The following is a 57,671-nucleotide window of genomic DNA, read 5'->3' as shown; positions in this document are numbered from 1 at the left end:
CGCTTTAAGATAGGCAAGCAGTAAAAGTGGGGCTTGATACCACCGAGCAGCAGGTGATTGCGGTTAAACATCAAATGTTGCGGCGTAATAGTGGCAGCGATTTGATTGCCCTGTGACAAGACAAAATCAGCGGCATCACTGGTGGTGATATGCTCCATCACAATTTTCATAGTTGGGAACTTTGCGATGATTTGTACCATCACCTCATCCAAAAAGCGCTTTTCACGATCGAAAATATCGACGTGGTCGTGAGTGACTTCGCCATGCAGTAATAGAGGAAGGTTATATTTTTCAAGCGCTTCAAATACATCAACGCAGGCATTGATATCAGTGACGCCATCAGCAGAGTTGGTGGTGGCGCCAGCAGGATACAGCTTGACCGCTTGCACGATGCCAGATTGTGCTGCCAACTCGATATCTTGTGCAGTGGTATGATCGGTAAGATACAAGGTCATACGCGGATCAAATGCTGCTTTACGCTCAGCGCTCACATTACTGGCTTCTAGATGCTGCATGATACGCGCACGGTAAGCGCGAGCATCTTCAACGTTTTTGACCGGCGGCACAAGGTTTGGCATACAGATAACCCGATTAAAGCTCTCTGCCGCATGAGGGACTGTGGTTGCTAGCGCCTTGTCATCACGCAAATGCATGTGCCAATCATCGGGCTGCAGGATAGTCAATTCTCTAATTGAATCAGTCATAATATCATCGCGCTCTATATCGTCATATCTGGGAGTAAAAGGGAGTCTTACTGTGCTGCTATCATAACAGATTTGCTTACTTGACTAAATATGTGGCTGGATATCTATAGGTAATATCTCTAGATAAATTGTATGCAGTTTATCTATAAAGGTATGACGCTATGTTCATTATATTATTGGCGAGAGTATTATTGCTTCAGTGGCGGCTAAATCTGGGCAAAAACCTCATACCTGATGGCAGTGCCACTTTTGCCAATTGTAAATATGATGTACACTGAGTGAGCAATCTATCTTTCTCGTGATATAGTCGATTTACCTATCATTAAATTCCTCATACTAGGAGTGTTTCATGGCTCAGCTTGATCCAAAAACTATTAATAAAATCGTGTTGGCATATTCAGGGGGTCTTGATACCTCAATCATCGCTCGATGGCTACAAGAAACCTATGATGCAGAAGTGATTACTTTTACCGCTGACATCGGTCAAGGTGAAGAAGTTGAGCCTGCACGTGCCAAAGCTGAAGCCATGGGTATCAAACATATCCATATCGAAGACTTGCGTGAAGAGTTTGCTCGTGACTACGTATTCCCAATGTTCCGTGCCAACGCCATCTATGAAGGCGAGTATTTGCTTGGCACTTCTATCGCCCGTCCACTAATCGCTAAGCGTTTGGTTGAAATTGCCAAAGAACACAACGCTGATGCCATCAGCCATGGCGCGACCGGTAAAGGTAATGACCAAGTGCGGTTTGAGCTTGGTGCTGTTGCACTGTCTCCTGATGTCGTGACTATCGCGCCTTGGCGTGAGTGGGATTTATCGAGCCGTGAAAGCTTGATGGAATATGCTAAAGAGCATAATATCTCCATCGACTATGCTGGTAATAAGAAAAAATCTCCGTATTCAATGGACGCCAACTTACTACACATCTCATATGAAGGTGGCATCTTAGAAGATCCGTATGCTGAAGCAGAAGATGATATGTGGCGCTGGTCAGTTAGCCCAGAACAAGCACCTGACGTGCCGCAATATCTGGAGTTAGAGTATGCAAAAGGTGATATCGTTGCGATTGATGGTGAAGCGCTTAAGCCTTATGAAGTAATGATTAAGCTCAATGAAATTGGCGGTAAGCATGGTATCGGACGTTTAGATATCGTTGAAAACCGTTACGTTGGCATGAAGTCACGCGGCTGCTATGAAACACCAGCTGGCACCATTATGCTAAAAGCGCATCGCGGCATTGAGTCATTGACACTTGACCGTGAAGCGGCACATCTAAAAGATGAGCTGATGCCACGTTATGCTAAGACTATCTACAACGGCTATTGGTTCAGCCCTGAGCGTATGATGCTACAGGCGTTGATTGATAAGTCACAAGAGTATGTTAATGGTACGGTACGTGTCAAATTATACAAAGGTGCGGTAAGCGTCGTTGGTCGTAAGTCAGATGACTCATTATTTGATGAAAAAATCGCGACTTTTGAAGATGATGCGGGCGCCTATGATCAAAAAGATGCAGAAGGTTTCATTCGTCTAAATGGTCTACGTTTGGCAATTGAAGCCAGCCGTGGTCGCGATTTATCAAAATAAGTATTTTTGACTAACGGCTATTTTTTAAAATAATCGTTTTGTTAAACGACTGATAAAAACAGAGGTGCTATATAAATAGCGCCTCTGTTTTTTTATTGCTGATAGATTTCTACGATACTATTTTAAGGATTACTCTCTTTTACTCAGCTTTTAATTTTGCATCGTTATTAGGCATATTTTCGTCTACCATGACGATAGCCACATCTTGCTGCTGCCGTTCTTCTAATACTTCCTCTGTAGCAAGTATGACACCGTTAGATTTTTGCGTTTGATATTTGATGGTTGCCAATACCCCAAGTCCACCAATCACGAGAATAATAAGCAGAATGACGGGATTTTTCCACAGGGGGACTGATGCCTCGTATTCAATTGGCTTTTCGCTAATAGTGGCAGGCGTATTATCATTATTGCCACTATTACTACCGATTAATCCCAAACTGACTAAAGGCGGCTTTGGCGGATTGGTAGGTTCAGAGGTAATGCGTAGTCGATTGCGCTGCAAATATATTTCTGATATTTTAGCCAGTTGTAATAGCCAGCGTTGATGTGGCAAGCCAATAGCCGTCATCGGTGCAAACATCAATAAATCATTGTGCTTACCTTGTTGGATATTTTCAGCTGAGCGTCCAATGGCTTTTAAGTAGTTACCTGTTGCCAGCTGCACGTCTTGTACGGGTTTAAGTTGTTCGGGTGTGAATGCTGTCAGCTCATACCAATAAGTATCAAAAGCTGGCGGGGGATCTGTCAATTGCTCAGCGCTTAATAGATGACGTTCAGTGCTGCTGATTGATTCTATTTCTACCGTCTCTTCTGCTGATAATGTGGTTTGCTTTTCATCGCTATCGTCTGCTGGTTCGTTAAGAGCTGACTGTGGGGCAGGGCTTGCAAAACGATCTTTGGACAAAAACTGTGGCTGTAAGGCGAACCATTTATTCACCTCATCATGATCAAGTTGGCTATACTCAACTAAAATAGCAAGCTCACGTAGCACAATGACGCATAGGGTAGTAAGCAAGATTTGTACTTGTGGCGCTGTAGCGTCAATCTTTGCCGCAATATACTCACTGGCTTTACTCACACCTGCATTATCATGGAATATCGCATCGGCGGCATCATGACGATGGTATAGCGTTGCATTAAGGGTGGCGAAGTTCATTGAGTTGTACTGGCGTAGTTCTTTGACCGCGCTACGTCCAAATAGCTTTTTGCTTAGAACTTGTCCTTGATGGCGCTGCTGATAAGCGAGAAGGGCGCTGATAATTGCTTGCAAACTGGCATCCATTGCCAATCGTGCTTGCGGCAACGACAGCGTTGCTGCATCTGCTAATAATGACACCAATGGCTTGGTATCCTGATATAGAAAATCATACATCGACACCCGTGTCGGTGAAATAGTCGTCATAATCTGCTAGCATCAAAAAGTGTGCCCCTATATTACGGTGCCAAATGTCTTGATACAATCCCTTGACAATAGAAAGTCTCACTCATTTTTATACTGCTAACAGCAATCATCGATATAACTTCCGGAAATCTGTTATGACCTATAACGAAAATCTTATGACCCAGATAGTGATTAGCATTGCTCAGCAAACTTTGACGGTTTATAAGCGCCAAAAAGTCATTGCTCAATATCCTGTATCCACGGCTAAAAATGGGATGGGCAGTCAGCAAGATAGTGGCTGTACGCCACTTGGTAAACATGTAATTGCAGAAAAAATCGGTGCGGGCATGCTGAGCAATGCGGTATTTATTGGTCGTGTGCCTACGGGTGAGACATATAATAGCGAGCTTGGTGCATCACATCCTGAACGTGATTGGATATTGAGCCGTATTCTGTGGCTTAGTGGTCTTGAAGAAGGGGTGAATAAAGGCAGCAATAGCCAAGGAGGCTGCGATACTTATCAGCGCTATATCTACATACATGGTACGCCAGACAGTGAGCCTATGGGCATTCCGCTTTCACATGGCTGCGTGCGTATGCGCAATCAAGATATTATCGAATTGTTTGAGCAGGTGGATGTGGATAAAGGGACACCAGTGAATATCATCGCCCAATAAAAGTATTATTGAGTAGCCGCAGTATAGTTGAAATACTTTAAAGTCGCTACAGTACTACTGGTGTAAATTTTTTGCAGCCTCTGTCTGCGTAGGCACAGCAAGCAAGAAAAATTTGCACCAGTAGTACGTGTTGTATCGATATTACTTTTCACCGACTATAGTAGCAATGTATGGATTTTAAATTGAATTGACGATAAAAAAACAGCCCTTATTCAGTGAGCTGTCTTTTTTCTCTAAAATTGATACCTATCAAATTACAATATGTTCAATCACCAAAATACTGAGCAAGCATAAAACTTATCCAAACGTTTTTCTGTGGCTTTTTCCATCGGTATCAAAACAGCATTTAACCATCCTGCAGCATATAAAGCAGCAAAGTCAGAGCTGGCTTTACTTTGATAGTACTGCTGATAGTCACTCATATTGAGCTGTTGACCCAAAGTTTTCTGTGCTTTTACGGTACGTTTTAGCCAACGCTTGGTTTTCTTCTTGCCATATAAAGGTGCTACTAACTCGCTAATATAACGCAAATCTTTTAGATGGTCGTGTAGGTTGTGCAGTGCTTTTATGATTGATTCGTTCTCTAGCTCACTGTCTGACTCATCATAGCGGTCCTCTAAATATTGCTCAGCTTTAAGTAATTTTTCATGGTACTTAACAAGTATTTTTTCAAGCTTATTGATAGCCAGCTTATCTGTTTGAGGCTCAAGGCTAGGGTCACTCATCGTAAAGGCGATGAGCTCAAGCAACATGATTTGAAAGTGATTGGTGCTAATTGCAGCTATTGGTGTGATTTTGAGAGCGTCAATATCCGCTGTCCAATCAACGATGGGTGCGCCGTCCTTTTGTAGTCTCGGTTCAATATGAGTACTAAGATAAGCAAGCTTACGATACTCAGTGAGTAAAGTGGCAGTTTGTTGCAGTATGGCTGACCAATCCGGATTGATTTCATCTGAGAAGCTATCAAATGCTTGTAGCACAGTGTGCAAGCGCTCTATACCGATAGATAGCTGTAAAAGGTGTTCATTATCTTTACTGCCTGCAACGATGGCGCTGCTGTTAGGGAGTATTTGCAATAAGCAGTTATGCACGACAGCGCGTAAAAAAGCGGGCATACCGATTTTTTTATCGATATTAAGCTCGCTCAAATCAGCAGCAGTGGCTGGAGTATGACTTTGTCCCTTGATAAGCCGGCCGCCACGCTCTGCTTTGGTCACGGTAGAGAGGCACAATTTATAACGCTGACACCAAGTTTTAGCAGTCGAAAATAAAAAATCTAACTCACCGGATATAAGCTCAAATTCAATCTCTTGAATAACATCTCTTTGAGTGTCATCGGTACCATGGATAATTTCTCCATAATCGTAAGCCATCTCAATACTATTGACGACTTCATCGCCCGTATCTTTTATCAATAAGCGGGTAGTACGCTCTACATCGGTCACATATAACCGTGTCAGTTGTTTAGCCAGTTTTTTCAGCTTAAAATCCGCCAATGCTGGGGCAATAGGGGTATCTTTATAAATCGTTAAATCAGGCAGCAGCTCGTTATTGTCGAGCATGGCTTGTACTTGCTCATTGTCTAATGTCAAATTGTGCTCTAAACGCGCCGCTATACCATCGCCGCTCGCTTTGATAGTCTGCACCCAAGCGTTGCCTTCTTGACGAATACGCAAGCCAATGCCAGCCTGTGCAAGCTGCTGGTCAGGGGTATCATAATAATGAGCGGCCAGTTGGGTTACTTGTGATGATTTGATTTTTGCTTGACGCATAAGCCCCTTTAATCGCGGCTCTGGCACCAAGAATTTCAGCTCTATCTCTTGCATGATGGCTCCTGATTATTTTAATAAATTTAAGTTATTACCATCGTATGAGAGCTATCAGTGAATAACAAGTAAAATTTTCGTTTTGGTTGGCCAAATCACATCAAATAAATGCTGAGTAAATGAATGGCGGTTAATTAAAAGAGGGGGTAAGTAGCCCTGTTATTTGCGTGGATAGAATTATTTATAGCGCATAAAAAAGCCGCCCTACAATGTGTAGGACGGCTTTTCTTATAACTTGTACTTAGAGATGGTCGGTAATTAGAACTGGTTCATGGTGTTCTTGCCGCCGCCAGCTTTAAGGGCATGTTCACCAGAGAAGATCTCTTTGTGGTCATCGCCAAGGTCAGAACCCGCCATTGCTTGGTGCTTAACACAAGCGATGCCTTCGCGGATTTCTTTACGTTGGACGCCAGCTGCATAAGCAAGCATACCATCTTCACCGAAGTAGCCTTTAGCAAGCTCATGCACGCTAAGTGCAGTGGTGTGGTAAGTAGGTAGCGTGATTAAGTGATGGAATACACCCGCTTCACGTGCTGCATCACGTTGGAAGTTTCTAGCCGCTTCGTCAGCTGCTGTATCAAGTTCAGTACCGTCGTAATCAGCACTCATCAAGTCATTTTTATTGTAGGCAGATAGGTCTTTACCTTCTTCTTCCCACTGAGCGATGATTTGCTTACGGAAGTTCAACGTCCAGTTGAATGACGGGCTGTTGTTGTATACAAGCTTGGCTTTTGGCTGCTGCTCTTTAATACGATCAACCATCATTTTGATGTGTTCAACGTCTGGAGTAGGTGTTTCTATCCATAGTAGATCGGCACCGTTTTCTAGAGCAGTTACACAGTCAAGTACAACGCGGTCGATGTTGGTGTCTTCACGGAACTGATATAGACCATTAGGCAAACGAACTGGACGTACTAGTTTGCCGTTATGCTTAAGCAAGCTGTCGTTTTCTTTTGCATTTTCTAGCGTCACTTCTTCCATTTCGATAAAATCGATATATTGAGAAGCAAGGTCGCCTGGCTCATTTGATACTGGGATCTTTTGCGTGAGTGACGCGCCTTCAGAGTCAGTACGAGCAACGATAACACCGTCTTCAACACCAAGCTCTAAGAATGCATAACGAATCGCGTTGATTTTAGAGATAAAGTCTTCGTGCGGTACAGTTACTTTACCCGCTTGGTGACCACATTGCTTAGCGTCAGATACTTGGTTTTCAACCTGGATAGCACAAGCACCCGCTTCGATCATTTGCTTAGTGAGCAAGTAAGTTGCTTCTTCGTTACCGAAACCTGCATCGATATCAGCAATGATTGGCACAACATGTGAATCAAAGTTTTCGATTTTTTCTAAAATAGCTGAGGTATCTTGACCTGCTTCTTCAGCTGCATTTAGCTCGCGGAAATAATCGTTCAATACTTTTGCATCAGCTTGACGCAAGAAAGTGTAGATCTCTGCGATAAGCTTAGGTACTGACGTTTTTTCGTGCATAGATTGGTCAGGCAGAGGACCAAACTCAGAACGTAGGGCAGCTACCATCCAACCAGATAGGTAGATGTAAGTTTTAGACGTCGTGCCAAAGTATTTTTTCTTCGCATACATGGTTTGCTGTGCAACAAAACCATGCCATGCACCTAGAGACTGGGTGTATTGAGACGTATCATTGTCATATTCTTCCATGTCTTGACGCATGATTTTTGCCGTGTACTTAGCGATATCCAAACCTGTTTTGAAACGGTTTTGTGACATCATACGTGCCGCATCAGTTTCGCTGATATTCTGCCAGTTACCGTGCTTTTGTTTTAGTTCACGTACTAAATCGATCGCTGATTTATATGCAGTTGACATCTATAGTCTCCTTGGTGGTGAATAAATGAGTGAATTAAAATAATTGAAATGATTTTGGTATATATAGAAAGATGCTGGCAGAAGTAAAAATCTGAAATATAGGCTTCTTGCGTGAGCAATCTCTACTAAACTATAAGAAAATTGTGATAAAAGCAAATAAAACCTGTCGCTTTGGTCGGCTTTTATTTTTTAGTCTCTTTTTTGAACTATTATTTTAGAATTAATGGGTTGTTTTATAAGACTTTTTCGACTGCTGAAGTAACTATTATCTTAAAGCGTATAAGGTATTTATCCAAGCTTAAAAAAATAAGAGCAAAAAATTAAGTTTTTATAAGATGGTGTAATAAATGTTATGTCCGTATTTCAGCATGAAAATACGATAAAATACACTTGGTAGCCCATCCATTAAAATACATAGTAACGGTCTAATGTTGAATAATGCCTAATGAGCGCTTGCTAGCCACTATAGCTAGGTTGCCTTGATTTATCTAGTTTATGATTGTTATCTTGGGTATTTCATTTGATTATAGTATATATAAAACAATGGTTTGTGATGAGTGAATTCAGTTATAATAAGTATATTGCAGAATAATTAACATAAAAATATCCTTATATCATGCTGTTATAGATGAGTTGTAATAAATGACAGGACAAAAAATGCCACGTTTGTAGTGGTATTTTTTCTAAGATAAAGAGACACATATATGAATTTGCAGCGGGTTGATTTAAATTTATTGGTACATTTGGATGTGTTGTTGCGAGAAAAAAACGTAACGCGCGCCGCTGAGCAGCTTGGCATTACCCAGCCTGCCATGAGTAATATTTTGCGCCGCTTGCGTAAGCTATTTAACGACCCTCTATTGGTGCGCTCATCAGAAGGGATGACACCGACCGAGCGCGCCCTTGAGCTACAGCCTCGTATCCGTGAGATACTTGCCGATTTGACGCAAGTGTTAGAGCCACGTACCGAGTTTCGTCCTTATAGTACCTCACGTGTTTTTCGGATTATGACCTCAGATTATGCTGAGGCGACCTTGGTTCCTAAGCTCGTAAAAGCGTTACGATCAGAGGCACCCAATGTCATTTTAGATTTCTTAACGCCATCGGACGTGTCATATCGTGATATGGAGCAGGGGCGAGTAGATTTGGCAATCAACCGCTTCAATGAAATCCCACAAAGCTTCCATCAAGTGTTGGTATGGCGTGATACCTTTAGCTGTTTATTGGCAGCCGAAAGCCCTTATGCCAATCGTTTTAATTTAAAAAACTATCTAAAAGCTCAGCATGTTTGGGTGTCTAAAACCGGTATGGGCGTGGGCTTTGGTGTCAATCCAGAAAAATCTGGTGGACTCGGTTCTATTGATCAGGCGCTACAACGTCTAGGTCAAAAGCGCCAAATCAGTGTCTTTACCCGTCATTACCAAATGCCAGCCATGCTCGCAGCCAATAAAGATTTGATTGCGACCTTGCCGACCCGTGTGGCAAAAATGCAGGCAAATAATGACAGTATTATTATGGAAGAGCCACCGTTTTTTATACCAGAATTTGAGCTAACGATGGCGTGGTCACCGTTATTGCAGCATCATCCGGCGCATCGCTGGTTGCGTCAGCTGATCATGCACGTAGCACGTCAAATCGTTAACGACGAAGAAAATCCTCCACAAGAAATTCCTGTGATCAATCATCTATTTTGATGACAGTTATGAGTGATGTATGTCAAAAAATAAAAAGGCAGTATAAGTGATTCACTTATACTGCCTTTTCTTATAAATTCTTTAAGCTTCAATCTTCAAAAAATAGCTTAAAAGGTAGAGTGGGTAAATAATCAGGCTGATGATGACTCGCCTGATTATTAAGCACTATGACACCTTTAGCAATCAGTAATATCGTCCAAGGCAGCAATTGATGCTCAAGCGTTTGCACACGCGCTTGCAGGCTCGCAGTTGTATCCTTTACACTCAGTGCTAATACTGCTTGAGTGAGCACTTGCCCTGCATCAAGCTCTGCTGTGACAACATGGATACTACAACCATGATGCCGCTCGCCAGCCTGTATGACACGCTGATGAGTATCAAGCCCCTTATAACAAGGTAACAGAGAAGGGTGCAGATTGATCATAGGCACTGGCATGCTGTCGATAAACGTACCGCTAAGGACACGCATAAAACCTGCCAAGACAATCAAATCAGGCTGCCAAGCTGTTAGCTGCGCGCTAGCATGGGTCTCAAAGGTTTTGATGCCCATGCGTTTGCCGCTCGCCACGTGAGATAGCGCCGCCACGGGAATGTCAGCATCTTTTGCCCGTGTGATGGCATAAGCATCTTCACGGTTGCTAATCACGCCGACAATCTCAATCGGTAGCGCGCCTGCTTGCATGGCATTAATCAATACTTGCAAGTTGCTACCACTACCAGATACCAAGACAGCAATGCGCAAAGGCTTGCTGTCTAGGCGTGTATTGGCTGATGTTAAAGAGGCATTTAACGATAAAGGTGTAGCTGACATTAACGGTACACCACGGCATCCGCTTCGCGGCTAACCATTTCACCTAATTTCCATGCTTTTTCGCCAGCATCGGTCAAGGTTTTGATGGCAGCATCTGCTTTATCTTTTGGTACGACGATGACAAAACCAACGCCGCAGTTAAAGGTACGGTACATCTCGCTTTGTTCAATATTGCCTTGGGTCTGTAACCAAGTGAATAGCTCTGAGAACTGCCAGCTGCTAGTGTCGATACTAGCCGCTAAATGGTCCGGTAGTACACGTGGTAAGTTATCCGTTAAGCCGCCGCCTGTGATGTGTGACATTGCATGCAGGGCCGAGCTACCAAGAGTATCTTGCAGTGCTTTAATGGCTTTGACATAGATACGAGTAGGTGCCATGAGGGCATCTTGAATAGACTGACCATCTAGCTGTTCATTGCTACTAGTCACATCCACACCGCTCACTTCAATGACTTTGCGTACCAACGAATAACCGTTAGAATGCGCGCCACTTGAAGCAAGAGCAATTAGCACGTCACCTTCAGTCACATTTTCGCCAGTGATGACTTCTGCTTCTTCAACCACACCGACACAGAATCCAGCCAAGTCATAATCATCGTCTTGATACATGCCTGGCATCTCAGCAGTTTCACCACCAATCAGCGCACAATTTGACAGCTTACAGCCTTCGCCAATACCTGTGACGACAGTAGCCGCGACATCGACGTCAAGCTTGCCAGTTGCGTAGTAATCTAAAAAGAACAATGGCTCAGCACCACAAACTAATAAATCGTTCACACACATGGCGACCAAGTCGATACCGATAGTGTCATGGCGATTCAGCTGTAATGCCAGTTTGAGCTTGGTGCCCACACCGTCGGTACCAGAGACTAGTAAAGGTGAGGTATAACCAGTCGGAATGCGACAAAGCGCCCCAAAGCCGCCAAGTCCGCCCACCACTTCAGGACGTGAGGTGGCTTTTGCCACGGATTTAATACGTTGTACCAACGCATCGCCAGCATCAATATCAACGCCAGCATCTTTGTAGCTTAAAGAAGGCTTGTTACTCATGGTCATCTCACAAATTTTATAGGGAATGAAGGTCAGTCAGTAAAAACGCGTGTCGGTCATATGAATTTTGCAGATTGTGTGCGCATTATACCCAAAAACCACCCTTACTCGCAAAACAACTTGCGGTTATTTGCTCGATATTTGGCTAATATTTCATAAAGACCGTAATAAAGATGAGATAAAAAATCAGAAACAAAAAATGACGGCTTTTTTATATGGCTCTGCGATAATAGAAGGCTAAAGTTATTGTCAATAACTGTTTGCTATTGGGATAGTGTCGTTCAATAACAACTATCATTAACTTTGAATCAAATCACCCTTTTAAATCAGCCCATTCGTAGGACTAGCCTTCATGACAAACCAGTCAATAGACCCTTTTTTTCGACGCCTATTTATTGTCGTTGCTATTGTTGTAGCTATGGTTTTATTGTACTTAATGATGCCGGTCATTGTGCCGTTTGTCTTTGCTTTTGTATTGGCTTATTTGTTTAATCCACTGGTCAAACGCCTATCAAAATATATTAAACGCTGGATTGCCATTATTGTTGTGTATTCGACGATTACGCTGAGTATGGTGATGCTACTCTGGTGGTTGATACCGACATTGTGGCATCAGCTGCAAGCAGCATGGGATTATCTGCCACAGCTTTTGACTTGGTACAATGAAGTAGTACGTGAATGGTTTGCTAGCAATAGCCGTATTCGTCTGCCAGAGCTTGAGTCCAAAGGCTTCTCTGAGACCTTGGTTGAATACATGCAAAGCAATTATAAGTTTGAAGATGCCAGTACCATGATGAGCCAAATATTGGCGTCTAGCATGAACTTTATCAATAATGCAGGGCTCATTGTGTTGGTGCCGATTTTGACCTTTTATTTCCTATTTAATTGGGATCAACGCTTACATACATGGAAAATGGCGATACCCGCGCCATACTGTAAAAAAGTAATTCAAATTGCGCAAGAGTGTGACCGTGCGCTGATGGCTTTTATTAAAGGTCAGCTTTTAGTGATGGTATTACTAGGTGCTATTTATGCTGTACAATTACAGCTTATCGGGCTTGAGCTTGGGCTGATTATCGGTATGGTTGCAGGTATTGCTAGCTTTGTCCCGTATTTGGGCTTTGGTATTGGCTTTGTCGCAGCGATTATCGCCTGTCTATTCCAGTTTGGCCTAGATTGGACATATTTATCCTTGATTGTTGGCGCGTTTTTGATTGGACAAGCTGCCGAAGGCTATATCTTGCAGCCGCTATTATTGGGTGACAAAATCGGTCTATCACCATTATGGGTGATATTTTCGGTGCTGGCAGGCGCAAGTTTGTTAGGTTTCGTTGGTATGCTGATTGCGCTGCCAGTGTCTGCTGTCCTTAATGTTTTATTCCGTCATTTTTATGTTCATTATCAAACGACTGACTTTTATAAAGGTCGTAAGCAATTGGCATTATTTGAAAAATAATCATGCCGTTGTATGTATAACTGACAGGAAATCATTTGGGTGGCAGGGTATAGTTGAAATACTTTAAAGTCGCTACCGTATTGCTGGTGTAAATTTTTTGCAGCCTCTGTCTGCGTAGGCACAGCAAGCAAGAAAAATTTGCACCAGTAGTACGTGTTGTATCGATATTACTTTTCACCGACTATATATTACATTCTTTTTCCTGCGTGATAAAAGGGGATTGATTGGCTGTTATGGGTAAAAGACTTGTCAGTCATTTTGCAAATATGTTATATATAGGCGCAGTATTAACGGTATTGATCGTTACTAGGTTGGCTTTGGTTAAAATGAATTTTGCCAAAGTCAGTTTATAAGTATATTAGTCGTTTAGCCTTTTTATTGATTGTGCTACGCAAACCGAGTTGATGATTCATGGCAGAAGCACAGCTAAGTCTCAATCTGGACATAAAGCATGATGCAAGTCTCAGCGACTTCTCTGGTCCGGGTTGGATGTCTATTATCGATGCAGTGCGGCAGTTACATGTCGGCCTGATTGGTCAGCTGTACCTATTTGGCAGTCCTGCTACTGGCAAATCGCACTTATTATCTGCTATTTGTGAGTCGTTTATCGAAATGGACAAGTCAGCAATTTGTCTGTCATTAAATGAGCTGATTCATACCGATGTCAATGTGTTGTCATCGCTAGAGAATTTCTCCTTGATTGCGATTGATGATTTAGAAGTCATTGAACAAAACAGTCAATGGCAAGAAGCTTTATTTCATCTGATCAATCGTAGCCGTGAAGGGCAGCGTCAGCTCTTATTTGCCGCCAATAAACCAGCATCCGAGCTGCCTTTTCAGTTAAGAGATTTGCTTACCCGTTTGGCACAAGCGCCCTCATTTAAAGTACCGACAGGACATGATCTTGCAGATCGTGAAGCATTATTGCAGTCGATATTGCGCAGGCGCGGTTGGCAGTTTGATGAACGCATTGCCAATTATTTGCTCACTGAAGGACCGCATCGTATTGGCGCAATGATGGAGGTGCTCAATTACATTCAACCCATGTTCTCCAATTTGGGTCGTAGTAATATATCAAAAGCGGTGATTGGTGATGCGCTGCGTACCATTGATGAGCAGACACTTGCCGCCGAACTTGCTGATATCGCCCAAGAGTCACAAGTAGACAACGATGCCGCTGATCAAGACCAGCATAGTCAGCATACAATGCCACTTGATTTTTAGCATGCAGAACACAAATTTTCTCTTTAAAATACCTTTACTATTACTGGAAAAATTATGAAATCAAACGCGTCTTTGCTAAAAAAACTGTCTATGAGTGCTGTGTTTGTTGGTGCAGCTTCTGTCTCTATGCTGTCGCAAGCGGCAGTCACTTTATTGGTTGATGATCATATCAAAGTAACGGCAATCAATGGTCAAGAGCTGACACAGAGTGTTTTTCAGCCATTAACCAAGTCATTTACCTTGCAGCCTGGCAAGCATGTGATTACGGCCAAATATGACCGTCTCTATAACCTGCGACACGATGAGCATGATTATCTGCGTTCAGGTAATGTCAGTGTTGCCGCCGAAATGGTAGACAATCAAACTTATCGCTTAACCATGCCAAATCAGCCAGAAGACTATGCCGCTGCCAAAACCTATGCTGAGCGTCCAACGTTAGCGATACAACAGAATAATGCCGTCATCGCTAGTCAACAAAGTATTGCTGGTAACAATGGCAGCTTATTCTCAGGACTCGGTAAAGCATTAGGCGGCGTTTTTGGTGGTAGCGGTGATGCTGAGCTACAAAATCAGCGTGCGATAGCCGCACTCGATCAACCATCTGTAAGCACTAAAGCGTCGGTAAATACGGGTGCCACTATGACACAAACGACGAGTGTCAATGCTTCTACCAGTGCACTTGATCAATTTATGCAGATTTGGCTACAAGCCACGCCTGCTGAGCGTGAAAAAATGCGTCAATGGATGCAAAAGTAAGCTTTAAACGCTAAAGAAATTGCCCATAAAAAAAGCACCTATTTAGGTGCTTTTTTCTGCTCTGGGTTTTATGATTATGTAGTCTAAAATAGACAATCTACATGAAACGATTAACCTAAAAAGGCATTATACATCCATATCAGTTTTTCTTGCTCTTGCACATAGGCATCTACCAAATCCGCTGACCCTTGGTCGTCGGCATCGCTTGCTAGCGCCGATACTTGGCGTTGTTCCTCGATAAGCGTTTGCAAGCCGGTCACGACGCCTTTGACGCAAGTTGTGCCGTCTTTAACGTTTTTATCTTCTTGGATACTGGTATGCTGAGCAAAATCGCTATAAGCATGTAGCGGCGTACCACCTAAGGTTAAAATACGTTCAGCGATTTCATCGATTTGGATTTGTAATGCGCTATACAGCTCTTCAAACTTTGGATGTAAAGTGAAGAAATGCTCGCCTTTGACATTCCAATGATAACCACGAACGTTGATATAAAACAGATGGTAGCTAGACAGTAGACCATTTAACTTGCTGATGATTTCGCTCATATCTGCTTTTTCTAGACCGATCTGGTTAGTGTCGTTATTATTGTTACTCATTATATTATCCTTTTCATTGAGTGTAGGTATCAAATATTAAGTCGTTAAACTTTTAAACCTAAGCAACGAAGGTTAGCTATTATTAGTCTAAAGCACAAATAACCGCTTACTGCGCGTTACTCAACCTTTGATGCTTACTATTGTAGCAAGCATGCAAAAATAAGTTAAATTAATCAAATTAAAATTTGTAATATATTTTATAAAACAACAAAACCCTTGGTCTAAATAAGTTTTAAGCTTACTTGGCTGGCAGCTGTAAGTTTTCCGGGTTCAAGCCTTTTATCGCGACTACTTCTATCAAATGCTGGCGTACCGTATCGATAGGGAATTTTTGAGCTTGCAGGCGCTTAGGGATAATCTGACTACCTTGCTGACCTTTCATCTCAAACATCATAAAGATATAGTCATCTGTCTCATCCCAACTTTTCACGGCACTCCAAGGAATCACCGCTTGTTGGGTGCTGCCTGCACGCATCTGCATACCGCGCATCTGATTGCTATTAAACATATCTGACTGATTAACCGGCACTGCCATCACAATCCCATGCTTTTGTACACCCAGTTTCATTTGGCGCATCTCATCAGGCATTTCTTGCTCAGCGACCTGCTTTTCAAACTCTTTTTTCACATACCATTTGAAACCAAGGGTACGAACCAGCAAATAAATCACAACTGCTGCTAGTATGAGCCAAAAAATAATGGTCGAATAACCCGTCAAAAAGACCAGACCAGCAACGGCTAATATCACCGCGACTGCCATGATGACCCATTCTTTAAGCTTGATACTTGACAGACCAAATGACGGGCTGGCACTAGCAAATAGCTCAGATTGTGCTTGATGGAATTCTGCCTCGGTTAGGTTTAAGGCAACAGGTTGCAGCGTGTAGGGGTACAGAGCCATAAAGGTTTCTCAAATACTTATAGTGAAAGCGTTAAATTAAAAGAGCCAAACGTCAACAGCAAGGCAATATTTGGCTGGAAATAGAATAAAGATATGCGCTTATCTTACCGAAAACTGTCCTTAAATGAAACATATAAGCCACTCTGTTCGCTAATAGATGCCATATTAAAGTCATTAATAAAGGTATGTCACATTTGTAGAGGGTTGTGAAACCTTAAATCATATTATGAGCAGGTTAATATGAGTAACTCTTTTCTATTTAAACTTTATGAGAATAGAAGCTCAAAACTCAGCCAAGAGATGGGTAAAAAACCGCCAAAACATGGTCAAAACAGCCGCAGCTTGGTATTATAGCGGCTACCTACCTACTTTTAAGCACAATACGGCTATACAGCCCATATTTTCATTATTTTCACACCTTTTATCCACTTTTAGCGCGACAGGCACCTACTATGATAGACCCAAAACTCTTACGCGGCGATTTGACAGATTTACAGCAGCAATTGGCCACCCGTGGTTATACGCTTGATATGGCGTTCTGGCAAAGTATTGAGAACGAACGTAAATCACTACAAGTACAGACAGAGGAGTTGCAGTCGCGCCGTAATGCGGGCGCAAAACAAGTCGGAGCGCTCAAAAAATCTGGCGAAGATACCAGTGAGTTGCTTGCTGACATGCAAAGCGTGAGCGGTGAGATAAAGACAGCCGAAGATGAGCTGCGTACTTTGCAAGAGCGTATTAACCAAGCGGCATTGCAAATTCCAAATATTCCAGCAGCCGATGTACCGGTAGGCGCGTCAGAAGATGACAATGTCGAAGTACGTAAATGGGGTACACCGCGCGAGTTTGATTTTGAGATTAAAGATCATGCGCATATTGGTGAGACGCTAGGTATGCTTGATTTTGAAGCTGCTGCCAAGCTGACTGGCAGTCGTTTTAACGTCTTAAAAGGACAATTGGCGCAGATGCATCGTGCTTTGATTCAATTTATGCTTAATACGCATACGATAAAATATGGCTATACTGAAACTTATGTGCCCTATATCGTTAATTCTGAAAGCTTAAAAGGCACGGGTCAGCTGCCAAAATTTGAAGGTGATTTGTTTAAATTGATCAATCATACGAATAATGATGATATGGATTTTTATTTGATTCCAACGGCTGAAGTACCGATGACCAACTTGGTACGCGGTGAGCGCCTGGATATTAAGGAGCTGCCATTAAAGTTCACCGCGCATACACCCTGTTTCCGTAGTGAAGCCGGCTCGCACGGTCGCGATACCCGTGGTCTGATTCGTCAGCATCAATTTGAAAAAGTCGAGATGGTCAATATTGCCACCGCTGAGCAGTCAGATGAGTTGCTTGAAGCGATGACTGGACAAGCAGAATTTATTTTACAGCAGCTTAATTTGCCGTATCGTACTGTCAAATTGTGTACGGGCGATATGGGTTTTGCCGCGCAAAAAACTTACGATATCGAAGTATGGCTGCCAAGCCAAGATACCTATCGTGAAATCTCAAGCTGCTCTAACTGCGGTGACTTTCAGGCACGCCGTATGGGTACACGCGTCAAAGACGGTAAGCAAACCAGCCTTGTTCATACCTTGAATGGTTCAGGTTTGGCAGTAGGTCGTACGTTATTAGCGGTCATGGAAAATTATCAAAATGCTGATGGTAGCATCACGATTCCAGAAGTATTGCGTCCGTTTATGGGCGGTGCTGACTCCATTTTATGATAGTTGTTTTATGATTGATGCAATCTGCGAGTCAATATGCTAATGCTAGCTCGCCGATTGTGCTTTATTGCAGTAAGTGTTGGTCAAATTGATAAAACTGATACAAATTATTATTAAATACGAATGCTTCTGTCAGCGTCTTTTTGGCTAGGCAGAGCGCAAATATGTTAATATTACACCCTGTATTTACAGATTATTCGTTAAGGACACCTATTGCGTCCTTATTTTATGACCCTCTGAGTAAACTCTCCTCTTATCCTCCATAATTCTATTCGAATATTAGGACACTCTATGCCAGCTCCAATTAGCGAACGTAAATTAGCCAATGCCATCCGTGTACTGTCGTTCGACGCGGTTCAAAAAGCCAATTCTGGGCACCCTGGTGCACCAATGGGCATGGCTGATATTGCCGAAGTTTTGTGGCGCAAGTTTTTAAAGCACAATCCTGCTGACCCAAGCTGGCACAACCGTGACCGCTTTGTATTATCGAACGGTCATGGCTCGATGCTGATTTATTCATTACTACATTTATCTGGTTATGACGTCAGTGTTGACGATTTGAAAGGTTTTCGTCAATTACATTCGAAAACGCCAGGTCATCCAGAGCTTGGCTATACGCCAGGTGTTGAAACCACCACTGGTCCACTAGGACAAGGTATTGCCAACGCGGTTGGTTTTGCGATTGCAGAAAAAACATTGGCAGCGCAGTTCAATCGTGATGGTCATAATATCGTTGACCACCATACCTATGCGTTCTTGGGTGATGGCTGCTTGATGGAAGGTATCAGTCATGAAGTGTGTTCGCTGGCTGGCACGTTAGAGCTTGGCAAGTTAGTATTCTTCTATGATGACAATGGCATCTCAATTGATGGTGACGTCGAAGGCTGGTTTACTGATGACACGCAAGCGCGCTTTGAGTCTTATGGCTGGCAAGTCATCAAGGTAGATGGTCATGATACCGATGAGATTACGCAAGCCACTGAGCAAGCGATTAAAGAAACGACTAAGCCTAGCTTAATCATTTGTAAAACGACCATTGGTGCAGGTAGTCCAAACAAACAAGGTTTGGCAGCCAGTCATGGCGCGCCACTAGGTGATGATGAAATCGTCTTAACTCGTGATGCGTTATCTTGGAAGCATGCGCCGTTTGAATTGGATGATGAAATCTATCAAGCGTGGGATGCCAAAGCCAAAGGCGATGTACAACAGAAGAACTGGGACGCGAACTTTGAAGCTTATAAAAAGGCTTATCCAGAGTTGGCAGCTGAGTTGGTTCGTCGTTTAGAAGGTGACTTGCCAGCTGATTTTGAGCAAAAAGCGCAAGAGTATATTCAGCAAACTCAAGACCAAGGCGGCGATGTTGCCAGCCGTAAAGCCAGCCAAAATGCGATCAATATCTTGCAGCCATTACTGCCAGAATTGCTTGGTGGCTCAGCGGATTTAGCGGGCTCAAACCTCACGCTATTTAAAGACGCCAAAGGTATTCAAGACGATGACGCGGGCAACTATATCTATTATGGTGTGCGCGAATTTGGTATGACGGCGATTGCTAATGGTATCGCGCTGCATGGCGGTTTTATTCCTTATGTTGCTACCTTCCTGATGTTTATGGAATACGCACGTAATGCGGTACGTATGGGCGCGCTCATGAAACAGCGTGTGATTCATGTTTATACCCATGATTCTATTGGTTTGGGTGAAGACGGTCCTACGCATCAGCCGGTTGAGCAATTGACCAGCTTGCGCACCACGCCAAACTTACGTACATGGCGTCCTTGTGATGCGACCGAATCAGCGAGTGCTTGGGTAGAAGCGATTAAATCAGAAAACAATCCATCTGCATTGATTTTTAGCCGTCAAAGCTTGCCACATCAAGCTCGTGATACTGAGCAAGTCGCCAATATCACTAAAGGTGGTTATGTACTGGCGAAAGAACAAGGCGAGCTACAAGCGATTATCATCGCAACTGGTTCAGAAGTCGGTCTTGCTATGCAAGCTTACGCGACCTTAAGCGAAAATGGCGTTGGCGTGCGCGTGGTCTCTATGCCATGTGCTGAAATCTTTAGCGAGCAAGATGCCAGCTACCGTGAAGGGGTATTACCTGCCAATATCCGCGCCCGAGTCGCTGTAGAAGCAGCACATGTCGATTACTGGTATAAGTTCGTTGGCCTAGACGGTAAAGTCATTGGTATGACGACTTATGGCGAGTCTGCACCTGCTGATGAGCTATATAAAGAGTTTGGTATTACTACTGAAGCTGTGGTTGATGCGGTAAATAGTTTGGTGTAATCAATACTTAGTTTTTGAGTTTATAAAAGAGCTGCTGGAGGAATCTGGCAGCTCTTTTTTTATGGCTTTTTTTATGATTTGGAGCTGATCCTATTTTTCACTATTATCTGCCTCGTCATGGCGTGCGGACTATGATGTCTGGCTGCGTTCCATCATCCGAGCGACTACCTCCAAAAGCCTGCATTGTTATCAGTAGAATACCGTTATTGTTGAGCTTAAATCGCACTATAAGGTGACTATTATGTGGTAAATTAAGATAAAATAAATTCAACTAAGGTACGGTTTTATCCGTACTTTGGGCTATCGTTATTAGTCCTACCAACCTGCAAAGTATTAATTAGGTATTCTCATGATTAAAGAACTAATTAAAGATATAAGTTACGATAAAATTTCTTTGAATCAAGCTCTAACAAGAGCTAAATTAATTGCCTATAAAATCGATAACAATGAGTTTATAAGTTGGATAAATAAAGAGCTTAATGGGTATGATGACTTAGATATTGTTCCTGAATATAGGCAATTGGCCTGCGATATAGTTGCTAAGGTTGAGAACCCTTATCATGGCTCAAAACGTGTGCCCATAGATCTAACTGAGTTAAACCAGAACATAGAAGGTAATCTTTACAAGTTTAATTATATTTCAGGTATATCTAATATTGAACAGAATTTAGAGAATGTAAATCATTCGAATGAGCAATATGGGTATATTGATTTACCTATTGGAATAGTAAGAAGTATTATTAATATAGTTCAGCAAAACAATATATCTGCTGTAAGCAGAAAAATGCAATTTGGACAATTGCATAATATATTAAGTACAACTAAGCAAAAACTATTAGACACATTACTTGAGTTAAATAGAGCTTTTCCAAACTTAGAAGATGAATATATGAATGATGATAAAAAAGATACAGCGAGTCAGATAATTACCAATATCTACGGTAATAACGCAAGTTCGAACGTTGGTGTGGGTCAGAATTTCACACAAGGTATTAGCAATAGCTATACGGAAAAAGTAGAGCAAGTCCTTAATGATTTAAGGCAGCTAGGTGTTCCGAATGAAGATATCAACGAATTAGAGGATATTATCAATAGTGAACCAGATAAAAGTAAACTTGGTACTAAGTTTCTTGCTTGGTCATCAGCGCTCATGACAAAAGCTTTCGAAAAAGGTATAGATGTCAAAGTACCTGAAGTTTTAGATGCGATTCAGAGTCTTATTATTTAATATATTGAAGATAAAACAACCATGTCCCTCATGTCCAGCTTTAAAGGTGTCTTAGGCGAAACGGTCATCAACGTAGCCATGTGGCTAAAGCTTGAGAAAGACCTTTATCACCGTTTAAATAATATTACTTTACCATTAGCCAATGGTGGTAGTACCCAAATCGACCATGTCATTGTCTCTAAATATGGCATCTTTGTCATCGAAACCAAAAACTATAAAGGCTGGATATTTGGTAATGAAAAGCAAAGACAGTGGACGCAAGTCATTATGGGTCGCAAGTATAAATTCCAAAATCCTCTACGTCAGAATTATCTGCATATTAAAACGTTAGCAGATTTATTAGACTTAGAGATGAGTCACTTTCATTCGATGATTGCGTTCATCGGTGAGTGTGAGCTGAAAACACGCGATGAGTTGCCGGAGCACGTATTGACGAATGGTATGGTGTCTTACATTAAAAGAAAGCAGGATGAGATATTAAGCGAAGATGAGGTTCAATCTATTGTTGCCCAGATTGAAAATAATAGATTTAGTAAGTCATGGCGCACCAATCAAGCGCATAAAGCCTACTTAAAGGATAAGCATAGCCAATCCGATAAGCCTTTGAGCAGTCATCGTAATACAAAACCAGTAGTGAAGCCTGTCCTTAAACCTGCAATTAGAGAGGTTGCCAAAAGTAGAGAAGTTATGCGCTGGTCTGGTCAAACGGAGGTTGAATCTAGCGACTTACCAATTGATAGTCTGAATCCTCAGCAGATAAGTTCGCCGCATGATATTGCTGATAAAGTTTTTCTCACACCCTTTGAGGTTATAGAGACTGAGCCACAAGTGCATTACCCTGCGACACTTGTGGCGATGGACAATATAGCTCATTTCATCCAAGCACCAACTTGCCCGAGATGTAATAGTGAAATGGTCAAACGCGTGACAAAAAAAGGCGCGCGCCAAGGTCAGGAATTTTATGGCTGTCTTCAATTTCCAAAATGTCGCGGGATAGTCAATACAAATTGAGCCCAAAACAAATGTTGCTTTTGAACTCAATTCATTACTCCACTGTCATTTAAGCAGGAACTGTCTTATCGTGCACGTGATTTGCCTTGATAAGGTCTGCTATTTTTTCAGCAATCATAATCGTCGGTGCATTGGTATTACCACTGATTAAGGTTGGCATGATTGAGGCATCTATTACCCGTAATCCATTTACGCCCCGTACTTTTAATTCCAAATCGACTACTGAATTGCCGTCTGAGCCCATACGGCAAGTACCAACAGGATGGTAGATGGTATCTGACTTGTTGCGGATAAAGCCAAGCATACCGTCTTTTTCGATATAGGGGGCAGGATAGTCCTCAGTGATGTATTTAGCCAGTGGCGACTCTTGCATAATGGCTCGCGTACGTTCAGCACCAGCCACCATATACTCTACATCTTTTGGGTGTGAGAGGTAGTTTGGATCAATCAATACAGCGTCAGAGGGGTTGGCTGAATCAAGTCGGACTGTACCTCGGCTTTCAGGGCGCAGGTAGCAGCTGTGACAAGAGATGGCAAAACCACGTCTGAGATCACGTCCGTGTTCAATCACGCGGGATATGACAAAATGCAGCTGGGTATTTGGCCATTCTTTTGGATCGTCACCAACACTGAAGAACGCGCCCGCTTCTGCATAATTGGTAGAGAGCAAGCCTGTACCATCCTTTCTCCACTGCCGAATGCTTTTGGCCAATGTCGAAATCGTCGCCATACCAAGACCGATAACATCGGTAGTATTGACCTCGTAATCAAAGACGACGTCTAAATGATCTTGTAGATTACCGCCAACGTCGGGTGCATCTACCAACACATCGATGCCATGAGATTGCAAATGCTCGGCAGGACCAATACCTGATAGCATCAGAACCTTGGGTGAGCCAAAAGTGCCACCTGATAAGATGACTTCGTGACGCGCCATAACCGTATGTTCGACGCCATCTTTTTCATAAGCGATGCCAACGGCTTGTTTGTCTTCAAAGATGATACGATTGGCTTGTGCATGGGTAATAACGGTTAAATTGGGTCGGCTCTGTACAGGATGCAGATAAGCGGCAGCAGCGGAGCAGCGTTGACCTTGTTTTTCGCCATGAAAATGAGTGACTTGATATAAGCCTGCGCCGTCTTGTTTTTTGCCATTAAAGTCTACGTTATGATCTAAACCATTGGCAACAGCAGCTTCTACAAAAGCTTTTGAGATATCACGCGGGCTCAGTAAGTCACTGACGTGCAGTGGTCCACTATCACCATGCAGCTCGTCGCTACCGTGGATGTTGTTTTCTGCTTTGATAAAGTAGGGAAGCACCTCATCAAACCCCCAGCCTGTGCAACCTTGCTCAACCCAGCGTTCATAGTCTAAAGCACTGCCACGGGTATAAATCATGGCATTGATAGCCGATGAGCCGCCCAAACATTGACCGCGCGGTTGAAAGCCGTGGCGGTTATTGAGATGCGTTTGTGGGGTAGTGTGAAAACACCAGTTGTTTAATTTCAGCGGCTTACCTGGAACCATCAAAATCAGTCCAGCAGGTACGCGAATGGCAAGATCTTTGCCTTCACCACCATATTCTAATAAGCAGACACTGATGTCTGGGTTTTCTGTTAGCCGACTGGCAAGCACACAGCCAGCCGAACCACCACCAACGATGACGTAATCAAAGTTTCCATCAAGTTCCATTTTATATTCCTTGTAGCATCCATGCTTAGTAAAACGTGCTCGTTAAAACGCGTTTATTGAAATAGGTTACGCTTTAGAGTATCTATTATTTTACTGCAATAATGAAGTAAAAATGACTACAGGGTGTCAGGTTGTTATAAAATCACATATAAATCAAATTCTTATAAAATCAAAAATGGTGATGTAGCAAGTCTTATATCTTATTATTCGTTAGTCAAAGGTTAGACCGCACAGACTTCTGAACGCACAATGAATCGCTTCCCTTCGGGTATCTCAAGTGAAAAACTGGCACCGCGTCCGTCGACTACATCAATGGTCAGATCAGTATGCTGCCATAATGTATGTTGCGCTTTACCCATATAAAATGGACAGCCGACCAGCTCACCGATGAGTACATCTTGTCCGCCCACTTTGAATTCACCCAATGGATAACACATGGGAGAGCTACCATCGCAGCAGCCGCCCGATTGATGAAACATCAGATCACCATGTTTAGATTTTAGTAGCTCGATTAATGCTTTGCAGGACTCTGTCGCCGTGACTTTCATAATAATTTCCTTATAATTTATGGATATAGTCGTTGAAAAGTAATATCGATACAACACGTATTGCTGGTGCAAATTTTTCTTGCTTGCTGTGCCTACGCAGACAGAGGCTGCAAAAAATTTACACCAGCAATACGGTAGCGACTTTAAAGTATTTCAACTATAGCTCATTGTTATCAATGCTTTATTAAAGAAAAAATGCAACCTACCTTGCGATAGATTGCATTTATTTATCTAAAATCAGCGTACAGTTTTAGATTAAAAGAAGCCCATCGCTTTAGGACTATATGACACCAGCATGTTTTTGGTTTGCTGATAATGATCAAGCATCATCAGATGGTTTTCACGACCGATACCAGACTGCTTATAACCGCCAAACGCAGAATGCGCAGGATAGAGGTGATAGCAGTTGGTCCACACGCGACCAGCTTTAATGCCACGACCGAAACGATAAGCACGAGTACCATTACGCGTCCATACACCAGCACCAAGACCGTATAAGGTATCATTGGCGAGAGCCATTGCTTCTTCATCGTCTTTAAAAGTAGTGACGGCAAGCACAGGACCAAAGATTTCTTCTTGGAACACGCGCATATCATTGGTGCCTTCAAAGATAGTCGGCTGCACATAATAACCGTTTGCTATATCGCCATCATGTTTGGCAAGTTCACCACCCACAAGGACTTTCGCGCCTTCTTTCTTACCGATATCTAGATAAGATAGGATTTTTTCTAACTGATCTGAGCTGGCTTGGGCGCCGATCATGGTATCGGTATCGAGCGGGTTGCCCATTTTGATGGCTTTAACGCGGGCGATACAGCGTTTCATAAATTCATCATATATGCTTTCGTGAACGAGGGCGCGTGATGGGCAAGTACAGACTTCGCCTTGGTTCAGCGCAAACATGACCAAGCCTTCGACTGCTTTATCTAAGAAGTCATCGTCTTCATCCATGACATCGGCAAAGAAGATGTTTGGACTTTTGCCACCCAGCTCTAGCGTTACTGGAATGATATTTTCACTGGCGTATTGCATGATTAAGCGACCAGTGGTGGTTTCACCAGTAAAGGAAACTTTATCAATACGTGGATTAGAAGCGAGTGGCTTACCAGCTTCAACACCGAAGCCGTTAACGACGTTTAATACGCCTTTCGGTAGAATGTCCGCTGCGCCTATTACATCAAGCATGTACAAAATAGAAGCAGGGGTTTGCTCGGCAGGCTTGAGGACGACGCAGTTACCAGCTGCAAGAGCAGGGGCAATTTTCCAAATCGCCATTAGAATAGGGAAGTTCCAAGGAATAATTTGACCGACGACACCTAGAGGTTCATGAAAATGATAGGCGACTGTATCTTCATCAATTTGGCTAATGCCGCCTTCTTGAGCACGGATCACGCCAGCGAAGTAACGCAAATGGTCGATGGCGATTGGAATATCAGCGGCAAGGGTTTCGCGAACTGGTTTACCGTTTTCATAACTCTCGGCGATGGCGATTTTTTCGAGATTGGCTTCGATACCGTCGGCAAGTTTGAGCAACATATTAGAGCGTTCAGTGACACTGGTTTTGCCCCATGCATCTTTGGCGGCATGAGCGGCATCTAGCGCAGCTTCAACATCTGCTTCTTTTGAGCGCGCGATCTGACAGAAGGTTTTACCGTCGATTGGACTTGAGTTGTCAAAGTATTCGCCATCGATTGGCGCGACCCACTCACCATTGATAAAGTTGTCATACTTTTTGCGGAATTGGACGGGACTGTTTTCAGTATTGGGATAAGCGTATAACATGAACGATTCCTTGTTGTGTAATATTATTATATAGACAGACCTACTTGGCCATCCTGACCAAGCTTGACTCTATCATACTGAGCTTTAGCGTCGAGCGATAATAACTTTTTATAATGATATTTTTTTATTATATAACTTAAAGTTATGTGATGTAGGGTGGTTAAAGTGGTTCGAAAAATGGATGTAGCTGTTATAATCATAAATACTTTGAGTGGTATCAAGTTACTACGGCTCTCTAAGTTTCTATTTTACGACTTTTCTTATTATTACTAATTGGTTTGGATATATGCGTCAATCTTCTGCTCTTAATATTTTAAAAACAGGTCAAAATGTCTTTTTGACGGGCTCAGCAGGTGCAGGTAAGACTTATACTCTTAATCAATATATCGATTATCTGCGTGCGCGTCGGATACCGGTTGCTGTTACCGCGAGTACAGGTATTGCCGCCACTCATATGAACGGCACAACGATTCATAGCTGGTCAGGTATCGGCATCAAGGATGAGCTGACAGATCGTGATTTGACCAATTTATCACGCAAACAGTTTTTGGCAGATCGATTAAAAGATACCGCAGTATTGATTATTGACGAGGTATCGATGCTGCATGCCAAGCAGCTCAACTTGGTTAGCCAAGTACTTAAGCATGTGCGTAAAAACGACAAGGCCTTTGGTGGTATTCAGGTGGTCGTGGCAGGGGACTTTTTCCAGTTGCCACCGATTGGCAGTAAAGGCGAGAGCAATCGTGAGAAGTTTGCTTTTATGTCTGAAGCGTGGCTCGATGCCAAGTTCCATATTTGCTATCTCTCTGAACAGCATCGGCAAGTCAGTGAAGCGGCTAATGGCAGACTTGATTTGGATGATATTCTCAATCAAATTCGCCGTCAAGAAGTGACCTTTGAGGCGATTGCTGCTTTAGAAGCTACCTTTGATCAAAATGTCGATATCAAGCGTACGCGCCTTTATACTCACAATCTCAATGTTAATAAAATCAATGACAAAGAGTTGGCTGATTTATCTGGCGAGGTGATGCGTTTTGAAGCCACGTCTGTTGGCGATAGTAAATTGGTTGAGACCCTGAAAAAGACGGTTCGTACTCAAGATGACTTAGTATTAAAAGTTGGCTCAAAGGTAATGTTTATCAAGAACAATACTGAGCTTGGCGTGTCTAACGGTACGATGGGCGAGCTGATTGGCTTTGCTGCTGTCAAAATTGATGATAGCAAGGACAATAGTGATGATTTGATAGCAGAAGACGATGATATTGGTAGCGATACAGACAGTGATGCTAGTAACGAGAAACAGACTGCTAAAAACGCAAAAAACAAAGCCAAAAAAGATAAAGACAGTGATAAAAAGCATCCAAAAACCAAAAAGCCGACGACACAAAAAATGCCAGTAGTTAGGTTGAATACTGGGCGTGAGGTTATCGCTGAGCCAGAAGAGTGGATCATCGAAGATGAGACAGGGGATGTGCTGGCGAGCTATGAGCAAGTGCCGCTGTGTCTGGCATGGGCAATTACCATTCATAAGTCACAAGGTATGACGCTCGAAGCCGCTGAGATTGATTTGTCACGCACCTTTGAGCTTGGGCAAGGCTACGTGGCATTATCGCGACTGAAGTCTTTGGCAGGCTTGCAGCTGCTGGGTATGAATGACATGAGCTTGCAGCTTGACCCACTAGCACGGGGTGCGGATAAGCGGTTTTTAGTGCTTTCTGATGAGGCTGATGCCAATTATGCGATGCTTGATGAAGAGAGTATGACGCAGGCACACGAGAAATTTATTCTTAAATCAGGTGGTACATTAAGTCAGTCGGTGATTGATGCCTATGCGAATCTACAAAAAAAGCGCCACGAGCAACAGCAAGCGCAAATAGGGAAAAAAAAGAAACTTGGCAATCAAGTCTCTGATAAGTCAGATAATACCTTGCTCGCTACGCGACTATTACTAGAAGAGAGCTTGTCAATCGCTGAGATATCGCAAGCGCGTCAGCTGTCACAGGCGACTATTATGCGTCATATTGCTGAGCTGAAATCTCAAGATCCAAGCCTTGTTTGTGACCATTTGCGACCAGCAGATGAGGTCATGACGGCAGTGGGCAATGCTTATGTGGCCATTAAAGTTGCTAATAATCCAAATGACTTCAATGATGACGGTAGTATTAAGCTACGTCCGATATTTGAGTATTTAAAACAAAGCGCTGATTACAATACCATTCGTTTAGCATTGATATTTATTACCCCGTAGTAATTTTTAAGTCATAAGTACTTTTTAAAAAAATGACTCTTTTATCTGTAACTGTTTTATTCTCGACTGCCTATATTCTGCGTGGCTCTTTTTTGATCAGCCGATGGCATTCAATTTTAGCCTTCATTGTTATTTCTATTACAGCGATAATTTGTTATGCCTGACTTTTCTAGTGCTACGTACCGCTTGACGTCTAATCCTGCTACAGCAGAATTTCATATGACCAGTGACCAGACTAAGCCTTTGCGAGTTGCTATCAATGGTTTTGGTCGTATTGGTCGCAATGTATTGCGCGCACTGCTAGAGCGCTTTGAGGTGCTAGGATGTGCCATTCATGTAGTGGCGATTAATGATTTGGCACCGGCTGAGACGCTATTGCATTTACTGAGATTTGATAGCACGCATGGGCGTTTGAGCCAACTGGGCGTGACCGCTGATATCGTACAAGATGGCATCACCGATCATCAGCAAAAGCCCTGCGCGACAGCAAAAAATGACATTCAGCTGTGCTTGACCAAAAATAACCTTACTTACGGCATTCGTTTATTGTCACGAGCTAATCCAGAAACACTGCCATGGAAAGACTTGCAGGTCGATGTGGTGCTTGAGTGTACTGGTCATTATCGCTCATATGAGCAGGCAAGCTTGCACATAGAGGCGGGCGCTAAACAAGTGATTATCGGCGCGGCACCCTTTGACCATGTCGATGCTTGTATCGTGATGGGTGTCAATAGCCACACCTTAACGCGCGATTTGCCTATTATCTCTAGCGTCTCTTGTACCACTCAGGCGCTCGTACCGCTCATCGATACCCTTGACAAGGCATTTGGCGTTGAATCGGCTATGATGACTGAGATTCATGCAGTGACCGCCGATCAAACCGTGCTTGACCAAGCACACCGTGACCTAAGGCGCGCGCGAGCGTCCGGCTATAATATCATTCCAACTACTTCAAGTAGTATTGCTGCTACAGAGCGTGTGCTACCTAATATGGTGGGCAAGATAAACGGTCACTCTATTCGTGTGCCAACGATTGATGTCGCTGCGATTGATGTAACGTTTGTATTTGAAATGCCAAACGTCAGTATTGAAGCGATACGTGACGTTTTAAAGTCAGCGAGTCAGGCACATTTAGCGACTATCATGGACTATACAGAGGAGCCACTGGTATCAAGTGACTTTATCCATCAGACTGAGTCACTGATTATCGATGGACAGCAACTGATGCAAGTGGGCAATCAATACAAGGTTTTTGCTTGGTATGACAATGAATGGGGTTATGCTAATCGCATGCTCGATATGTGCTTGCATCTTGCCTCAAATAAGCTTTAGATAAGAAATTAAAAGCTGTTGAGAAATTAATTTAACTTTTTTGAGATAACTGCTTGCATTCTCATTTCAGATCGCTATAATGATGCACAAATGGAGACGTGGCAGAGCGGTTGAATGCACCGGTCTTGAAAACCGACAAGGGTTAATAGCCCTTCGAGAGTTCGAATCTCTCCGTCTCCGCCAAATTCGAAAAGCCCTAATCAGTAATGATTGGGGCTTTTTTTATGCGATGTTTCTACAGGTTTTAAAACCTTCGTCTTATTTCGGTAGTAAGTCGTCAAATTCAATTTTTTGTCCGTCCACTAACATCATTTTGCCTTCAGTAATCTCGATGCTTACCCCTTTGTTATCTGGCTAGGATCCACTTGCGCCTGCGAGCAATCAAAGAAGACAGGGAGCAGCCCCAAGCTCACGGTCAATACCATAACTTTGTTTAAATGTTTATATAAACCCATCATCTGATACCTCCATATGAGCAGTGACAGTTGTTATCTTAATGTTATTGTATCTAGCGGTTGTGTATGTTTATTTATCGCTAAAAGAAGAAGGTGAATGCAGTATTATTGATCGCAAAAAAAAGACCAAGCACCGTTAGGTTAACTCAGTCTTTATTAATGCTTCGAATATTAGATGCTTAAACGATTAAATTTGCAAACGCTACTGCTACTTATTTTCTTGAAGCTCAGACAATGAATGGGTGATATTATTATTATGAGTCACCACAATCGCCTCATCAATAATGCGCTGGCTCACGCCTTTTTTGCGTAACGTCTCAATAAAAACCTCATCATGGGCAAGCGTATAGTCTTGATGGTCGCGGTCAAGACCTTGACGGATATATAGTCGAATTAAGCCTTGAATACGTTTAAACCCAAGCTCTGATGCGGTCGTCGTTAAAAGCTCAATCATCTCTTCAGATAGGCGAATACTGATAGGGCGCATGATTTTTTGCGGATGATCAGAAAACTTATTTTTTATACGTATAGGTATCATAATAAACCATTACTATTAGTGAGTAGGAATAAAGCACTCAGGCAAAACTGACTTAGTCATATCTCCCCTTACCATACAACAAAAGTCTCCAAAAGAACACCGATGCTGTATTAATAGCCGTATTAATGAGATGTTAGTAAATGTGAGCCAAAAAAAACCTCCATCAAATAAGTGATGAAGGTTTTTTCGTATATGGCTCTCCAACCTGGGCTCGAACCAGGGACACACGGATTAACAGTCCGTTGCTCTACCAACTGAGCTATTGGAGAATAATTGGTAATAACCACAAGTTTTACAAAGGCTTTAATAAGCGCAATGGCTTGTCTTGTTTGCGTTATGTGGGGCACATTTTAGCCAAGTAGTCATGGGCTGTCAACCTTATTATGAGATTAATTATAAATCTAATCATAATTGTGCAAATATCGACCATAACACCATTATTTCGTCTATTTTAATAACATGTTGATGACTCAATTATAGAATAACCACTATCTATTTGAGCAAACTATCAAAGCAAAAAAATATCCTTACCGTATAATTGATATATAAAAATATAGTGCATAAAGACAAAGGACAAAAGCAGTGACCACTTTAAAATATATTGCTCATTATTCTGAGCACATCCAAAATCAAGCTGCCATGTTGATTAGTAGTGGCAAACTGGGCGATTATTTGGATAAAAACTATCCCGAGAGACACCAAATCCAAAACGACAAAGCGTTATATCATTATATTAATGACATAAAAAATCAGTATATGCGCAAAAGCAATCCATTGTCTCAAGTGACTTATAACAGTAAGCTCACAGTGCTCAAACATGCGCTGGGCATTCATACTTATCAGTCTCGCGTGCAAGGCAGTAAGCTTAAATCTCATAATAGCATTACGGTCGCAAGCTTATTCAAAGAGGCACCGCCTGAGTTTTTGCGTATGATAGTCGTCCATGAATTGGCGCACTTTAAAGAGCAAGAGCATAACAAAGCGTTTTATCAGCTGTGTTGTCATATGGAGCCTGATTATCATCAGTTGGAGCTGGATACGCGTTTGTGGTTGCATTGGCGCGAATGCTAATCTATCGTGGTTGGCATAATCAGATGGATGAGTAGGATAAGCTATGAGGGCGTCAGTACAACAAGGGGCTGCGGTTAATTTATTTATGCGCTTTTTCGAAAATAACCACTCGACAAGTAATCATTCTAAATATTTTACTGACTGATGCCAGCACACATAACTGGTTACGATTATCTAAAACTACGGTTAGTATATGACAGAAAAAAGGAGTATAAGTATTCCGGTTATTTGTTTTTTGGATATAAGCTATGTATGTGGGCATACCGTATCGTTTATTGAATAAATTTATCGTTGTAATCAGCCTTATTGGTGTCGGTGTCGCCTTAATTGACAGTGGTTTTACATTGTCCGCTTGGCTACAACAACTGTTTCACCTGTTTTATATGAGTATTATTTTACTCAGTTTTGTCACTACGCTAAGACGTTATATACGTCCAAAAATACGCCTGACGGTTAATAAGGTGGCTGTCTTTGATTTGCTGACCAGCATTGCAATTTTAATCTTGCTGGTCCTACATTTTACTGAATTGTTTCAATCTGGATTGTCTACGCCGGCTGATGGTTTCATTGCTATCAAGATTGCCGTACTGGTCACTTTCATCCGTGAAATATCGGACAATAACTTCAGTCTCAACCGAACATTTTTAAACCCTGGTCAGTTTTTTATCTTAAGTTTTTTATCGGTGATATTGGTTGGATCATTATTGCTAATGATGCCAAATGCTACGAATCAACCCATCTCCTTTATAGACGCATTATTTACTGCGACCAGCGCCGTCTGTGTGACGGGGCTCATTGTTGTCGATACCGCGACCCATTTTACTACCTTTGGACAAGTGATTATCCTAGGTCTCATTCAAATTGGTGGTCTCGGCATCCTAACTTTTGTGACTTATTTTAGCTACTTTTTTAAAGGTGGTATCAGTTACGAGACCCAGCTTAGTATCAGTGAGATGACGTATTCGCCACGTATGGGTGATATGGTGACAACCTTAAAGTCTATTTTATATGTCACCTTTGGTATTGAAGCGCTGGCGGCAATCCTGATTTATATCAGTATTTATGACTTGGCAGGAATGAGCGTATTTGAGCGTTTATTCTTCTCAATATTTCATGCTGTTTCGGCATTCTGTAATGCTGGATTCTCTACTTTTAGTGCGGGGTTATACGATGAGTCACTGCGCTTTAATTATCCTTTGCAGCTGATTATCAGTATCACCTTTTTATTTGGTGGTATGGGTTTTTTGATTGTTGTTAACTTGCTTCGTTATCTGCGCTACCGTATGCAAAGAGCGCTTTGTCGTGATGGACAGCGCTATGCCTACCAGCCGTGGCTGCTGAGTATCAATAGTCGAATCACTTTGATCACCTCGGGTGCTTTGCTGTTAGTAGGGCTGATTGGGGTGATGATGTTTGAATACCATGGTGTGTTGGCTGAGCACAGCAGTTGGTATGGCAAGCTGGTAGCGGGTCTTTTTACTGCTGCGACCCCGCGAACCGCAGGTTTTAATAATATTGACATGAATGACTTGGCTTTCCCAACCATCATGCTGACTATTTTTTTGATGTGGATTGGCGCATCTCCAAACTCTACTGGTGGTGGTATTAAAACCAGTACCTTTGCCATTGCTCTACTAAATACGTTGAGTTTGGCGCGTGGACAGACCAAAGTTGAAGTGTTCAAACGTGAAATTGCAGATAACTCTATTCGCCGTGCGTTCTCTATTATGTGGCTGTCCTTATTGGTCATTGGGCTTGGCGTGACTTTGATCAGTTATGATCAGCCTGAGCTTGATTTGATTAAAGTGATATTTGAGTGTTTTTCGGCTTATAGCACGGTGGGCTTAAGCTTAAATCTGACCACGGAGCTATCCACTTTTAGCAAACTTGTGGTCTCATTCATTATGTTCGTTGGGCGTGTCAGTATGTTGACGATTTTTATTGCCTTACTGAAAAATAGACATGAGCGTAACTACCGTTATCCAACGGAAGAGATTACTATTAACTAACCCGTCCCATCGCTATCACTATAGTATAGAGGTGAGTGAAAAGGAGTATTATGAAATTCATTATCGTAGGTTTGGGCGGTTTTGGGTCTTCGCTTGGTATGGCGCTGACCAGTCAAGGTCATGAGGTGATTGCTATTGATAGCAGTATGGAAAAGGTCGAAACTTATAAGAAAGTGATTACCCATACGATCTGTATGGATGCGACCGATGAATATACAGTCAATGGTCTACCGATTAAAGATACCGATATTGTCGTAGTAGCTATTGGTGAAGACCAAGGTGCCAATGTCATGGCGACAGCACTTTTTAAAACGCTAAAAGCGCGGCGTTTGATTAGTCGTAGTATCAATCCACTACATGAAAAAGTCCTACAGGCGATAGGGGTGGATGATATTTTTCATCCTGAAAAAGAGGCGGCAATGCGCTGGGAAAAACGGCTGTCCTTGCGTTATTTTGTAGACTCGTTCGAATTGAGTGACAACTTTAGTATTGTCGAAATTAGCATTCCTACCGATTTGATTGGTAAAACCATTGGCGAGCTACAGCTTGAACATCGATTTAGCATCAAATTGCTCAGTACCATGCGTTATGAGCATTATCAAGACAGCTTCGGTCGTATGCAAACCAAGCCAAATATACAAGGCTTGGCAGCACCCGAACAAGTGCTACAAGATAATGATGTGCTGGTCATTTATGGTGCTAATAAACATATTAATAAGTTTTTACGTAGTGTTGGGGTTAAAGCTTATTAAATAAGGAAAGAGGCCATGAGAAAATATCGAGTATCTATGCTTTGTCTGACTGCCCTGATATTGTTTTCAGGTTGTGATCGGTCTATACAAGATCCAAATGTGTTGTTTTCAGAGAAGCATAAGGATCCAATTAAGCAGCTGGAAAAGACGTCAATAGCAACGGATCATAGCCAGTTTCGCTATAAGCAAACGTTTTATGTGCCCATATATTCAGACATTTATACCGATAGAGACAATCGTAAAGTATTGCTTTCTGCAACACTCAGCGTGCGTAATACCACGTTAAAAAAATCATTATATATCAATAAAATTGATTATTACGATACTGGTGGCACACTGGTAAAGTCCTACTTAAGAGATCCTATTGAGCTGCCAGCGATGGCAACCCTAAATTATATTGTAGAAAAAGAAGAGGATAAAGGTGGTTCTGGTGCCAACTTTATTATTGAAGTAGAAGGGATAGACGACACCGTTACACCTGTCATTGAGGCGGTCATGATCGGTAATTTTAGCAATAAAAGCTTTGCTTTTATGACTGAGGGTACGCCTGTTGTACATTGATAAATGTATAGCAGGTAGATTTATTTTACCAAGCATCAAATAAGGTAAATTTGATGCTTGGTTACTATCGTTGAAATACTTTAAAGTCGCTACCGTATTGCTGGTGTAAATTTTTTGCAGCCTCTGTCTGCGTAGGCACAGCAAGCAAGAAAAATTTGCACCAGCAATACGTGTTGTATCGATATTACTTTTCACCGACTATATGGCTTAGATTTTATGATGATTTAGAGGTTGCTCACTGAGTCGGCTAATGGTGATTAACCGACCTTTTTGTTGGCGTTAGGCAGACTAACTATCGCTTTGAGACACCGCTAAAGCACTGGCATAAGCGAACAAAGCGGGCGCGCCGCCAGTATGCCAAAATAACACACTGTCCGTTTTCTTGATTTTACCGGTACGAATCATATCTATGAGCCCGCCCATCGCACGACCCGTATAAACAGGATCTAATAATATGCCTTCCGTTTGCGCGGTCATGGCAATGGCTTCATTTTCTAATGCGCCAATAACCCCATAACCGTCTCCCACATAATCAGAATTAAGCATTAGATCTGTCTCTGAAAAGCTATAGTCTGCACCGATCAATGCTGCTGTGCTGTTGGCAAGGGAGACAATATACTGATCAAAAGGTACTTTATCCGTTTCACCTTTATCAATATTGATGCCCACTATTTGATAAGGTGAGTTAAAGATTTTATTGCCAAGCATTAAGCCCGCTTGTGTCCCACCGGAGCTAGACGCAAAAACGATATGAGTGAACGAGATATCCATCTCTTGACGTTGCGATTCAAGCTCTTTGAAAGCTTCGATAAAGGCAAAAGCCCCCAGCTCGCTTGAGCCCCCATAAGGGACAACATAGGGTTTCTTACCTGCATTTTCGAGCTGCTCTACAATATCAGGAATGTCTTCTCCTTTACGATTATTGCCTGCCCAGTGAATATGACAGCCAAAAATCTTATCCAGTAAAAGATTGCCATTGAGCTGATCCGGCTCTTGTCCGCCCAAAACTAAATGGCATTCAAGTCCCAAACTGGCTGCGGCGGCTGCGGTCTGGCGACAATGATTTGACTGCGCAGCACCTGCTGTCACGATCGTATCCGCACCTTGAGCAAGTGCATCCCCAATAATAAACTCAAGCTTTCTGGTTTTATTACCGCCTAATGCCAGTCCCGTATTGTCATCTCGTTTCATATAAATTTTAGGGCCATTAAGTGCTTTGCTTAATCTGGTCAGCTCAATCAACGGCGTTGGGAAAAATCCTAAAGGTTGTCGATTCATGCTCGGCAGGCTTGGTATAGATTTATTTTGCATAATTCATCCACTCTGAGATAAGGCAAGTTACAGATATTTTTGAATAATATCTGACCATAATAACGATTTGATTTATAAGGACCTTATAGAATTATAAGCTATGAATGCGAAGTAGTGAATAGAGATGGTCATCGCCTTTGATATTTTCTAAATTATCATCAAAAAAACTGTCAGGTGCCATATTAATAATTCGCTTTTTCTCTAATTTATTGTTATTTTCTTGTAAGTTCTGATTACTTATTGTTTCTGATTTTATAGAGTAAATAGGAGAGATATCGATAGTTTTTAAAGACTTATTAGGTATTTTTTCATCAGTTTTAACGATAGGTTTCTTACTCGAGCCTAAATATCTCTCATGATTATTGTCCATATCATGGTCTTTTTTTGCAGTATTAAGCGTGCTTATATGAGCTTTTATGAGCTTTAGCTATAGTCGGCGGATAATCCTTTCCTATACTAGTAATGATAATAGGATCTTCAGTGAGTTTCTGACCGTGATCTATATTATTTGTACGATTTTCATACGAATTCACGTAGAAGAGAAAGATGATATCTAGGTGTAGAAGTATTGCAAACACTAAGGCAGCTGACCATTTTTTAAAAAATTGAGTCATCATAAAAAATCATCCGTTTCTAACATTAGAATGCGTCAACGATATATATGTATGTCAAAAAATTGATAAGATTTTCTAATAGTATCAATTTGTCTTGAAAGTTTTATTAATCAAATATATAGAATAAAACAGTAGGCTACCTTTCTAATATCAGTTAATAATAATTCCATATTGTACAATTATTTATTTGGTTTTTAAAATATCATTACCTAATTTAATCTTGAATACATTATGTTACATAATAATATGTATATTATTACATTCAGAGTGAAATCACTTGATTGCATTATAAATACAGAGAGATATAATAAAATGAACGCCACTGCAAAAGTTAATTATTGCTTTTTTGTAGAGGTATAATTTTTTAGGAAAATCTCGTTTAATTTAAAGAAGATATTAAATATATCTAATAGGATTAATATGGTTAGTTCAAAATAAAATAGATACGATATTAAAGAGGTGCGACTGGTAATAATTTAGCAGCTAATGAAAGTAGAGTCGTCTTTTTCCGCGACTCGAATGATAACGAGCAGTCACGTAATATCAAGATAGGAATGGGATCTGATAACACGTTTCATGTCAGTCTTCAAAACGGACATGATTCAGATGCCGTTATCTGTAGCAGCTCCCAAATCATCAGTGTAGGAAAATTAAATCAGGAAAGTGGCAAAGTTATTTCTCGCTCTAAGAGCTATCAATTTATTCCTCAAACAACGACTTATTTACAAGTCGTTTTGTCAGCAGCAGGTAGCCCTGTTATTCAGCAGATACCAGTTGATGAAGCGTTACTGTTATTGAATCAAACGACTCGTCAAATTCATCAGATTAGTCGGGTGCTATTGGACTGCAACGTTTCAAAATCAGCTCCAATTCCAACTTTACTCCAAGAACCGATTGCGATCACTACGGTAGGTAAGCCGGAAATTAAAAACCGCGCTCAATTTAATGTACTGTTTGACTTCGATAACGCAGGTATTAAAAGCAAACACTCTGCAGTGTTAAGGGGCATGACTAACTTTATTCAAGCCTATCCACAGATTGCAGTTACGTTAGAAGGTCACACGGACAATAAAGGTCCAGAAAGCTATCACTTAAAGCTTTCTGAGTCCCGTGTAAACATGGTTAAAAATATTTTAGTAGACAAGTATGGTGTAGACGCTATGCGTTTAAGCACAGTAGGGTACGGGGAAACTATGCCAGTTGATAGCAATAATACTGAAAAGGGTCGTCAAAACAACCGCCGAGTTGTTGCTATCGTTAGTCAAAGGAATAACTAAACGAACTCATATTTTTATATGAATATGCCTCTCACTTAGCACTGGTTAATTAAGGATGATTTTATGAGCACTATAACTGTCAAAGTAAACGCCCAAACCGAAAACATTGCTGAACACAAAGTCGTGACACAAAACGGTAAACCTACAATAATAAAAGCCATCGATAAAGTTAACTACGAGCTCCTTGATGAGTCTACGGGCCGCGCTCCGAACCACATTGTTACCAAACGCATAGACAAAGCACTGCACATCTTTTTTGAAGGCGACAGTGAAATGTCGGATCTTATTATTGAAGGGTTTTATGATAATATCGAGAGTGCCCTCATCGGCGTCGCTGAAGATGGCAGTTATTATTATTACATTCCTGATTCAGGTGATATTGGTGACTACGTCACTGAGCTACAAGCAGATGGGATACGGGGTCAAGCGCTGGGCGGCAACGCACAGGTTGCGCCTTGGTGGGTAGGTGCTACAGAGACTGCTGGCTTTAATGCGTTGCCATGGTTGGTTGGTCTTGCAGGCGTAGGACTTGCAGCTGCTGCTTTCTCTAATTCTAACGCCGCTGACGTCACCGTGGACACCACCGCGCCTACCGCCCCAACCATCAATAGCCCAATCGCAGGTGACGACATTGTTAATGGCGCTGAAGCCGCAGCAGGCTTTGCCGTGACGGGTACGGGTACAGCAGGGGACACCCTCACCCTAACCAATGCTGCAGGCACTCAAATCGGTCAACCCGTGACGGTTGGTGCGGATGGCACCTGGAGTGTGGCAGTGACTCAAGCAGACGTCACGGCCATGGGTGAGGGTTCTGAAACCCTAACCGCAACCGCAACGGACGCCGCTGGTAACGCCAGTATCGTCATCGCTGACATCACCGTGGACACCACCGCGCCTACCGCCCCAACCATCAATAGCCCAATCGCAGGTGACGACATTGTTAATGGCGCTGAAGCCGCAGCAGGCTTTGCCGTGACGGGTACGGGTACAGCAGGCGACACCCTCACCCTAACCAATGCTGCAGGCACTCAAATCGGTCAACCCGTGACGGTTGGTGCGGATGGCACCTGGAGTGTGGCAGTGACTCAAGCAGACGTCACGGCCATGGGTGAGGGTTCTGAAACCCTAACCGCAACCGCAACGGACGCCGCTGGTAACACACCAAGTGTCACCACCGCTGACATCACCGTGGACACCACCGCGCCTACCGCCCCAACCATCAATAGCCCAATCGCAGGTGACGACATTGTTAATGGCGCTGAAGCTGCAGCAGGCTTTGCCGTGACGGGTACGGGTACAGCAGGGGACACCCTCACCCTAACCAATGCTGCAGGCACTCAAATCGGTCAACCCGTGACGGTTGGTGCGGATGGCACCTGGAGTGTGGCAGTGACTCAAGCAGACGTCACGGCCATGGGTGAGGGTTCTGAAACCCTAACCGCAACCGCAACGGACGCCGCTGGTAACACACCAAGTGTCACCACCGCTGACATCACCGTGGACACCACCGCGCCTACCGCCCCAACCATCAATAACCCAATCGCAGGTGACGACATTGTTAATGGCGCTGAAGCTGCAGCAGGCTTTGCCGTGACGGGTACGGGTACAGCAGGGGACACCCTCACCCTAACCAATGCTGCAGGCACTCAAATCGGTCAACCCGTGACGGTTGGTGCGGATGGCACCTGGAGTGTGGCAGTGACTCAAGCAGACGTCACGGCCATGGGTGAGGGTTCTGAAACCCTAACCGCAACCGCAACGGACGCCGCTGGTAACATACCAAGTGTCACCACCGCTGACATCACCGTGGACACCACCGCGCCTACCGCCCCAACCATCAATAACCCAATCGCAGGTGACGACATTGTTAATGGCGCTGAAGCTGCAGCAGGCTTTGCTGTGACGGGTACGGGTACAGCAGGCGACACCCTCACCCTAACCAATGCTGCAGGCACTCAAATCGGTCAACCCGTGACGGTTGGTGCGGATGGCACCTGGAGTGTGGCAGTGACTCAAGCAGACGTCACGGCCATGGGTGAGGGTTCTGAAACCCTAACCGCAACCGCAACGGACGCCGCTGGTAACACACCAAGTGTCACCACCGCTGACATCACCGTGGACACCACCGCGCCTACCGCCCCAACCATCAATAACCCAATCGCAGGTGACGACATTGTTAATGGCGCTGAAGCTGCAGCAGGCTTTGCCGTGACGGGTACGGGTACAGCAGGGGACACCCTCACCCTAACCAATGCTGCAGGCACTCAAATCGGTCAACCCGTGACGGTTGGTGCGGATGGCACCTGGAGTGTGGCAGTGACTCAAGCAGACGTCACGGCCATGGGTGAGGGTTCTGAAACTCTAACCGCAACCGCAACGGACGCCGCTGGTAACATACCAAGTGTCACCACCGCTGACATCACCGTGGACACCACCGCGCCTACCGCCCCAACCATCAATAACCCAATCGCAGGTGACGACATTGTTAATGGCGCTGAAGCTGCAGCAGGCTTTGCCGTGACGGGTACGGGTACAGCAGGGGACACCCTCACCCTAACCAATGCTGCAGGCACTCAAATCGGTCAACCCGTGACGGTTGGTGCGGATGGCACCTGGAGTGTGGCAGTGACTCAAGCAGACGTCACGGCCATGGGTGAGGGTTCTGAAACCCTAACCGCAACCGCAACGGACGCCGCTGGTAACACACCAAGTGTCACCACCGCTGACATCACCGTGGACACCACCGCGCCTACCGCCCCAACCATCAATAACCCAATCGCGGGTGACGACATTGTTAATGGCGCTGAAGCTGCAGCAGGCTTTGCCGTGACGGGTACGGGTACAGCAGGGGACACCCTCACCCTAACCAATGCTGCAGGCACTCAAATCGGTCAACCCGTGACGGTTGGTGCGGATGGCACCTGGAGTGTGGCAGTGACTCAAGCAGACGTCACGGCCATGGGTGAGGGTTCTGAAACCCTAACCGCAACCGCAACGGACGCCGCTGGTAACGCCAGTATCGTCATCGCTGACATCACCGTGGACACCACCGCGCCTACCGCCCCAACCATCAATAGCCCAATCGCAGGTGACGACATTGTTAATGGCGCTGAAGCTGCAGCAGGCTTTGCCGTGACGGGTACGGGTACAGCAGGGGACACCCTCACCCTAACCAATGCTGCAGGCACTCAAATCGGTCAACCCGTGACGGTTGGTGCGGATGGCACCTGGAGTGTGGCAGTGACTCAAGCAGACGTCACGGCCATGGGTGAGGGTTCTGAAACCCTAACCGCAACCGCAACGGACGCCGCTGGTAACACACCAAGTGTCACCACCGCTGACATCACCGTGGACACCACCGCGCCTACCGCCCCAACCATCAATAGCCCAATCGCAGGTGACGACATTGTTAATGGCGCTGAAGCTGCAGCAGGCTTTGCCGTGACGGGTACGGGTACAGCAGGCGACACCCTCACCCTAACCAATGCTGCAGGCACTCAAATCGGTCAACCCGTGACGGTTGGTGCGGATGGCACCTGGAGTGTGGCAGTGACTCAAGCAGACGTCACGGCCATGGGTGAGGGTTCTGAAACCCTAACCGCAACCGCAACGGACGCCGCTGGTAACACACCAAGTGTCACCACCGCTGACATCACCGTGGACACCACCGCGCCTACCGCCCCAACCATCAATAGCCCAATCGCAGGTGACGACATTGTTAATGGCGCTGAAGCTGCAGCAGGCTTTGCCGTGACGGGTACGGGTACAGCAGGGGACACCCTCACCCTAACCAATGCTGCAGGCACTCAAATCGGTCAACCCGTGACGGTTGGTGCGGATGGCACCTGGAGTGTGGCAGTGACTCAAGCAGACGTCACGGCCATGGGTGAGGGTTCTGAAACCCTAACCGCAACCGCAACGGACGCCGCTGGTAACACACCAAGTGTCACCACCGCTGACATCACCGTGGACACCACCGCGCCTACCGCCCCAACCATCAATAACCCAATCGCAGGTGACGACATTGTTAATGGCGCTGAAGCCGCAGCAGGCTTTGCCGTGACGGGTACGGGTACAGCAGGGGACACCCTCACCCTAACCAATGCTGCAGGCACTCAAATCGGTCAACCCGTGACGGTTGGTGCGGATGGCACCTGGAGTGTGGCAGTGACTCAAGCAGACGTCACGGCCATGGGTGAGGGTTCTGAAACCCTAACCGCAACCGCAACGGACGCCGCTGGTAACACACCAAGTGTCACCACCGCTGACATCACCGTGGACACCACCGCGCCTACCGCCCCAACCATCAATAGCCCAATCGCAGGTGACGACATTGTTAATGGCGCTGAAGCCGCAGCAGGCTTTGCCGTGACGGGTACGGGTACAGCAGGCGACACCCTCACCCTAACCAATGCTGCAGGCACTCAAATCGGTCAACCCGTGACGGTTGGTGCGGATGGCACCTGGAGTGTGGCAGTGACTCAAGCAGACGTCACGGCCATGGGTGAGGGTTCTGAAACCCTAACCGCAACCGCAACGGACGCCGCTGGTAACACACCAAGTGTCACCACCGCTGACATCACCGTGGACACCACCGCGCCTACCGCCCCAACCATCAATAGCCCAATCGCAGGTGACGACATTGTTAATGGCGCTGAAGCTGCAGCAGGCTTTGCCGTGACGGGTACGGGTACAGCAGGGGACACCCTCACCCTAACCAATGCTGCAGGCACTCAAATCGGTCAACCCGTGACGGTTGGTGCGGATGGCACCTGGAGTGTGGCAGTGACTCAAGCAGACGTCACGGCCATGGGTGAGGGTTCTGAAACCCTAACCGCAACCGCAACGGACGCCGCTGGTAACGCCAGTATCGTCATCGCTGACATCACCGTGGACACCACCGCGCCTACCGCCCCAACCATCAATAACCCAATCGCAGGTGACGACATTGTTAATGGCGCTGAAGCTGCAGCAGGCTTTGCCGTGACGGGTACGGGTACAGCAGGGGACACCCTCACCCTAACCAATGCTGCAGGCACTCAAATCGGTCAACCCGTGACGGTTGGTGCGGATGGCACCTGGAGTGTGGCAGTGACTCAAGCAGACGTCACGGCCATGGGTGAGGGTTCTGAAACCCTAACCGCAACCGCAACGGACGCCGCTGGTAACACACCAAGTGTCACCACCGCTGACATCACCGTGGACACCACCGCGCCTACCGCCCCAACCATCAATAACCCAATCGCAGGTGACGACATTGTTAATGGCGCTGAAGCTGCAGCAGGCTTTGCCGTGACGGGTACGGGTACAGCAGGGGACACCCTCACCCTAACCAATGCTGCAGGCACTCAAATCGGTCAACCCGTGACGGTTGGTGCGGATGGCACCTGGAGTGTGGCAGTGACTCAAGCAGACGTCACGGCCATGGGTGAGGGTTCTGAAACCCTAACCGCAACCGCAACGGACGCCGCTGGTAACACACCAAGTGTCACCACCGCTGACATCACCGTGGACACCACCGCGCCTACCGCCCCAACCATCAATAGCCCAATCGCAGGTGACGACATTGTTAATGGCGCTGAAGCTGCAGCAGGCTTTGCCGTGACGGGTACGGGTACAGCAGGGGACACCCTCACCCTAACCAATGCTGCAGGCACTCAAATCGGTCAACCCGTGACGGTTGGTGCGGATGGCACCTGGAGTGTGGCAGTGACTCAAGCAGACGTCACGGCCATGGGTGAGGGTTCTGAAACCCTAACCGCAACCGCAACGGACGCCGCTGGTAACACACCAAGTGTCACCACCGCTGACATCACCGTGGACACCACCGCGCCTACCGCCCCAACCATCAATAACCCAATCGCAGGTGACGACATTGTTAATGGCGCTGAAGCTGCAGCAGGCTTTGCCGTGACGGGTACGGGTACAGCAGGGGACACCCTCACCCTAACCAATGCTGCAGGCACTCAAATCGGTCAACCCGTGACGGTTGGTGCGGATGGCACCTGGAGTGTGGCAGTGACTCAAGCAGACGTCACGGCCATGGGTGAGGGTTCTGAAACCCTAACCGCAACCGCAACGGACGCCGCTGGTAACACACCAAGTGTCACCACCGCTGACATCACCGTGGACACCACCGCGCCTACCGCCCCAACCATCAATAACCCAATCGCAGGTGACGACATTGTTAATGGCGCTGAAGCTGCAGCAGGCTTTGCCGTGACGGGTACGGGTACAGCAGGGGACACCCTCACCCTAACCAATGCTGCAGGCACTCAAATCGGTCAACCCGTGACGGTTGGTGCGGATGGCACCTGGAGTGTGGCAGTGACTCAAGCAGACGTCACGGCCATGGGTGAGGGTTCTGAAACCCTAACCGCAACCGCAACGGACGCCGCTGGTAACACACCAAGTGTCACCACCGCTGACATCACCGTGGACACCACCGCGCCTACCGCCCCAACCATCAATAACCCAATCGCAGGTGACGACATTGTTAATGGCGCTGAAGCTGCAGCAGGCTTTGCCGTGACGGGTACGGGTACAGCAGGGGACACCCTCACCCTAACCAATGCTGCAGGCACTCAAATCGGTCAACCCGTGACGGTTGGTGCGGATGGCACCTGGAGTGTGGCAGTGACTCAAGCAGACGTCACGGCCATGGGTGAGGGTTCTGAAACCCTAACCGCAACCGCAACGGACACCGCTGGTAACATACCAAGTGTCACCACCGCTGACATCACCGTGGACACCACCGCGCCTACCGCCCCAACCATCAATAACCCAATTGCGGGTGACGACATTGTTAATGGCGCTGAAGCTGCAGCAGGCTTTGCTGTGACGGGTACGGGTACAGCAGGCGACACCCTCACCCTAACCAATGCTGCAGGCACTCAAATCGGTCAACCCGTGACGGTTGGTGCGGATGGCACCTGGAGTGTGGCAGTGACTCAAGCAGACGTCACGGCCATGGGTGAGGGTTCTGAAACCCTAACCGCAACCGCAACGGACGCCGCTGGTAACACACCAAGTGTCACCACCGCTGACATCACCGTGGACACCACCGCGCCTACCGCCCCAACCATCAATAACCCAATCGCGGGTGACGACATTGTTAATGGCGCTGAAGCTGCAGCAGGCTTTGCCGTGACGGGTACGGGTACAGCAGGGGACACCCTCACCCTAACCAATGCTGCAGGCACTCAAATCGGTCAACCCGTGACGGTTGGTGCGGATGGCACCTGGAGTGTGGCAGTGACTCAAGCAGACGTCACGGCCATGGGTGAGGGTTCTGAAACTCTAACCGCAACCGCAACGGACGCCGCTGGTAACACACCAAGTGTCACCACCGCTGACATCACCGTGGACACCACCGCGCCTACCGCCCCAACCATCAATAACCCAATCGCAGGTGACGACATTGTTAATGGCGCTGAAGCTGCAGCAGGCTTTGCCGTGACGGGTACGGGTACAGCAGGGGACACCCTCACCCTAACCAATGCTGCAGGCACTCAAATCGGTCAACCCGTGACGGTTGGTGCGGATGGCACCTGGAGTGTGGCAGTGACTCAAGCAGACGTCACGGCCATGGGTGAGGGTTCTGAAACCCTAACCGCAACCGCAACGGACGCCGCTGGTAACACACCAAGTGTCACCACCGCTGACATCACCGTGGACACCACCGCGCCTACCGCCCCAACCATCAATAGCCCAATCGCAGGTGACGACATTGTTAATGGCGCTGAAGCTGCAGCAGGCTTTGCCGTGACGGGTACGGGTACAGCAGGGGACACCCTCACCCTAACCAATGCTGCAGGCACTCAAATCGGTCAACCCGTGACGGTTGGTGCGGATGGCACCTGGAGTGTGGCAGTGACTCAAGCAGACGTCACGGCCATGGGTGAGGGTTCTGAAACCCTAACCGCAACCGCAACGGACGCCGCTGGTAACACACCAAGTGTCACCACCGCTGACATCACCGTGGACACCACCGCGCCTACCGCCCCAACCATCAATAGCCCAATCGCAGGTGACGACATTGTTAATGGCGCTGAAGCTGCAGCAGGCTTTGCCGTGACGGGTACGGGTACAGCAGGGGACACCCTCACCCTAACCAATGCTGCAGGCACTCAAATCGGTCAACCCGTGACGGTTGGTGCGGATGGCACCTGGAGTGTGGCAGTGACTCAAGCAGACGTCACGGCCATGGGTGAGGGTTCTGAAACCCTAACCGCAACCGCAACGGACGCCGCTGGTAACATACCAAGTGTCACCACCGCTGACATCACCGTGGACACCACCGCGCCTACCGCCCCAACCATCAATAACCCAATCGCGGGTGACGACATTGTTAATGGCGCTGAAGCTGCAGCAGGCTTTGCCGTGACGGGTACGGGTACAGCAGGGGACACCCTCACCCTAACCAATGCTGCAGGCACTCAAATCGGTCAACCCGTGACGGTTGGTGCGGATGGCACCTGGAGTGTGGCAGTGACTCAAGCAGACGTCACGGCCATGGGTGAGGGTTCTGAAACCCTAACCGCAACCGCAACGGACGCCGCTGGTAACGCCAGTATCGTCATCGCTGACATCACCGTGGACACCACCGCGCCTACCGCCCCAACCATCAATAACCCAATCGCAGGTGACGACATTGTTAATGGCGCTGAAGCTGCAGCAGGCTTTGCCGTGACGGGTACGGGTACAGCAGGGGACACCCTCACCCTAACCAATGCTGCAGGCACTCAAATCGGTCAACCCGTGACGGTTGGTGCGGATGGCACCTGGAGTGTGGCAGTGACTCAAGCAGACGTCACGGCCATGGGTGAGGGTTCTGAAACCCTAACCGCAACCGCAACGGACGCCGCTGGTAACACACCAAGTGTCACCACCGCTGACATCACCGTGGACACCACCGCGCCTACCGCCCCAACCATCAATAGCCCAATCGCAGGTGACGACATTGTTAATGGCGCTGAAGCTGCAGCAGGCTTTGCCGTGACGGGTACGGGTACAGCAGGGGACACCCTCACCCTAACCAATGCTGCAGGCACTCAAATCGGTCAACCCGTGACGGTTGGTGCGGATGGCACCTGGAGTGTGGCAGTGACTCAAGCAGACGTCACGGCCATGGGTGAGGGTTCTGAAACCCTAACCGCAACCGCAACGGACGCCGCTGGTAACGCCAGTATCGTCATCGCTGACATCACCGTGGACACCACCGCGCCTACCGCCCCAACCATCAATAACCCAATCGCAGGTGACGACATTGTTAATGGCGCTGAAGCTGCAGCAGGCTTTGCCGTGACGGGTACGGGTACAGCAGGGGACACCCTCACCCTAACCAATGCTGCAGGCACTCAAATCGGTCAACCCGTGACGGTTGGTGCGGATGGCACCTGGAGTGTGGCAGTGACTCAAGCAGACGTCACGGCCATGGGTGAGGGTTCTGAAACCCTAACCGCAACCGCAACGGACACCGCTGGTAACATACCAAGTGTCACCACCGCTGACATCACCGTGGACACCACCGCGCCTACCGCCCCAACCATCAATAACCCAATTGCGGGTGACGACATTGTTAATGGCGCTGAAGCTGCAGCAGGCTTTGCCGTGACGGGTACGGGTACAGCAGGGGACACCCTCACCCTAACCAATGCTGCAGGCACTCAAATCGGTCAACCCGTGACGGTTGGTGCGGATGGCACCTGGAGTGTGGCAGTGACTCAAGCAGACGTCACGGCCATGGGTGAGGGTTCTGAAACCCTAACCGCAACCGCAACGGACGCCGCTGGTAACACACCAAGTGTCACCACCGCTGACATCACCGTGGACACCACCGCGCCTACCGCCCCAACCATCAATAACCCAATCGCAGGTGACGACATTGTTAATGGCGCTGAAGCTGCAGCAGGCTTTGCCGTGACGGGTACGGGTACAGCAGGGGACACCCTCACCCTAACCAATGCTGCAGGCACTCAAATCGGTCAACCCGTGACGGTTGGTGCGGATGGCACCTGGAGTGTGGCAGTGACTCAAGCAGACGTCACGGCCATGGGTGAGGGTTCTGAAACTCTAACCGCAACCGCAACGGACGCCGCTGGTAACACACCAAGTGTCACCACCGCTGACATCACCGTGGACACCACCGCGCCTACCGCCCCAACCATCAATAACCCAATCGCAGGTGACGACATTGTTAATGGCGCTGAAGCTGCAGCAGGCTTTGCCGTGACGGGTACGGGTACAGCAGGGGACACCCTCACCCTAACCAATGCTGCAGGCACTCAAATCGGTCAACCCGTGACGGTTGGTGCGGATGGCACCTGGAGTGTGGCAGTGACTCAAGCAGACGTCACGGCCATGGGTGAGGGTTCTGAAACCCTAACCGCAACCGCAACGGACGCCGCTGGTAACACACCAAGTGTCACCACCGCTGACATCACCGTGGACACCACCGCGCCTACCGCCCCAACCATCAATAGCCCAATCGCAGGTGACGACATTGTTAATGGCGCTGAAGCCGCAGCAGGCTTTGCCGTGACGGGTACGGGTACAGCAGGCGACACCCTCACCCTAACCAATGCTGCAGGCACTCAAATCGGTCAACCCGTGACGGTTGGTGCGGATGGCACCTGGAGTGTGGCAGTGACTCAAGCAGACGTCACGGCCATGGGTGAGGGTTCTGAAACCCTAACCGCAACCGCAACGGACGCCGCTGGTAACGCCAGTATCGTCATCGCTGACATCACCGTGGACACCACCGCGCCTACCGCCCCAACCATCAATAACCCAATTGCGGGTGACGACATTGTTAATGGCGCTGAAGCCGCAGCAGGCTTTGCCGTGACGGGTACGGGTACAGCAGGGGACACCCTCACCCTAACCAATGCTGCAGGCACTCAAATCGGTCAACCCGTGACGGTTGGTGCGGATGGCACCTGGAGTGTGGCAGTGACTCAAGCAGACGTCACGGCCATGGGTGAGGGTTCTGAAACCCTAACCGCAACCGCAACGGACGCCGCTGGTAACATACCAAGTGTCACCACCGCTGACATCACCGTGGACACCACCGCGCCTACCGCCCCAACCATCAATAACCCAATCGCGGGTGACGACATTGTTAATGGCGCTGAAGCTGCAGCAGGCTTTGCCGTGACGGGTACGGGTACAGCAGGGGACACCCTCACCCTAACCAATGCTGCAGGCACTCAAATCGGTCAACCCGTGACGGTTGGTGCGGATGGCACCTGGAGTGTGGCAGTGACTCAAGCAGACGTCACGGCCATGGGTGAGGGTTCTGAAACCCTAACCGCAACCGCAACGGACGCCGCTGGTAACGCCAGTATCGTCATCGCTGACATCACCGTGGACACCACCGCGCCTACCGCCCCAACCATCAATAGCCCAATCGCAGGTGACGACATTGTTAATGGCGCTGAAGCTGCAGCAGGCTTTGCCGTGACGGGTACGGGTACAGCAGGCGACACCCTCACCCTAACCAATGCTGCAGGCACTCAAATCGGTCAACCCGTGACGGTTGGTGCGGATGGCACCTGGAGTGTGGCAGTGACTCAAGCAGACGTCACGGCCATGGGTGAGGGTTCTGAAACCCTAACCGCAACCGCAACGGACGCCGCTGGTAACACACCAAGTGTCACCACCGCTGACATCACCGTGGACACCACCGCGCCTACCGCCCCAACCATCAATAGCCCAATCGCAGGTGACGACATTGTTAATGGCGCTGAAGCTGCAGCAGGCTTTGCCGTGACGGGTACGGGTACAGCAGGGGACACCCTCACCCTAACCAATGCTGCAGGCACTCAAATCGGTCAACCCGTGACGGTTGGTGCGGATGGCACCTGGAGTGTGGCAGTGACTCAAGCAGACGTCACGGCCATGGGTGAGGGTTCTGAAACCCTAACCGCAACCGCAACGGACGCCGCTGGTAACACACCAAGTGTCACCACCGCTGACATCACCGTGGACACCACCGCGCCTACCGCCCCAACCATCAATAGCCCAATCGCAGGTGACGACATTGTTAATGGCGCTGAAGCTGCAGCAGGCTTTGCCGTGACGGGTACGGGTACAGCAGGCGACACCCTCACCCTAACCAATGCTGCAGGCACTCAAATCGGTCAACCCGTGACGGTTGGTGCGGATGGCACCTGGAGTGTGGCAGTGACTCAAGCAGACGTCACGGCCATGGGTGAGGGTTCTGAAACCCTAACCGCAACCGCAACGGACGCCGCTGGTAACACACCAAGTGTCACCACCGCTGACATCACCGTGGACACCACCGCGCCTACCGCCCCAACCATCAATAGCCCAATCGCAGGTGACGACATTGTTAATGGCGCTGAAGCCGCAGCAGGCTTTGCCGTGACGGGTACGGGTACAGCAGGCGACACCCTCACCCTAACCAATGCTGCAGGCACTCAAATCGGTCAACCCGTGACGGTTGGTGCGGATGGCACCTGGAGTGTGGCAGTGACTCAAGCAGACGTCACGGCCATGGGTGAGGGTTCTGAAACCCTAACCGCAACCGCAACGGACGCCGCTGGTAACACACCAAGTGTCACCACCGCTGACATCACCGTGGACACCACCGCGCCTACCGCCCCAACCATCAATAGCCCAATCGCAGGTGACGACATTGTTAATGGCGCTGAAGCTGCAGCAGGCTTTGCCGTGACGGGTACGGGTACAGCAGGGGACACCCTCACCCTAACCAATGCTGCAGGCACTCAAATCGGTCAACCCGTGACGGTTGGTGCGGATGGCACCTGGAGTGTGGCAGTGACTCAAGCAGACGTCACGGCCATGGGTGAGGGTTCTGAAACCCTAACCGCAACCGCAACGGACGCCGCTGGTAACACACCAAGTGTCACCACCGCTGACATCACCGTGGACACCACCGCGCCTACCGCCCCAACCATCAATAACCCAATCGCAGGTGACGACATTGTTAATGGCGCTGAAGCTGCAGCAGGCTTTGCCGTGACGGGTACGGGTACAGCAGGGGACACCCTCACCCTAACCAATGCTGCAGGCACTCAAATCGGTCAACCCGTGACGGTTGGTGCGGATGGCACCTGGAGTGTGGCAGTGACTCAAGCAGACGTCACGGCCATGGGTGAGGGTTCTGAAACCCTAACCGCAACCGCAACGGACGCCGCTGGTAACACACCAAGTGTCACCACCGCTGACATCACCGTGGACACCACCGCGCCTACCGCCCCAACCATCAATAGCCCAATCGCAGGTGACGACATTGTTAATGGCGCTGAAGCTGCAGCAGGCTTTGCCGTGACGGGTACGGGTACAGCAGGGGACACCCTCACCCTAACCAATGCTGCAGGCACTCAAATCGGTCAACCCGTGACGGTTGGTGCGGATGGCACCTGGAGTGTGGCAGTGACTCAAGCAGACGTCACGGCCATGGGTGAGGGTTCTGAAACCCTAACCGCAACCGCAACGGACGCCGCTGGTAACACACCAAGTGTCACCACCGCTGACATCACCGTGGACACCACCGCGCCTACCGCCCCAACCATCAATAACCCAATCGCAGGTGACGACATTGTTAATGGCGCTGAAGCTGCAGCAGGCTTTGCCGTGACGGGTACGGGTACAGCAGGGGACACCCTCACCCTAACCAATGCTGCAGGCACTCAAATCGGTCAACCCGTGACGGTTGGTGCGGATGGCACCTGGAGTGTGGCAGTGACTCAAGCAGACGTCACGGCCATGGGTGAGGGTTCTGAAACCCTAACCGCAACCGCAACGGACACCGCTGGTAACATACCAAGTGTCACCACCGCTGACATCACCGTGGACACCACCGCGCCTACCGCCCCAACCATCAATAACCCAATTGCGGGTGACGACATTGTTAATGGCGCTGAAGCTGCAGCAGGCTTTGCTGTGACGGGTACGGGTACAGCAGGCGACACCCTCACCCTAACCAATGCTGCAGGCACTCAAATCGGTCAACCCGTGACGGTTGGTGCGGATGGCACCTGGAGTGTGGCAGTGACTCAAGCAGACGTCACGGCCATGGGTGAGGGTTCTGAAACCCTAACCGCAACCGCAACGGACGCCGCTGGTAACACACCAAGTGTCACCACCGCTGACATCACCGTGGACACCACCGCGCCTACCGCCCCAACCATCAATAGCCCAATCGCAGGTGACGACATTGTTAATGGCGCTGAAGCTGCAGCAGGCTTTGCCGTGACGGGTACGGGTACAGCAGGGGACACCCTCACCCTAACCAATGCTGCAGGCACTCAAATCGGTCAACCCGTGACGGTTGGTGCGGATGGCACCTGGAGTGTGGCAGTGACTCAAGCAGACGTCACGGCCATGGGTGAGGGTTCTGAAACCCTAACCGCAACCGCAACGGACGCCGCTGGTAACATACCAAGTGTCACCACCGCTGACATCACCGTGGACACCACCGCGCCTACCGCCCCAACCATCAATAACCCAATCGCGGGTGACGACATTGTTAATGGCGCTGAAGCTGCAGCAGGCTTTGCCGTGACGGGTACGGGTACAGCAGGGGACACCCTCACCCTAACCAATGCTGCAGGCACTCAAATCGGTCAACCCGTGACGGTTGGTGCGGATGGCACCTGGAGTGTGGCAGTGACTCAAGCAGACGTCACGGCCATGGGTGAGGGTTCTGAAACCCTAACCGCAACCGCAACGGACGCCGCTGGTAACGCCAGTATCGTCATCGCTGACATCACCGTGGACACCACCGCGCCTACCGCCCCAACCATCAATAGCCCAATCGCAGGTGACGACATTGTTAATGGCGCTGAAGCTGCAGCAGGCTTTGCCGTGACGGGTACGGGTACAGCAGGGGACACCCTCACCCTAACCAATGCTGCAGGCACTCAAATCGGTCAACCCGTGACGGTTGGTGCGGATGGCACCTGGAGTGTGGCAGTGACTCAAGCAGACGTCACGGCCATGGGTGAGGGTTCTGAAACCCTAACCGCAACCGCAACGGACGCCGCTGGTAACACACCAAGTGTCACCACCGCTGACATCACCGTGGACACCACCGCGCCTACCGCCCCAACCATCAATAGCCCAATCGCAGGTGACGACATTGTTAATGGCGCTGAAGCTGCAGCAGGCTTTGCCGTGACGGGTACGGGTACAGCAGGGGACACCCTCACCCTAACCAATGCTGCAGGCACTCAAATCGGTCAACCCGTGACGGTTGGTGCGGATGGCACCTGGAGTGTGGCAGTGACTCAAGCAGACGTCACGGCCATGGGTGAGGGTTCTGAAACCCTAACCGCAACCGCAACGGACGCCGCTGGTAACACACCAAGTGTCACCACCGCTGACATCACCGTGGACACCACCGCGCCTACCGCCCCAACCATCAATAGCCCAATCGCAGGTGACGACATTGTTAATGGCGCTGAAGCTGCAGCAGGCTTTGCCGTGACGGGTACGGGTACAGCAGGGGACACCCTCACCCTAACCAATGCTGCAGGCACTCAAATCGGTCAACCCGTGACGGTTGGTGCGGATGGCACCTGGAGTGTGGCAGTGACTCAAGCAGACGTCACGGCCATGGGTGAGGGTTCTGAAACTCTAACCGCAACCGCAACGGACGCCGCTGGTAACACACCAAGTGTCACCACCGCTGACATCACCGTGGACACCACCGCGCCTACCGCCCCAACCATCAATAGCCCAATCGCAGGTGACGACATTGTTAATGGCGCTGAAGCCGCAGCAGGCTTTGCCGTGACGGGTACGGGTACAGCAGGGGACACCCTCACCCTAACCAATGCTGCAGGCACTCAAATCGGTCAACCCGTGACGGTTGGTGCGGATGGCACCTGGAGTGTGGCAGTGACTCAAGCAGACGTCACGGCCATGGGTGAGGGTTCTGAAACCCTAACCGCAACCGCAACGGACGCCGCTGGTAACACACCAAGTGTCACCACCGCTGACATCACCGTGGACACCACCGCGCCTACCGCCCCAACCATCAATAGCCCAATCGCAGGTGACGACATTGTTAATGGCGCTGAAGCCGCAGCAGGCTTTGCCGTGACGGGTACGGGTACAGCAGGGGACACCCTCACCCTAACCAATGCTGCAGGCACTCAAATCGGTCAACCCGTGACGGTTGGTGCGGATGGCACCTGGAGTGTGGCAGTGACTCAAGCAGACGTCACGGCCATGGGTGAGGGTTCTGAAACCCTAACCGCAACCGCAACGGACGCCGCTGGTAACGCCAGTATCGTCATCGCTGACATCACCGTGGACACCACCGCGCCTACCGCCCCAACCATCAATAACCCAATTGCGGGTGACGACATTGTTAATGGCGCTGAAGCTGCAGCAGGCTTTGCCGTGACGGGTACGGGTACAGCAGGGGACACCCTCACCCTAACCAATGCTGCAGGCACTCAAATCGGTCAACCCGTGACGGTTGGTGCGGATGGCACCTGGAGTGTGGCAGTGACTCAAGCAGACGTCACGGCCATGGGTGAGGGTTCTGAAACCCTAACCGCAACCGCAACGGACGCCGCTGGTAACACACCAAGTGTCACCACCGCTGACATCACCGTGGACACCACCGCGCCTACCGCCCCAACCATCAATAGCCCAATCGCAGGTGACGACATTGTTAATGGCGCTGAAGCCGCAGCAGGCTTTGCCGTGACGGGTACGGGTACAGCAGGCGACACCCTCACCCTAACCAATGCTGCAGGCACTCAAATCGGTCAACCCGTGACGGTTGGTGCGGATGGCACCTGGAGTGTGGCAGTGACTCAAGCAGACGTCACGGCCATGGGTGAGGGTTCTGAAACCCTAACCGCAACCGCAACGGACGCCGCTGGTAACGCCAGTATCGTCATCGCTGACATCACCGTGGACACCACCGCGCCTACCGCCCCAACCATCAATAACCCAATCGCAGGTGACGACATTGTTAATGGCGCTGAAGCTGCAGCAGGCTTTGCCGTGACGGGTACGGGTACAGCAGGGGACACCCTCACCCTAACCAATGCTGCAGGCACTCAAATCGGTCAACCCGTGACGGTTGGTGCGAATGGCACCTGGAGTGTGGCAGTGACTCAAGCAGACGTCACGGCCATGGGTGAGGGTTCTGAAACCCTAACCGCAACCGCAACGGACGCCGCTGGTAACGCCAGTATCGTCAGCGCTGACATCACGGTTGACACCACCGCACCAGATGCGCCAACTGCCGCCCCTGATGTCACCGACAACGTGGTCAATGATGGCAGCGGTGATGTGCTCGACCCTGCAGAAACCATTACTGATGGCGGCCTTACTAACGACAACACCCCAAGTGTGACCGTACCTGCTAATCAGGTGGCTAACGGCACCCCGCAATTGGTCATTGATGGAGCAGTTGTACCCTCAACTTCTGAGACCAACCCTGATGGCAGCGTGACCTTAACGCCAACTGACCCACTGACTGATGGTGATTATGACCTAAGTTACAACATCATAGATGATGCAGGTAACGTGAGTGGCAATGCTCCTGCTGTTAGTGTGACGATTGACGCCACCGTGCCAGTAGCTAGAGATGACTCAGACAACATAAATTTAGGTGAGCTACAAGTAACCAATTACCCTTCGGTGAATGGCTCTGATTTAGCTGTACTTGGTGTCACCGAAACTAGTAGTGGTGGCTTGGACAGCAGTCTTGGCTTTACCGTGAGTGAAGGTGCGAGTGGTACAGTAAGTATTGAAGTCAAACAGACGGCGTTAGTGACAGTAGCGGATGCAGTAAATATAGAGGTCTATAATAGCAATGGTGATCTTGTTTACGTTGGTACTACTGGTAATGAGCCACTAGTAGGCAATGTAATAGGTCTAGAACTATTAGGGTTAACGGGCAACGATACCTTAACAGCAACGGTGTCTGGTTTAGAACCAGATAAGTACACAATAGTTGTACGTAATGATCGAAGTGTTTTAGAAACCTTAGTCAATGACCTTACATTGTCAGAGTTAGGCGATGCTGGTGTAGTATTAGGATCGGACAACCAAAATACTGTCTTGAGTGCAGTAGAGACCGCATTGAACTTTGATTTTCCTATTTTACAATTGGGAACTACTGTTAGAGGTATTCTCGAAGTTGCATTGCAGGAAACTGGTGAGCTAGGGATTGGTGAGCTAGTAGGTGTACTTCAAGAAAATGCACTAGCAGGTGGTGTACTTGAATATGTAATTGACCCAGTACTTGATGCTGTGGCTGCAGCTCTCCTTAGTAATACTTTGACACTGCTTGAAACTACTGATATTACCGCTACGCTAACTGAGTATAGTTTTGATGGGAATACAAAAATAACAGGTAATGTTATTGATCCTGACGCATCGACTACAGCTGAGCTGGGAGAAGATACAGTTACCGTCAACACTAAGCTGACGGATATCAATAGTGACAATACTCTGTCAGAGCCGACAACTGAAATCGTCGATGGTGTTAACGTATTTACCATTCAGGGTCAATATGGCGTTTTAGTTATCGATGAAAATGGTGTTTATACTTATACGGCCAATGGTGACTACGCCTCTCTAGGTGCAACAGAAGTATTTGAGTACACCATCTCTAATGGTGCAACCAATGACACTGCTAAGCTGACTATTAATATCAACTTTACAGCACCTACGCCTATCGTCACTGAT

The 57,671-nt window shown here is 47.2% G+C and carries 32 protein-coding genes and 2 tRNA genes (2 of these 34 only partly in view); 19 read left to right on the top strand and 15 right to left on the bottom strand.

Annotated features, from left to right (window positions below):
- Positions 1-704: the 5' portion of a dihydroorotase gene (gene pyrC / locus PSYC_RS08465; RefSeq protein ID WP_011280896.1), read on the bottom strand. The gene continues 373 nt to the left of window position 1, outside the view; 704 of the gene's 1,077 nt are visible here — the first part of the coding sequence; the start codon lies at positions 702-704; the stop codon falls past the left edge of the window.
- A gap of 349 nt (positions 705-1,053) precedes the next feature.
- On the opposite strand from pyrC, the gene PSYC_RS08460 reads away from it, so the two are divergent.
- Complete coding sequence (locus PSYC_RS08460) at positions 1,054-2,292, top strand: argininosuccinate synthase (RefSeq protein ID WP_011280895.1); 1,239 nt, start codon at positions 1,054-1,056, stop codon at positions 2,290-2,292.
- A gap of 139 nt (positions 2,293-2,431) precedes the next feature.
- On the opposite strand, the gene PSYC_RS08455 is transcribed toward PSYC_RS08460, so the two are convergent.
- Positions 2,432-3,694 (bottom strand): hypothetical protein, encoded by a 1,263-nt coding sequence (locus tag PSYC_RS08455; RefSeq protein WP_011280894.1) that lies wholly within the window; start codon positions 3,692-3,694, stop codon positions 2,432-2,434.
- A gap of 134 nt (positions 3,695-3,828) precedes the next feature.
- Between PSYC_RS08455 and PSYC_RS08450 the strand changes: the two genes are divergently transcribed.
- On the top strand, positions 3,829-4,350 hold the full coding sequence (locus PSYC_RS08450; RefSeq protein ID WP_011280893.1) for a L,D-transpeptidase: 522 nt from the start codon (positions 3,829-3,831) through the stop codon (positions 4,348-4,350).
- A 269-nt stretch (positions 4,351-4,619) separates the two neighbouring features.
- Here the strand turns inward: PSYC_RS08450 and PSYC_RS08445 are convergent, their stop codons facing one another.
- Positions 4,620-6,176, bottom strand: a complete 1,557-nt coding sequence (locus PSYC_RS08445) for a CYTH and CHAD domain-containing protein (RefSeq protein WP_011280892.1) — start codon at positions 6,174-6,176, stop codon at positions 4,620-4,622.
- 258 nt (positions 6,177-6,434) lie between these two features.
- Positions 6,435-8,021, bottom strand: a complete 1,587-nt coding sequence (locus tag PSYC_RS08440; protein ID WP_011280891.1) for an isocitrate lyase — start codon at positions 8,019-8,021, stop codon at positions 6,435-6,437.
- A 704-nt stretch (positions 8,022-8,725) separates the two neighbouring features.
- Here PSYC_RS08440 and PSYC_RS08435 point away from each other — a divergent pair.
- The gene (locus tag PSYC_RS08435) at positions 8,726-9,715 is read left to right on the top strand and encodes a LysR family transcriptional regulator (protein WP_011280890.1); all 990 of its coding nucleotides are present in this window, start codon (positions 8,726-8,728) and stop codon (positions 9,713-9,715) included.
- Between the two features lie 88 nt (positions 9,716-9,803).
- Here the strand turns inward: PSYC_RS08435 and purN are convergent, their stop codons facing one another.
- Both purN and purM read right to left on the bottom strand, forming a co-directional pair.
- On the bottom strand, positions 9,804-10,526 hold the full coding sequence (gene purN / locus PSYC_RS08430; RefSeq protein WP_011280889.1) for a phosphoribosylglycinamide formyltransferase: 723 nt from the start codon (positions 10,524-10,526) through the stop codon (positions 9,804-9,806).
- On the bottom strand, positions 10,526-11,575 hold the full coding sequence (gene purM / locus PSYC_RS08425; RefSeq protein ID WP_011280888.1) for a phosphoribosylformylglycinamidine cyclo-ligase: 1,050 nt from the start codon (positions 11,573-11,575) through the stop codon (positions 10,526-10,528). The genes purN and purM overlap by 1 nt, the downstream gene beginning before the upstream one ends.
- 352 nt (positions 11,576-11,927) lie before the next feature.
- On the opposite strand from purM, the gene PSYC_RS08420 reads away from it, so the two are divergent.
- The 3 genes from PSYC_RS08420 to PSYC_RS08410 all read left to right on the top strand — a co-directional run bounded on the left by PSYC_RS08420 (position 11,928) and on the right by PSYC_RS08410 (position 15,011).
- A complete protein-coding gene (locus tag PSYC_RS08420) occupies positions 11,928-13,031 on the top strand; it encodes an AI-2E family transporter (RefSeq protein ID WP_011280887.1) in 1,104 nt (367 codons plus the stop codon).
- 411 nt (positions 13,032-13,442) lie between these two features.
- Positions 13,443-14,255 carry a DnaA regulatory inactivator Hda gene (gene hda / locus PSYC_RS08415; RefSeq protein ID WP_011280886.1) on the top strand — a complete coding sequence of 271 codons (813 nt, stop codon included), beginning with the start codon at positions 13,443-13,445 and terminating at the stop codon, positions 14,253-14,255.
- A gap of 54 nt (positions 14,256-14,309) precedes the next feature.
- On the top strand, positions 14,310-15,011 hold the full coding sequence (locus PSYC_RS08410) for a DUF2057 family protein (protein ID WP_011280885.1): 702 nt from the start codon (positions 14,310-14,312) through the stop codon (positions 15,009-15,011).
- Between the two features lie 110 nt (positions 15,012-15,121).
- Here the strand turns inward: PSYC_RS08410 and PSYC_RS08405 are convergent, their stop codons facing one another.
- Both PSYC_RS08405 and PSYC_RS08400 read right to left on the bottom strand, forming a co-directional pair.
- Entirely contained in the window at positions 15,122-15,607 is a 486-nt protein-coding gene (locus PSYC_RS08405) for a Dps family protein (RefSeq protein WP_011280884.1), read from the bottom strand.
- Between the two features lie 238 nt (positions 15,608-15,845).
- Positions 15,846-16,508: a YcxB family protein gene (locus PSYC_RS08400; RefSeq protein WP_011280883.1), complete on the bottom strand. Its 663-nt coding sequence runs from the start codon at positions 16,506-16,508 to the stop codon at positions 15,846-15,848.
- Between the two features lie 452 nt (positions 16,509-16,960).
- On the opposite strand from PSYC_RS08400, the gene serS reads away from it, so the two are divergent.
- The 4 genes from serS to PSYC_RS08380 all read left to right on the top strand — a co-directional run bounded on the left by serS (position 16,961) and on the right by PSYC_RS08380 (position 22,772).
- Positions 16,961-18,244 carry a serine--tRNA ligase gene (gene serS, locus PSYC_RS08395; protein WP_011280882.1) on the top strand — a complete coding sequence of 428 codons (1,284 nt, stop codon included), beginning with the start codon at positions 16,961-16,963 and terminating at the stop codon, positions 18,242-18,244.
- A gap of 291 nt (positions 18,245-18,535) precedes the next feature.
- A complete protein-coding gene (gene tkt / locus PSYC_RS08390; RefSeq protein WP_011280881.1) occupies positions 18,536-20,533 on the top strand; it encodes a transketolase in 1,998 nt (665 codons plus the stop codon).
- Positions 20,534-20,882: 349 nt separating this feature from the next.
- Positions 20,883-21,761, top strand: a complete 879-nt coding sequence (locus tag PSYC_RS08385; RefSeq protein WP_011280880.1) for a hypothetical protein — start codon at positions 20,883-20,885, stop codon at positions 21,759-21,761.
- 30 nt (positions 21,762-21,791) lie between these two features.
- Positions 21,792-22,772 (top strand): NERD domain-containing protein, encoded by a 981-nt coding sequence (locus PSYC_RS08380; RefSeq protein WP_227500323.1) that lies wholly within the window; start codon positions 21,792-21,794, stop codon positions 22,770-22,772.
- 49 nt (positions 22,773-22,821) lie between these two features.
- On the opposite strand, the gene PSYC_RS08375 is transcribed toward PSYC_RS08380, so the two are convergent.
- The 3 genes from PSYC_RS08375 to PSYC_RS08365 form a co-directional block, all read right to left on the bottom strand.
- Positions 22,822-24,465: a GMC family oxidoreductase gene (locus PSYC_RS08375; protein ID WP_011280878.1), complete on the bottom strand. Its 1,644-nt coding sequence runs from the start codon at positions 24,463-24,465 to the stop codon at positions 22,822-22,824.
- A 221-nt stretch (positions 24,466-24,686) separates the two neighbouring features.
- Positions 24,687-25,013, bottom strand: coding sequence for a DUF779 domain-containing protein (locus PSYC_RS08370; RefSeq protein ID WP_011280877.1), 327 nt, complete (start codon positions 25,011-25,013; stop codon positions 24,687-24,689).
- A gap of 255 nt (positions 25,014-25,268) precedes the next feature.
- Complete coding sequence (locus PSYC_RS08365) at positions 25,269-26,795, bottom strand: acetaldehyde dehydrogenase ExaC (RefSeq protein ID WP_011280876.1); 1,527 nt, start codon at positions 26,793-26,795, stop codon at positions 25,269-25,271.
- A 286-nt stretch (positions 26,796-27,081) separates the two neighbouring features.
- Between PSYC_RS08365 and PSYC_RS08360 the strand changes: the two genes are divergently transcribed.
- From PSYC_RS08360 to PSYC_RS08350, 3 genes are all read left to right on the top strand, one after another.
- A complete protein-coding gene (locus PSYC_RS08360) occupies positions 27,082-29,043 on the top strand; it encodes an AAA family ATPase (RefSeq protein WP_011280875.1) in 1,962 nt (653 codons plus the stop codon).
- A gap of 156 nt (positions 29,044-29,199) precedes the next feature.
- On the top strand, positions 29,200-30,375 hold the full coding sequence (locus PSYC_RS08355; protein ID WP_041757744.1) for a type I glyceraldehyde-3-phosphate dehydrogenase: 1,176 nt from the start codon (positions 29,200-29,202) through the stop codon (positions 30,373-30,375).
- A gap of 92 nt (positions 30,376-30,467) precedes the next feature.
- A tRNA-Ser gene (locus PSYC_RS08350) sits at positions 30,468-30,558 on the top strand.
- Between the two features lie 480 nt (positions 30,559-31,038).
- On the opposite strand, the gene PSYC_RS08345 is transcribed toward PSYC_RS08350, so the two are convergent.
- Entirely contained in the window at positions 31,039-31,368 is a 330-nt protein-coding gene (locus PSYC_RS08345; RefSeq protein ID WP_011280873.1) for a hypothetical protein, read from the bottom strand.
- 193 nt (positions 31,369-31,561) lie between these two features.
- Positions 31,562-31,637 (bottom strand) — tRNA-Asn (locus tag PSYC_RS08340).
- A gap of 313 nt (positions 31,638-31,950) precedes the next feature.
- Here PSYC_RS08340 and PSYC_RS08335 point away from each other — a divergent pair.
- From PSYC_RS08335 to PSYC_RS08320, 4 genes are all read left to right on the top strand, one after another.
- On the top strand, positions 31,951-32,439 hold the full coding sequence (locus PSYC_RS08335; RefSeq protein WP_011280872.1) for a M48 metallopeptidase family protein: 489 nt from the start codon (positions 31,951-31,953) through the stop codon (positions 32,437-32,439).
- 248 nt (positions 32,440-32,687) lie between these two features.
- Positions 32,688-34,448, top strand: a complete 1,761-nt coding sequence (locus PSYC_RS08330) for a TrkH family potassium uptake protein (protein ID WP_011280871.1) — start codon at positions 32,688-32,690, stop codon at positions 34,446-34,448.
- Between the two features lie 50 nt (positions 34,449-34,498).
- Positions 34,499-35,200 (top strand): potassium channel family protein, encoded by a 702-nt coding sequence (locus PSYC_RS08325; RefSeq protein WP_011280870.1) that lies wholly within the window; start codon positions 34,499-34,501, stop codon positions 35,198-35,200.
- Between the two features lie 15 nt (positions 35,201-35,215).
- The gene (locus tag PSYC_RS08320; RefSeq protein ID WP_011280869.1) at positions 35,216-35,761 is read left to right on the top strand and encodes a DUF3124 domain-containing protein; all 546 of its coding nucleotides are present in this window, start codon (positions 35,216-35,218) and stop codon (positions 35,759-35,761) included.
- 288 nt (positions 35,762-36,049) lie between these two features.
- On the opposite strand, the gene PSYC_RS08315 is transcribed toward PSYC_RS08320, so the two are convergent.
- Together PSYC_RS08315 and PSYC_RS08310 are read right to left on the bottom strand one after the other, a co-directional pair.
- Positions 36,050-37,072 carry a D-cysteine desulfhydrase family protein gene (locus tag PSYC_RS08315; protein WP_011280868.1) on the bottom strand — a complete coding sequence of 341 codons (1,023 nt, stop codon included), beginning with the start codon at positions 37,070-37,072 and terminating at the stop codon, positions 36,050-36,052.
- 91 nt (positions 37,073-37,163) lie between these two features.
- Complete coding sequence (locus PSYC_RS08310; protein ID WP_011280867.1) at positions 37,164-37,442, bottom strand: hypothetical protein; 279 nt, start codon at positions 37,440-37,442, stop codon at positions 37,164-37,166.
- A 798-nt stretch (positions 37,443-38,240) separates the two neighbouring features.
- Between PSYC_RS08310 and PSYC_RS08300 the strand changes: the two genes are divergently transcribed.
- Positions 38,241-38,963 carry an OmpA family protein gene (locus tag PSYC_RS08300; protein ID WP_011280866.1) on the top strand — a complete coding sequence of 241 codons (723 nt, stop codon included), beginning with the start codon at positions 38,241-38,243 and terminating at the stop codon, positions 38,961-38,963.
- 63 nt (positions 38,964-39,026) lie between these two features.
- Positions 39,027-57,671: the 5' portion of an Ig-like domain repeat protein gene (locus PSYC_RS08295; protein ID WP_011280865.1), read on the top strand. It continues 1,503 nt past the right edge of the window; 18,645 of the gene's 20,148 nt are visible here — the first part of the coding sequence; the start codon lies at positions 39,027-39,029; the stop codon falls past the right edge of the window.

It is taken from the genome of Psychrobacter arcticus 273-4, from assembly GCF_000012305.1.
Taxonomy (GTDB): domain Bacteria; phylum Pseudomonadota; class Gammaproteobacteria; order Pseudomonadales; family Moraxellaceae; genus Psychrobacter; species Psychrobacter arcticus.
Note: the sequence above shows the minus strand (reverse complement) of the source record. Positions and strands in the feature narration are given on the sequence as shown.

What these genes read in the sequence shown, in the direction of transcription:
- PSYC_RS08460 (WP_011280895.1), top strand. Translation starts at nt 1,054, where the DNA reads ATGGCTCAGCTTGATCCAAAAACTATTAATAAAATCGTGTTGGCATAT.
- PSYC_RS08455 (WP_011280894.1), bottom strand. Translation starts at nt 3,694, where the DNA reads ATGACGACTATTTCACCGACACGGGTGTCGATGTATGATTTTCTATAT.
- PSYC_RS08450 (WP_011280893.1), top strand. Translation starts at nt 3,829, where the DNA reads ATGACCTATAACGAAAATCTTATGACCCAGATAGTGATTAGCATTGCT.
- PSYC_RS08445 (WP_011280892.1), bottom strand. Translation starts at nt 6,176, where the DNA reads ATGCAAGAGATAGAGCTGAAATTCTTGGTGCCAGAGCCGCGATTAAAG.
- PSYC_RS08440 (WP_011280891.1), bottom strand. Translation starts at nt 8,021, where the DNA reads ATGTCAACTGCATATAAATCAGCGATCGATTTAGTACGTGAACTAAAA.
- PSYC_RS08435 (WP_011280890.1), top strand. Translation starts at nt 8,726, where the DNA reads ATGAATTTGCAGCGGGTTGATTTAAATTTATTGGTACATTTGGATGTG.
- purN (WP_011280889.1), bottom strand. Translation starts at nt 10,526, where the DNA reads ATGTCAGCTACACCTTTATCGTTAAATGCCTCTTTAACATCAGCCAAT.
- purM (WP_011280888.1), bottom strand. Translation starts at nt 11,575, where the DNA reads ATGAGTAACAAGCCTTCTTTAAGCTACAAAGATGCTGGCGTTGATATT.
- PSYC_RS08420 (WP_011280887.1), top strand. Translation starts at nt 11,928, where the DNA reads ATGACAAACCAGTCAATAGACCCTTTTTTTCGACGCCTATTTATTGTC.
- hda (WP_011280886.1), top strand. Translation starts at nt 13,443, where the DNA reads ATGGCAGAAGCACAGCTAAGTCTCAATCTGGACATAAAGCATGATGCA.
- PSYC_RS08410 (WP_011280885.1), top strand. Translation starts at nt 14,310, where the DNA reads ATGAAATCAAACGCGTCTTTGCTAAAAAAACTGTCTATGAGTGCTGTG.
- PSYC_RS08405 (WP_011280884.1), bottom strand. Translation starts at nt 15,607, where the DNA reads ATGAGTAACAATAATAACGACACTAACCAGATCGGTCTAGAAAAAGCA.
- PSYC_RS08400 (WP_011280883.1), bottom strand. Translation starts at nt 16,508, where the DNA reads ATGGCTCTGTACCCCTACACGCTGCAACCTGTTGCCTTAAACCTAACC.
- serS (WP_011280882.1), top strand. Translation starts at nt 16,961, where the DNA reads ATGATAGACCCAAAACTCTTACGCGGCGATTTGACAGATTTACAGCAG.
- tkt (WP_011280881.1), top strand. Translation starts at nt 18,536, where the DNA reads ATGCCAGCTCCAATTAGCGAACGTAAATTAGCCAATGCCATCCGTGTA.
- PSYC_RS08385 (WP_011280880.1), top strand. Translation starts at nt 20,883, where the DNA reads ATGATTAAAGAACTAATTAAAGATATAAGTTACGATAAAATTTCTTTG.
- PSYC_RS08380 (WP_227500323.1), top strand. Translation starts at nt 21,792, where the DNA reads ATGTCCAGCTTTAAAGGTGTCTTAGGCGAAACGGTCATCAACGTAGCC.
- PSYC_RS08375 (WP_011280878.1), bottom strand. Translation starts at nt 24,465, where the DNA reads ATGGAACTTGATGGAAACTTTGATTACGTCATCGTTGGTGGTGGTTCG.
- PSYC_RS08370 (WP_011280877.1), bottom strand. Translation starts at nt 25,013, where the DNA reads ATGAAAGTCACGGCGACAGAGTCCTGCAAAGCATTAATCGAGCTACTA.
- PSYC_RS08365 (WP_011280876.1), bottom strand. Translation starts at nt 26,795, where the DNA reads ATGTTATACGCTTATCCCAATACTGAAAACAGTCCCGTCCAATTCCGC.
- PSYC_RS08360 (WP_011280875.1), top strand. Translation starts at nt 27,082, where the DNA reads ATGCGTCAATCTTCTGCTCTTAATATTTTAAAAACAGGTCAAAATGTC.
- PSYC_RS08355 (WP_041757744.1), top strand. Translation starts at nt 29,200, where the DNA reads ATGCCTGACTTTTCTAGTGCTACGTACCGCTTGACGTCTAATCCTGCT.
- PSYC_RS08345 (WP_011280873.1), bottom strand. Translation starts at nt 31,368, where the DNA reads ATGATACCTATACGTATAAAAAATAAGTTTTCTGATCATCCGCAAAAA.
- PSYC_RS08330 (WP_011280871.1), top strand. Translation starts at nt 32,688, where the DNA reads ATGTATGTGGGCATACCGTATCGTTTATTGAATAAATTTATCGTTGTA.
- PSYC_RS08325 (WP_011280870.1), top strand. Translation starts at nt 34,499, where the DNA reads ATGAAATTCATTATCGTAGGTTTGGGCGGTTTTGGGTCTTCGCTTGGT.
- PSYC_RS08320 (WP_011280869.1), top strand. Translation starts at nt 35,216, where the DNA reads ATGAGAAAATATCGAGTATCTATGCTTTGTCTGACTGCCCTGATATTG.
- PSYC_RS08315 (WP_011280868.1), bottom strand. Translation starts at nt 37,072, where the DNA reads ATGCAAAATAAATCTATACCAAGCCTGCCGAGCATGAATCGACAACCT.
- PSYC_RS08310 (WP_011280867.1), bottom strand. Translation starts at nt 37,442, where the DNA reads ATGGACAATAATCATGAGAGATATTTAGGCTCGAGTAAGAAACCTATC.
- PSYC_RS08300 (WP_011280866.1), top strand. Translation starts at nt 38,241, where the DNA reads ATGGGATCTGATAACACGTTTCATGTCAGTCTTCAAAACGGACATGAT.